This is a genomic window from Xanthomonas fragariae (assembly GCF_900183975.1).
Classification (GTDB): domain Bacteria; phylum Pseudomonadota; class Gammaproteobacteria; order Xanthomonadales; family Xanthomonadaceae; genus Xanthomonas; species Xanthomonas fragariae.
Window position 1 is genome coordinate 4,017,964 of sequence record NZ_LT853882.1, and the last position, 57,671, is coordinate 4,075,634.

A 57,671-nucleotide genomic window follows, 5' to 3' on the forward strand; every position below is an offset into this window, starting at 1 on the left:
GGACGCCTGAAGCCTTGGGCAGCCCTTCTGTTAACCGCTCGGAGTCGCACCACCAACAGCAAGCCCCAGCACGCATTGCAAGAACGACATGTAGCCGTGCCAACTCAAACCATCCACCGCTACATCAACGCATCCGCCAAGCGCGCAATCCCCTCACGACTGCGCCGCCATGCCGGACGACGACGCCACTGTTCCAGATCCAGCTGGCGCGCATTGGCCAGATAGTCCTGCTCGATTTCGCGTAACCGCTTCACCACGCCGGTGTCGTAGCACAACATGCCGATCTCGGCGTTGAGCGCGAACGAGCGGATATCCAAATTGATCGAGCCGACCAGCGCGATGTCTTCGTCCATGCTCAGATGCTTGGCATGCAAGAAATGCGGGCGGTACAGCGCAATCTTCACTCCACAGCGCAGCAGTTCCTCGAAATAGGCTTCCTGCGCCCACGCGGCCAGTCGCTGGTTGTTGCTCGCCGACAAGATCAGCTGCACATCCACGCCCGATACCCCGGCGATGCGCAGCGCACTGAGCAAGGCTTCGTCCGGCATGAAGTACGGTGTCACCAGCACCACCTTACGACGCGCAAGATGGATCACCGCATTGATCGCATCGCGTGCATTCTCGAACGGATACGCAGGCCCGCTGGGCAGCAATTGCGTGACGATATTGGCCACGCATACCGGCGCGTCCGGCCACACGTCCAGGCGCTGCCCGGTTTCGGTGAACCAATCGCTGGCGAAGACCGCTTCCAGATGATTGACCACCGGCCCGCGCACGCGCGCCACCAGCTCGCGATTGGGCGTGCCGGTGATGAAGCCGGCCTCAGCCAGGTTCTGCGAACCGACAAAGCCCACCTGGTTGTCGATCACCGCAATCTTGCGATGGTTGCGCAGATCCATGCGCCCGCTGCGGCGCCAGCGCAGGCCGCCGGGCAACACCGCCAGCACCTCCACGCCGCCAGCCTGCAGCCGTTTGCGATAGCGGCGCAAACCGCGTTTGGCGCCTACTGCATCCAGCAACACGCGGCAGCGCACGCCACGCGCACTGGCACGCTCCAGCGCCGCCGCCGCCGCATCGCCCACCGCATCGTCGAACATCAGGTAATACAGCAGATGCACGCGTTTCTCCGCTGCGTCGATCGCCGCGATCAAGGCCTGCAACGACTGTGTGTAGTCGTCCAGCAGTTCCACCGCATTGCCCAGCGTCGGCATGAAATCGCCTTCCCGCTCGATCAGCCGCACCACCTCGGCACTGCTAGTGTCCGCCTGCGGGGTCCAGCGCAAGGCGTGCAAGGGCAATTGCTGCTCGCGAATCACCTGCGAAGCGGTCGCTTGCCGTTCCACGCGCAGGCGCGACAACCAAGGATGGCCGAACAATAGATACAGCGGCAGGCCGACCACCGGCACGAAGCCGATCAACAACAACCAGCTGCGCGCCGCGCCAGGCGTGGTGCGGGTGGGAATCCACAGCAGCGCGGCCAGGCGGATCACCCAGTCCAGCGCCAGTAGCCAGGTCCCTTGCAACCAGTCGGGCAGCATCAGCAATCCGTTTTCAAGAGGAGTCCGATTCTGACCCGGACGCGCGTAAACGCAACGGTGCAGACGTGGTGATTGACGTGTAACAGCGAAACCGTCCGCCACCACCAGCGCGTAAAGACGACGAGGATTCGGTTCTGGGGTCAGTGGCCTACTCTAAATAGTCGTCCCTGAAAAATCCCCTTCAAGCGCCAAGTGCCGTCGGTGACAGCGGCGCGGTACTCAAGGATGACCATCCCATCGCCCGCATCCAGGCACGCAAAAACGCGATCCAGCGCAGCAGCCAGCGCAGGTTGTAGCCGGCGGCGCAGCCGAGCACGTGCAGCGCATCGCCTTGGGCACCTTTCAGCCTGCAGCGACGCAACCGGCAGTCGTCTTTCAGATGTCCGATCACCGGCTCCACCGCCTGCCGTCGCTTGATCCAGCGCCATTGCCGTCGCGTCAGGGTCTTGGCCTTGCCGCGATGCAGGACCTGCACGCCATCGACCGCGCGCCCGCGATAGCCCAGGTCCACGATCGCCACCGTCGGTTCTACGCTCACATCCTGCAGCAACCCGCGTGTCTGCTCCAGCTGCTCGGCCAAGGTATCGCCGTCGTACGGGTTGCCCGGGAAGCTGCGCGCACCCACGACCAATCCCTTGCAGGCGGTGACCGCAATGCCGACCTTGACGCCGAATTCGTACGCTTGACGCGCCTTGCCCTTGCCGATGCATTCCACTTCCGGGGCATGCAATGCGTAGAGTTTTTGTTTGTCCTTCGGACGCTGCGTGTACAGCCGTTGCGCACGTTCCAGCCAGACAGCGATGCGCTCGCGCACGCCGGGTTCCACCTGGTCCAGCTTGCGCTCGATATCGCGCAACACCCGCCCCAATACCGTGCGTTGACGTCGCAGCACGCGCTGCATGCGCTTGAACTGGCGCGCATGCGCATACCGACCTGCCTTGCGGCTCAGGGCCGGGCCTTGCCGCGCGTAGCTCTGCCGCAATCCGATGCCGTGCCGCCTGGCCACTAAAACCAGCTTCTTGCGTGCCACCTCCAGCAAACGGCTGTCGGTCGGATAGGCGATCGCCTTCTCTTGCACCGTGGTGTCCACGATCACCCGCGACAACTCGCGTGCGTCCACCGCCTGCATCGCATGCGCGGCGTTGATGGTGTGCGCCAGCAGCTCTTCCATCCCGGCCTCACCCAGGCGCTGCCGCCAGCGCGTCAGCGAGCTGGCATCGCACGGCAAACGCGTCTGGAACACGACCTCACCGGTGAAGAACTGCCAGTACGGATTCTCCAGCCAGCGCTCGCACACCGCTTCATCGGACAGGTCGTAGGCGTGTTTGAGGTAGAGCAAACCGGCAATCAGCCGCACCGGCAATGCCGGCCGACCGCCACCGGCCTGGGTGGCCGGCAAGCGCGATGAAAGTGCTTGCTCCAACGCCGTCCACGGCATCCGTTGGCTCAGCCGCGCCAGCGGATGACGCAGATCGATCTGGTTCTCCAGCCGCGATCGAAACAACTCATCGGCAGGCATGTCTTCGGCAGCAGGACGGCGTGTACGCATGGGCGGAAATTGCCAGAAACCAGCCTTCAGCGTAGCGAACACTGGTAGTTTTGGCACGCCGGTGCAGACATCAAGGCCTTGCGGTCGTTGGGTGGTTGGGGTTTTTCAGGGGCGACTAAATACAAGCAAACCCAAATATGCATAACCCAGATGAGTCTTGGGCTGCCTCGCTCTCGGCGCACAGATGCGGCTCGCTACTAACGAGTATGAATGGATGGGCCAGTTCGTCACTCAGGTCAAGCGCATCTGCCTGGCCATCGTCGATGGGCTTGCGCGGGGCCGGCGTGGCGACCATCCAGGAGGCGCACGGGCGCACCGGCCTGCTCATCCCCTCTGCGTCCGATCTACACCGGCTGTGCTGCACCGCAGGCACCGTGTCGGTACCGCCGGGCGACGACCGGATGATGCATGCGACCATCGAGCAATGACGCCACGGCGATGTGCTGGTAGTCGCGCCGACCAGCGAATGCAGGGGCTGTGGTTCCGGCCGGAGAGGCGACGCCGGCTGCCGAGTTGTATCGCAAAGTATTCGAAGGCAATGGATGCCGGGCATGCACATATGCTTGTGACCACACCCACAACGCACCACCCCACAACGGAAAGACCCGCCTTTCGGCGGGTTTTTATTTGAAAACAGATCCAGCGATCAGTTGATCACTTGATCTTGCCTTCCTTGTACATGACGTGCTTGCGCACGACCGGGTCGTATTTCATCATTTCCATCTTCCCCGGGGTGTTCTTCTTGTTCTTGTCCGTGGTGTAGAAGTGGCCAGTAGCGGCCGAGGAAATCATACGAATCTTGTCACGCTTGCCTTTTGCCATGACTGCTTACTCCTCAGACCTTTTCGCCGCGCGCACGCAGCTCTTTCAGAACGGCATCAATCCCGTTCTTGTCGATGGTGCGCAATGCATGCGCGGAGACACGGAGCTTCACCCAACGGTTCTCGCTGGCGACCCAGAAGCGGCGCTCGTGCAAGTTGGGCAGGAAGCGACGACGGGTTCTGTTGTTTGCGTGGGAGACGTTGTTACCCGTCTGCACACGCTTGCCGGACACTTGGCATACGCGGGACATTACGCACCTCGATAAATGAATAGCCACCCATAGCCTGGGGAGCGGCGGCCCCGACAGCGCCAGGCTGCCACGCAACGTTGGGAATCAATAACTTACGCTGGAACAGGCCGGCAACCCCATCGCGTTGGGCACCGCCAACCGGAGCGATCCGGGCACAGCGAGCCGCGCATTATGCACGGCATTTTCTTTGGCTACAAGCACTTAGCGAGCGATCGTTGCCTGACCTGAGCCGTCAGTTCTCTCGCTGTCCCCACTGAACTCGATGCGCTGACCAAAGATGTCGCAAAACAGCTGTGTTTTCACACCCTCGAAAAAGCCGTTAGTCGCTGTGTACCCAGCTCCTTGAACGGCAGGTGATGCAGGATGCGACTGCTTCCACCACCACCGATCAATCAGGTCTAGATGTCGTTGCGTATCGGAAAATCGCTCAGGCAGCGCCAGTGCGGTCAAGGAGAGAATCCTACGGCGGAGCCGTTGCCGCTCATGACGCTTTTCCTCGCTGTCGTGGCGGTAGGCAATATGCACGAGCGAATCGATGGCTTCTATCAGTTCTTTTGATGTTTCCTTCCGCACTTTCTCTCGCTCGACCTGCAAAGAAGCTTCTATCTGCCGGCTCGCCACGCATGCCGCGACACAGCCGCCAATAGCAGCAGCAACCAAAGTCGAAACAATGTTTGGCCAATCAATCACGTCAATCTACCTGAGGGGGTACCTCACGTTATTTTAAAACGCATGCCGCTGGAATCTACTGTCACTCTGGATTCGATCAGCACATAAGATCCACCACGCTGCGGTAGTGCGATATGTCTCTCATTTTCATGCCGCGTGCAGCCAGCGATACAGCACCAGCAAAGTTGAGCAAGGTGGACGAGACCATCTCGCCGATCACCGCCGTGACCAGCGGGCGTTGCACTTCAGCATCGGCGCCGACGTTGAAGGCCATCGGCACAAAGCCCAGTGCGCCCACCAACGCAGTCATCAGCAGCGGGCGTTTCGTGGTCATGCGCTGCTGCGGCCGCAGCCACTCAGCAGTAGCTGCGCGATCAAGCACGTTGTCGCCGGTGGTGTCGCTGGATTCGTCGGCCTGCCTGTTTCGGCCTGGCGCCATGCCTATTTTTTATAGCTCGCGCGGAAGTGGCCGGCGCATCCGTTTTCTCTTGCAGGCGGGAGAGCGGTTGCCATGAGCGCAATCAAACCGCGCGACTCACCATGCTGCGGGTCAGGCCTTGCGCACCACCACCAGATGCCGTTCTCCATCAAGGCCGGGCACCTGCAGCGGATGCACCTCGCGAAGGCTCCAGCCTGCAGGAAGTGCGGCGATCTCGTCGTGCGGGTAAATGCCCTTCATCGCCAGCAGACTGCCGCCGGGGCGCAACAGGTGCCCACCGACGGCGATGATGCCGGCCAACGTGTCCAGCGCCCGTGCGGTGAGGTGGTCGTAGGCGGCCGGTTCGTCCAGCGCCTCGGCACGCGACTCGGCCACGCGTGCATTGCCCAGAGCCAAGTGCCGCAGCGCCTCGCGCATGAAGCGCGCCTTCTTGCCGTTGCTTTCCACCAGGGTTACCTGCAACTGCGGGCGGGCGATCGCCAGCGGAATGCCCGGCAGGCCGGGGCCGGTGCCCAGATCGGCGAGCGTGCCGCTGGCGATGTACGGCTGCATGGCCAACGAATCGAGCAGATGGCGGGTGACCATCTCGCGCGGGTCGCGCACGGCGGTGAGGTTGTAGGTCTTGTTCCAACGCACCAGCAGCGTTAGATAGCGCAACAACGGCACGGCAACGTCCGCATCCAGCAATTGGGCCTGCAGGCCGTGCGCAAGTGCGGCGGCTACATTGGGGGGAAGCATGACATCGTTCATGCCGCGATTATCGCAGCTGGCGGCAGCGGTCGGCAGCGCGGCGCATGACCACATCGCCTGGGCGGGCGGTCATGCGCCGCGTTTGGCGTGCCAGCGCTAGGGCGTGACACGCTTCGCCCGGCCGGATCACGCACCTGCCACGGGCACGCTGCGGCAAGAAGGCGGCTGTCCAGCTGCATGCTGCCGCAGTTGCCTGAAGGACATCGCATGATCGCCGCTTCCGATCCGGGCCGCCGCCTCTTGCAAGGTCTGGGTACCGGGCTACTGCTGCCGGCCACTGCCGCCTGGTCCGGTCACACGCTGGCCGCGCCGTCCGGGCGAGCGAGCATCACCGACGGGGTGCACAGCGGCGATGTGCTGAAGGGCCGCGCGCGCTGCTGTGGAGCCGTTGCGATCGCCCGGCGCGCGCGGGTGGAATGTGAGACGCGCCCGAGCCTGCGTCGGGGGCACCGCGTGGATGGGCAGATGGCGGTGCCGGCACATGACTTCACCGCGCATGTGGATCTGGGCGCGTTGCCGCACGATCACGACATCCTGTAGCCGCAACCGGGCGCGGACGCTCTTCGGGCCGACCATGGTGTTTCAGAAGGCCCCACACCTGCGCCGAACACCTCGCCGCTGGCCGATTATCAGTTCTTCGGCGAAGTGGAGATCGATAGCGCGAGTGGCGTGCTGACCGTGACCTTGCGCGATCTGCACGGCGTAGCGCAATGTCGTCGGCCAATCGTGCCGCATGGTGCGGCGTAGTCGAGACGTGCCGACATCCCTGCGTGGTTTGCGCATGGCTGCATTGGACACCGTGCGTCGCCACTTCCCATGCAGTGGCCGCGCCCGCCTGGTGATTGCGTGGCACGCGTGATCGCCGCCACTAGCCGGCCGCCACCCGATAAAACGCCAACGCCGCACGGTAGCCAGGTGCTGCCCACCACTCGTGCAGATGCCAGTGCGTGGCCTGGCCGAGTGCGGGATCGCACCAATGCAATTGCAGCGCGCCGTCGGCCCTCAATGCATACGCAAGCCGATGCAGACCAAACGACAAGCCATGCCCGTAGGCCTTTAGCAAGGCTTCCTTGGCGCACCACAGACGAAAAAACAGCGTTTGTTGCGCGTCGGGCTCCAGCACGGCCAGCAGTGCGATTTCATCGGGATGGAAGAAACGTTGCGCGATCTCCAGCAGACGCAGGCGGGGGCGGATGCATTCCAGGTCCACACCCAACCGCACGCCTTCGCCCAGCCCGACCAGCAAGTAGTCGCCGCTGTGGCTCCAGCCGGTGTCCCGCTCAGGCAGAGCCGGTTGCAGAGATGGACGACCACGTGCGTCGCGCTGCAATGGCACCTGCGCGGGGTCGATGCCTAACGCCTGACCGAGCAATTGCCGCGCCTGCGGCTCGCCGCGTTGGCCGTGCCGATGCGGGCGCAGCCACAGCTGTACCGGGCCGTGCTGCCAGCTCGCCTGAGCTGTCACGTGTCGTACACAAAGCCGAACGATAGGCGAGCTTGTTCACCGCGCTCGACAGCTGCTTCACGCGGGGCTGCGTCCAATGGCGCCCATGCACTACTTCCGGTGCACTCAAACAAGGAGATCGGCAACATGGGCATCATCATCTGGTTGATCGTCGGCGGCATCGTGGGTTGGCTGGCCAGCATCATCATGCGTCGCGATGCACAGCAGGGCATCATCCTCAATGTGGTGGTCGGTATTGTCGGCGCCATGATCGCCGGGTTTTTGTCCGGTAACAGCATCAATCAAGGCGTCACGTTGATGACGTTCGTGTGGTCGTTAATCGGCGCGGTGATCCTGCTGGCGATCGTCAATCTGGTGACGCGCGGCCGCGCGCGTTAATCAAAGCGCACGTTGATTTACCCAACGCCCGGGCTTGCCCGGGCGTTGTCGTTTCAGCCATCGACCGGGATGCGATCAGCCAGGTGATGGACACCATCTTCCACAGGCGCTGTGATGTTCAAAGCATACGGATTGACGCCTTCCAGGCAACCAACGTTGTAGCCGTATTCGTTGGGAGTAGAGCGGCGGCGGTGATGCGTATAGATACCGCATACGCCGCAGAAATAATGCGCAGCCGCATGCGTGTTGAACTGATACAGCCGCAGCACGTCTTCGCCTTGCACCACATGCAGACCGTCCAGCGTGACCGAGGCGACAATGGCGCCGCGACGGCGACACATCGAGCAATCGCAGCGACGTGGATCGAGCAAACCGTGCGGCAAGTCGAGGTCGATCTGCACCGCGCCGCAGTGGCAACTCAGCCGATGCACCGGCCCAAGCGTGACCTCGCCCACCTTATGGGTACTCCGCCGCAGCGTGCGCTCGCTCATGCGCCGGCCTCCGCTGCCGCAAGCTGCACCCATGCCGGTGCGTGATCGCTGGGGCGCTCCCAGGTGCGTGGCTCGCGATCGATGCCTGATTCCACTACGCGTGCGCGCAAGGCGTCCGACACCAGGGTCAGATCGATACGCAGGCCGAGATTGCGGCGGAACCCAGCCTGGCGATAATCCCACCAGCTGAACTGCTCGGCCTCGTCGTGGTGCAGACGAAACGCATCATGCAGGCCCACCGCGAGCAACTTCTGCAGCGCGGCGCGCTCGGCAGTGGACGTGAGGATGTGGTGCTCGTCCCACACCGCCGCATCGTGCACATCGCGCGCATCCGGGGCGATGTTGAAGTCGCCCAGCACGACCAGTTGCGGGTACGTTTGCAGTTCCTGCGCCAGCCAATCGTGCACCGCGGCGAGCCAGCGCAGCTTGTAGGCGTATTTGTCCGTACCCACGTCCTGGCCGTTGACCACGTATAGGTTGACGATGCGCACGCCATCGACAGTGGCAGCGATGACGCGCTGCTGCACGTCATCGAAACCGGGGATGCCCATCTGCACGTCCAGCGCCGGCAAGCGCGACAGGATCGCCACGCCGTTGTAGGTCTTCTGCCCGCAAAACACGCTGCGATAGCCCAACGCCGCGAGCGCCGCATCTGGAAATTTGTGGTCTTCCAGCTTGGTTTCCTGGATGCCGACCACGTCGGGCGCGAACGTGCCCAGCCACTGTTGCAGGTGCGGCAGGCGCACGTTGAGCGAGTTGACGTTCCAGGAGGCAATCTTCATGGCGCGGACCGTGGTTCAAACCACCAATGGTACCCCGCCGTTCGCTTGGCCCTTAGGGCTGCGGTGCGAGGCGCACGCCGAGCTGGTTGGCGACCGGCGTTCGCGTTTAAGGATGCCGGTGTGGGTCGGGCGGTTGAGGGCACGTACGCGGCCAGGGTGCTGGAGCCGCCGCCATCCAGGTGGTGGCGGCCGAATCGATGCGGCCGCCTTTGATCGACAGTCCTTCGGCGGTGACACCCTGGCCTGCGGCCGGCACGGTGGCGAGGCGGCCTGGAATCTGGTGTTGTCCAAAACGCACAACAAGATGAGTAGGTGCGTCAGTGACCCGACGGTCCGGTGGCCCCTAAGCCGGTTTCGGCACGGATCTGCTGCGCCTTGAATGCGGCACGTTCGGTGGCCGCCTGCGGGCTGCGATCCAGGATCGAGAACAGCCAGATGCCGACAAAGCCAATGGTCACCGAGAACAGCGCCGGCGAGGTGTATGGGAACGGCGCCGAGCCGGCTGCATTCCCCAGCGTGTCCACCCACACCGACGGCGACAGCACGGTGAGCAGCAGGGAGGAGACCAGGCCCAGGAAGCCGCCAATCACCGCGCCACGGGTCGTGCAGTTCTTCCACAACAAGGAGAGGATCAGCACCGGGAAGTTGGCCGAGGCGGCGATGGCGAATGCCAGCGACACCATGAAGGCCACGTTCTGCTTCTCGAACACGATGCCCAGCAGCACCGCAATCGCCCCCAGGATCAGGGTTGTGATGCGCGAGACCTTGAGCTCCGAGCCCGGGGCCGGATTGCCCTTCTTGATCACCGTGGCATACAGATCATGCGACACCGCCGAGGCACCGGACAGGGTCAGGCCTGCGACCACTGCCAAGATGGTGGCGAAGGCCACCGCGGAGATGAAGCCCATGAACACGTTACCGCCAACCGCGTTGCCGACCAGCACTGCCGCCATGTTGGCCGCACCTTTGCCGCCGTGGATGGTGCCGGTGGCGACATCGGCGTACTGCGGGTTGGTCAGCACCAGCGCGATCGCACCGAAGCCGATGATGAAGATCAGGATGTAGAAGTAGCCGATCCAGGTAGTGGCCCACAGCACCGACTTACGCGCCTGCTTGGCATCTGGAACGGTGAAGAAGCGCATCAGGATGTGCGGCAGACCGGCGGTACCGAACATCAGTGCCATACCGAACGAGATCGCCGAGATCGGATCCTTCACGAAGCCGCCCGGCCCCATGATCGACAAACCGGCTGCCGCTGCATCCTGCGGCGATGCACCGCCGTTGGCCGCAATGGCCGTCTTCACCCGCACACCTTCTGCAAACAGCGCTTCGAAGCTGAAGTTGAAGTGCCACATGATCGCCACCGCCATGAAGGTCACGCCGGTCAGCAGCAGCACTGCCTTGATGATCTGCACCCAGGTGGTTGCGGTCATGCCGCCGAACAGCACGTAGACCATCATCAACAGGCCGACCAGCGTCACTGCGATCCAGTAATCCAGACCGAACAGCAGCTTGATCAACGCACCGGCGCCGACCAGTTGTGCGATCAAATAGAACAGCACCACCACTAGCGTGCCGGACGCGGCAAAGCTGCGGATCCCCGTCGGTGCGAAACGATAACCGGCCACGTCGGCGAAGGTGTACTTGCCGAGGTTGCGCAACCGTTCGGCCATCAGGAAGGTCAGGATCGGCCAACCCACCAGAAAGCCGATCGCATAGATCAGGCCGTCGTAGCCGTTGGTCATCACCGCCGCGGTAATGCCCAGGAACGAGGCCGCCGACATGTAGTCGCCGGCGATCGCCAGGCCGTTCTGGAAACCGGTGATGCCGCCGCCGGCAGTGTAGAAGTCCGAAACCGAGCGGGTTTTCTTGGCCGCCCACTTGGTGATCCACAAGGTGCCCAGCACGAAGAAGCCGAACATACCGATCGCCACCCAATTGGTGGGCTGCTTGTCGACCTGGCCGATGTCACCGCCGGCCGCAAGCGCGATGCCCGCCGGCATCAGACCGGCCAGAATCAGAAGAAGGCGCGAATACTTGCTCATTTGCGGGCTTCCTCCAGGATCTGCGCGGTCAGCTGGTCATAGGTGTTGTTGGCGCGACGCACGTAAATGGCGGTGATGATGATGGTGAACACCATCACCCCGATGGCGATCGGGATGCCGATCGATGTCACCCCATCGCCGATTGGTGTGGCAAGAAACGTCTTGTCGAAGGCGATCAGGCCGATGTAGCCGAAATAGGCCAGCAACATCAGCACGGTGAGTGTCCAGCCCAGCGCATTACGCTGACGCTTGAGTGCGTGGTACTTCGGATTGGCATCGATCTTGGCGATCAACACGTCATTCGAGACGGTCATTGTCTGTCTCCTGATAGAGCGCTGATAAAACGAAGGTGGCGATGCCCGCCCAACCGGAATGGAACGGTCCGCCAATGGCAGAAAACTAGAAGCTGTACTTGGTAGTGAATTGCAGGCGCGAGATATCGCCGCTGTCGCCGTTTTCGGCTTCGCGACGGCCATACATCAGCTCTGCACCCACATCCACCTTGGGCAGCGGCGAATAGAAGATGTTGGTGCGCAGGCTCTGTTGCGACGCGCTCGCCAACGCGCCGGTGTTGGCCAACGCGTGGTCGTAATCCACCCGCGAATACATGATCGTGCTGCGCAGCCTGGCGCTGTAATCGTGCCGCCACGCCACCCAGCCGGCCACGGTGGTGACGGTGTGGATGTTGCCGTCCACATCGAGTTCCACATCCGAGCCGTTGCCCAGGCCAAGATAGCGGCCAAGACCTTCGCCGTAGCTGAGCTGATAACGCAGATCGTTGCTGGAATTGATGATCCAGCGACCGCCGCCGGCAATGGCGCCGCCGAAGTCGGTGTCGTTGGTCAACGCGCTACGCGTGCGGTACTGACGCGCGATCGCCGACAGCCCGAACGTGCCCCAGGTGCCCTTCCAGTTGTAGCGCGCGGTCAGGTCCGGCATCACGCCATGGTCCGAGGCCAGGAGGGTGTTGCCGCCCTGGTAGGGCGTGGTCAGGATTTCTGGATTTTCCGCCGACACGCTGAAGGCTCCACGGGTGTAACGAATCTGGGTCTGACGGCTGAACAGCGCCCCGTCGGTCGGCCCGACGATGTCGGCTGCCTCGGGCAGAATCGTGGCATCGATGAAGTTGGACCAGGTCTGGCCGGCCAGCCAGTTGTTCCAGCTCATGTAGGCATGGCGCAAAGTGCCGCCGTACAGATTATTGACCTGGCTGGCCAAGGCGTTACCGAAGAAATCCAGTTCGATGAAGCCGGTGAGCTTGTCGCCGTTTTCGGTGACCGTGTCCACGCCCAGGTTGAAGCGCGAAAACTTGGCATGAAAATCGGTGTCGGTGCTGGAGGCCTGTCCACCGACCGGCGTCTGCGTCGGGATGTACAGGTACCGCCCCACCGCGCCCTCAGGCAATGCACCGTCGGAGGTGCGGGTGGTCATGAAGTCGGCCTTGATAAAACCGCCAAAACGAAACGTTGTCCCCGGCAACGCGTTCGGCGTGATGCTGCTCAGCTGGATCGGCTTTTTGCCGGCCGGCACCACAGGCGCGGCCGGTGCCTGCGCTTGCAAGCTGCGCACCTCGCTGACCTGGGTCTGCGTCTGGGCAATCTGGCTCTGCTGTTGCTGCTGCGCGGACACCAGCAAGTAGACCTGACGCTCAAGCTCGGCAATGCGCGCTTCCAGCGCCCTTTCCCTGGGCGTTTGCGCCAACGCCACGCCCGGCAGGATGGTGGCCACACATAAGGCAGCCGCCAACGGATGGCGCACCATCGGTGCAGTACGGTGTTTCATGAAACCCTCTCCCCAATGAAGGCCTCGCGCTTGATGGCGATGCAGTACGGAGCCTGAGGCAGTTCGCGCTTCGGAGCCTATTCGCCTTTGGTCGTATGTGCGCAGCCCCGCTGGATTGGTTACGACCATGGTCTAAGAGGCCGTTGACTGCCGGGACAGAATGGATGCGGCACACTGATCGTCTACCGAGGGCAGCAACAACGCCCTCTCCCGACAAGTTCATCGCAAGTGAGGGTGCCATGGCTGATGTTTATCCCGTCGATCCCGCGTTCGCCGCCGATGCGCGCGTCACGCGCGAGCAGTACGCAACGCTGTACCGCGAGTCGATCGAACACCCCGAGCAGTTCTGGGGCAAGGCCGCGCAGCGGCTGGAATGGTTCAAGCAGCCCACCCACGTGAAGGATGTCAGCTTCGCGCTGGACGACTTCCATATCCGCTGGTTCGACGATGGCGAACTCAATGCCAGTGTCAATTGCCTGGATCGCCAGCTGGCCACCCGCGGCGACAAGACCGCGTTGTTGTTCGAACCCGACAGCCCGGATGCCGCGTCGTACCCGGTCACCTATCGTCAGTTGTACGAGCGCGTCTGCAAGCTCGGCAATGCGCTGCGCAACCTTGGCGTCAAGAAAGGCGACCGGGTCACTATCTATCTGCCGATGATCGTCGATGCGGCCGTGGCCATGCTCGCCTGCGCACGCATCGGTGCAGTGCACTCGGTGGTATTCGGTGGCTTTGCCGCCAATTCGATCGCCGATCGCGTGATCGATTGCCAGAGCAAGCTGATCATCACCGCCGACGAAGGTTTGCGTGGCGGCAAGAAGATTCCGCTCAAGGCCAACGTTGATGCAGCACTGAAAAATCTCGCCACCAACACGGTGGAAACAGTGCTGGTGGTGCGTCACACCGGTGGTGCGGTGGACATGCAGGCGCCGCGCGATCGCTGGTTCCATAATGTGGTCAACGGCCAGCCGATCGAGTGCGAACCCGAGCGCATGAACGCCGAAGACCCGTTGTTCATCCTCTACACCTCCGGTTCCACTGGTAAGCCCAAGGGCGTGCTGCACACCACTGCCGGCTATCTGTTGTTTGCCAGCTACACGCATGAAGTGGTGTTCGACTTGCGCGAGGACGACATCTATTGGTGCACCGCCGATGTGGGCTGGGTCACCGGCCACAGCTACATCGTCTACGGCCCGCTCGCCAACGGCGCCACCGCGGTGATGTTCGAAGGCGTGCCGAACCACCCGAATGTGTCGCGCTTCTGGGACGTGATCGACAAGCATCAGGTCAGCTTGTTCTACACCGCGCCCACCGCGATCCGCGCGCTGATGCGCGATGGCGAAGCGCCGGTCAAGAAAACCTCGCGCAAGAGTCTGCGCCTGCTTGGCAGCGTCGGCGAGCCGATCAATCCGGAAGCCTGGCGCTGGTATTACGAAGTGGTCGGCGACAGCCGTTGCCCGATCGTGGACACTTGGTGGCAGACCGAAACCGGCGGCATCCTGATCTCGCCGCTGGCTGGTGCAGTCGATCTCAAACCCGGCTCGGCAACGCTACCGTTTTTCGGCGTGCAACCGGCCCTGGTCGATGCCGAGGGCAAGATTCTGGAAGGCGCCACCGAAGGCAATCTGGTGCTGCTGGATTCGTGGCCGGGCCAGATGCGTAGCGTCTACGGCGACCATCAGCGTTTCATCGACACCTACTTCCACACCTATCCGGGCAGCTACTTCACCGGCGACGGCTGCCGCCGCGATGCCGATGGCTATTACTGGATCACCGGCCGCGTGGACGATGTGATCAACGTGTCCGGCCACCGCATCGGTACCGCCGAAGTGGAAAGCGCGCTGGTCTCACACCCGAAGGTCGCCGAAGCGGCAGTTGTCGGCTTCCCGCATGACGTCAAGGGCCAGGGCATCTACGCCTACGTGACCCTGATCGCTGGCCAGACCCCAAGCGAGGAACTGCACAAGGAATTGGTGAGCTGGGTGCGCAAGGAGATCGGCCCGATCGCCTCGCCCGATCGCCTGCAGTGGGCTCCGGGCCTACCCAAGACCCGCTCGGGCAAGATCATGCGCCGCATCCTGCGCAAGATCGCCGAGAACGCCCCGGATCAACTGGGCGACACCTCGACCCTGGCCGATCCCTCGGTGGTGGACTCGCTGGTGAGAGAACGACTAACGCGCTGAAGAGCCGGGCTTGGGAAGTTGGGATTGGGGATTGGCAAAAGCAGGTTTCCAATCGGTTGATCACGCCGCGCTTTCATCTGCATTGTTGGCTGGCAACTTTGAGGCCGATAACATTTTTGTCCCTGCTTTGGCGAATCTCAACGCGTGAATCTCCAAGTCCCGTGCCTTTGCAAATGCCGGCTCCCAAATCCCATGCTTGTGCAAATTCCCAATCCCAAATCCCGGCCCCCCCCCAAATGCCCACCCTGCTGATCGCCGACGACCATCCCTTGTTCCGTGAAGCTCTGCGCGGGGCGGTGCAGCGCGTGATGCCGGGGGTGCAGCTGTTCGAAGCCGACACGGTGGATGCGTTGTACACCTTGGCCGATGCGCAACCGGATGCCGATCTATTGTTAATGGATCTCAATATGCCGGGCGCGCAGGGATTCAGTGCGTTGGTGCACATGCGTTCGTTGCATCCGCAGTTGCCGGTGGTGGTGGTGTCGGCGCGCGAAGAGCCTACGGTGATGCGGCGTGCAATCGACCATGGCGCGTTCGGGTTCATTCCCAAATCCGCCGATTCGGACACCATTGGTCGCGCCTTGGCCACGGTGCTCGATGGCGAGCGCTGGATCCCGGCCGAGGCGCAGAACCTGCCGCCCACCGACAGCGAAGAACGCGAAGTGGGCCAGCGCCTGCGCGATCTCACACCGCAACAATTCCGCGTGTTGCAGATGCTCGGCGCCGGGCGTCTCAACAAGCAGATCGCCTACGATCTGGGCGTGTCCGAAGCCACCATCAAGGCGCATGTCACTGCGATCCTGCGCAAGCTCGGCGTCACCAACCGCACCCAGGCGGTGCTGATGGCCGGCAAGCTCGCCATCGATGCCGACGGCATCGTACTGCCGCCGCCCGAAGAAGACTGAAAGCGACAAACGCACGACTGCGCTCACCACCAGGCGGGAGGGAGTGGCGATCGGCCGCTTATGTCGCCGCCCAGGTACCCGCCCATGCTGCACTGCAGCGTGATCTGTTCACTTATGATTGCCATATTCATATGCGAACATACGGGTACCTGCCGGTTGGTGGACGTCGCGATGCCCTGCTCCTGCTTTCCAGATTCCGCACACCTACGCCACGCGACCGTGACCCCGTCGGAGCGCTGCGCGTGAACATTACGCGGCAGCGTCTGGGCACCACCAACGTGCAACTCCCGGCCTTGGGCTTTGGTGCGGCGCCGATCGGCAATCTGTATACGGAGGTCGACGAGGGCCAGGCGCTAGACGCCGTGGCTGGCGCGTTCCAGGCCGGCATCGGCCATTTCGATACCGCGCCTTACTATGGCTACGGGCTCAGCGAGACGCGCCTGGGCCGTGGTCTGGCCGGTGTGCCGCGCAGGGCCTATACGTTGTCGACCAAGGTCGGCCGCTGCCTCTACGACGATGCGCAGGCAACCCCGGGGCACGACGGCTTTGCGGTGGCGGGCCGCCGCGCCGCGTTCGACTACAGCGCCGACGGTGTGCGGCGCGCGTTCGCCGCCAGCCTGAAGCGCCTCGGCACCGACTACATCGATGTGCTGCTGTTGCACGACATCGGTGCGCTCACCCACGGCGACAACCACGCCCAAGTGCTGCGCCAGGCCTTGGAGGAGGCTTTGCCGGCAATGGCGGAGCTGAAGGCGGCCGGTACCTGCGGGGCGATCGGGCTGGGCGTCAACGAGCAGGAGGTGGCGCTGGAGGTGCTGACGCGGTTTCCGCTCGACTGCGTAATGCTGGCCGGCCGCTACACGCTGCTGGAACAGCACGGCGCGGGAGCGCTGCTCGACCAGGCGCAGCAACGTAACGTGGCGATCCTGTCGGCAGGCCCGTACAGTTCGGGCCTGCTCAGCGATGCACGCGGCCCTGGCGCGACCTACAACTACGCGCCCGTCGACGGCGCCACCTTGCAGCACGCGCAGCGTCTGTACGCAGCCTGCGCGGCGTTCGATGTGGACATCGGCGCGGCGGCGTTGCAGTTCCCGCTCGCGCATCCGGCGGTAACCACGGTGGTGGCCGGCATGCGTACCGTGGCCGAGGTGCAATCGGCCACCACGCGCCTGCACGCACCGATTCCACCCGAACTGTGGCAGCGCCTGCGCGATGGCGGCCTGCTCGGTGCGGACCTGCCCACGCCATGAGCCGCGTCGACGCGCACCTGCATTTCTGGCAGCTGGCCCGTGGCGATTATGGCTGGCTGACGCCCGAGCTGGCGCCGCTGTATCGCGACTTCGGCCCCGATGACGTCGGCGATGCATTGGACGCGGCCGATGTCGATAGCGTCGTAGTGGTGCAAGCCGCCGCGACCGAGGCCGAGACCTGTTACCTGTTCGAGCTGGCACGCGCCGATGCGCGCATTGCCGGGGTGGTTGGTTGGGTGGATTTCGCCGCGCCCGATGCCCCCGAGCGCATCGATGCGCTGGTGCAGGCCGGTGGTGGTTTGCTCAAAGGTCTGCGCCCGATGGTGCAGGACATCGTCGATGTGCAATGGCTGGCCCAGCCCGAATTGGACGCCGCATTCGACGCACTGCTCGCGCACGATCTGGCCTTCGACGCCTTGATCCGCAGCGTGCATGTGCCTGCGTTGCAGATGCGTTTGAAGCGTCATCCGGGCTTGCGCGTGGTCGTCGATCACGGCGGCAAACCGCACATCGCCGCCGGCGAATTCGTCGCCTGGGCGGCCGGCATGGCCGCGTTGGCGCAGCATCCCAACGTCCATTGCAAGCTGTCCGGCCTGCTCACCGAAGCGGCGCGTGGCGCCGGCGCGCAGGCGCTGGAGCCGTATGTCGCGCATCTGTTAGCGCGCTTGGGCCCGCAGCGTGTGCTATGGGGCAGCGACTGGCCGGTGCTGACCCAGCGCGCCGATTACGCGCAGTGGTTCGAGATCGCGCAACACTTGGTCACCCAACACGCCGACGGCCACGCCGCGGCGATCTTCGGCGACAACGCACGCACGTTCTATCGTCTGCCACGGCCGGCGGCCCCCACCCATGGAACCTCTTCGGTATGACTGTCTCGATCTCTACCACTCCCAACGATCGCTTGCGCGGCAAGCGCTGCCTGATCACCGCTGCCGGCGCCGGTATCGGCCGCGAAAGCGCGCTGGCCTGCGCACGCGCCGGGGCGCAGGTGATCGCCACCGATATCGACGCCGCTGCATTGCAGGCGTTGGCCGCCGAATCGGATGCGATCGCCACGCAGCCGCTCGACGTCACCGACGCCTCCGCGATTGCCGCGCTCATCTCTGCGCACGGCCCGTTCGATGTGTTGTTCAACTGCGCCGGCTTCGTGCACCAGGGCAGCATTCTCGACTGCGACGAACCGGCGTGGCGCCGCTCGTTCTCGATCAACATCGATGCGATGTACTACACCTGCAAGGCGGTGCTGCCGGGCATGCTCGAACGCGGCCACGGCAGCATTATCAACATGTCCTCGGTCGCCTCCAGCATCAAGGGCGTGCCGAACCGCTTCGTCTATGGCGTCACCAAGGCCGCGGTGATCGGCTTGAGCAAGGCGATCGCCACCGATTACGTGGCCCAGGGCGTGCGCTGCAACGCGATCTGTCCGGGCACCATCAAGACACCGTCGCTGGGTCAGCGGGTCCAGGCGCTGGGTGGCAACGAACAAGCGGTGTGGAAGAACTTCACCGACCGCCAGCCGATGGGACGCCTGGGCGAGGCGCGCGAAATCGCGCAGCTGGTGGTGTACCTGGCTTCGGACGAGTCATCGTTCACCACTGGCCAGACCCACATCATCGATGGCGGCTGGTCCAACTGAGAGCGACAGAGAAACGATGACGCTCACCGCAAGATGGGCGTGGCCGGTGCGGTGCGGCATGGACCGCTCTTACGCTTCGATTCTACGTGCGCCGTCCACACCCACCTGATGCACGCGCGCTTCGTTTGCCGGCCGCTCCAATTCCTCATCTGCAAAGGAAAATCCCATGAAACTCGTACGCGTTGGCGCCCACGGCCAGGAACGTCCCGGCTTGATCGATAGCGAAGGCCGCATCCGCGATTTGAGCGGCATGATCGACGATGTGGCCGGCCAGCACCTCACCAAAGCCGGCTTGGACAAACTGCGCGCACTGGATGTCTCCACGCTGCCGCTGATCGAAGGCGATGTGCGTTATGGCGCTGCGGTCGGGCAGATCGGCAAGTTCATCTGCGTCGGTTTGAATTACGCCGACCACGCCGCCGAATCGGGCATGGAAGTGCCCAAAATGCCGATCCTTTTCATGAAGGCCACCACTGCGGTGACCGGACCCAACGACATCGTGATCATCCCGCGCGGCTCGGTCAAGAGCGATTGGGAAGTGGAACTGGGTGTGGTGATCGGCGATATCGCGCGCGATGTCTCGGTGGACGACGCGTTGGCGCATGTGGCCGGCTACGCAGTGATCAACGATTTGTCCGAGCGCGAATTCCAGCTCGAACATGGCGGCCAGTGGGTCAAGGGCAAGAGCGCCGATACCTTCGGCCCGATCGGCCCGTGGCTGGTCACCCGCGATGAGGTGCCGGATCCGCAGCACCTGTCGATGTGGCTGGAGGTCAACGGCCACCGCTATCAGAACGGCAGCACCCGCACGATGGTGTTCGGCGTGGCCGAACTGGTCAGCCACATCAGCCGCTACATGACGCTGATGCCGGGCGACGTAATCAGCACCGGCACCCCGCCGGGCGTCGGCCTGGGCCAGAAGCCGCCGGTCTACCTCAAGCCGGGCGACGTGATGGAACTGGAGATCGAAGGCCTGGGTCGTCAGCGCCAGCCAGTGGTGGCGCATCCGCGCGATGCAACCTGAAGCGCGCTCCCCGCACGGGAGGGGCTTTCAATCCCTGCCTTATTGTTTCTATCGCCCAGGACTTTCATGAGCACCATCATCGCCCTCGATACCCACGACGTCCGCTTCCCCACCTCGCGCGAGCTCGATGGGTCCGATGCGATGAATCCGGACCCGGATTACTCCGCCGCCTATGTCGTGCTGCGCACCGATGCGCCGGATGACCTGGCCGGCTACGGCCTGGTGTTCACCATCGGCCGCGGCAACGATGTGCAGACCGCCGCAGTAGCGGCACTGGCCGAACACGTGGTCGGCCTGCGCGTGGAAGACGTCATCGCCGATCTGGGTGCCTTCGCGCGCCGGCTCACCAACGATTCGCAACTACGCTGGCTCGGCCCGGAAAAGGGCGTGATGCACATGGCCATCGGCGCGGTGATCAACGCCGCCTGGGATCTGGCCGCACGCGCTGCGAAAAAACCGCTGTGGCGCTACATCGCCGAACTCAGCCCGGAACAGCTGGTCGACACCATCGACTTCCGCTACCTCACCGACGCGCTCACCCGCGACGAAGCGCTGACCATCCTGCGCGATGCACAACCGCAGCGTGCGCAACGCATCGCCACGCTGATCGAACAGGGCTACCCCGCCTACACCACTTCGCCCGGCTGGCTCGGCTATTCCGACCAGAAACTGGTGCGCCTGGCCAAGGAAGCGGTGGCCGACGGCTTCCGCACCATCAAGCTCAAGGTCGGCGCCAACGTGCAGGACGATATCCGCCGCTGCCGCCTGGCGCGCGCAGCGATCGGCCCGGACATTGCGATGGCGGTGGATGCCAATCAGCGCTGGGACGTGGGCCCGGCGATCGACTGGATGCGTCAGCTGGCCGAATTCGACATCGCATGGATCGAAGAACCCACCAGCCCGGACGATGTCCTCGGCCACGCCGCCATCCGCCAGGGCATCGCCCCGGTGCCGGTGTCCACCGGCGAGCACACCCAGAACCGCGTGGTGTTCAAGCAGCTGCTGCAAGCAGGTGCGGTGGACCTGATCCAGATCGACGCCGCACGCGTCGGCGGCGTCAACGAAAACCTCGCCATCCTGCTGCTCGCCGCCAAGTTCAATGTCCGCGTGTTCCCCCACGCTGGCGGCGTCGGCCTGTGCGAACTGGTACAGCACTTGGCCATGGCCGACTTCGTCGCCATCACTGGCAGGATGGAAGACCGCGCCATCGAATTCGTCGACCACCTGCACCAACACTTCCTCGACCCGGTGCGCATCCAGCACGGCCGCTACCTGGCACCGGAAGTCTCAGGTTTCTCGGCAGAAATGCACCCCGCTTCCATCGCAGAATTCCGCTACCCCGACGGCCGTTTCTGGGTGGAAGACCTGGCAGCGGCGAAGGTGTAATCGAACGCATCGCACAGCCTTGAAGCACAGAATTTGGAGAGGCGGCTTCAGCGTCGATGAGCTTTGTTGCCGCATTGCCACTGAAGCGGCCTCCGCACGTAGCGCCCACGATCCAGATCACGCTGGCCGATGACGCACCGTACAAACAGCCGTGCAGCCACCATGCGGCGTTATCCAGCTTGGGTTGCGATCAGATAATGACCCCGTCTGCGTCTACCAACCAAACGACGTCTCAACAGCCAATCCGGTGATACGCATAGCCACCCGGCCTGCCGACCCATCTAGGCAGCAGAGTCCTCCCGCACCGCCACCGCCTCACTCAACGCAAAAATCCGCTCAGCCTCCCGCCACTTCTCCCCCGGCGAACTCCCACGCAACGGCTTCTGAAACCGCCACATCAATTCTTCCCACGCCTGAATCCGCGGATCGGCCGCGTCCCGCGCTGCCTTGGCGGCAGGATCGTAATCGGCGCCAACCTCCATCAACATCACCAACCGATCGCCGCTGCGAAAGATCTCCAGTTCCAAGATCCCCGCCTGGCGCAACGATGCCACCACCTCCGGCCACACCTCGGTGGGTTGGTGCCAACGCTCGTACTCGGCGATCAACTGCGGATCGTCGTGCAGATCCAGCACATAACACAGACGCCGCATGCTCACGCTCCTGCAACCACAGGCGCCGCGCGAGGCGCGCGCAACGCGAACGACAAGATCACCGCAAAGCACGCGCCGGGCACCGCAATCGCCCAATGTATGCCGGCCATGTCCGATACCGCGCCCATCACCGCGGTCAGCAACGCACCACCGATGATCGACATTACCAGCAAGGAAGAGCCGAGCTTGCGTGCGTCGTCATGCATGCCGTCCAGGCCCAGCGCAAAGATGGTCGGGAACATCACCGACATGAACACGCTTGCGGCAACCAACGCATAGAGCCCGGTCCAACCCGGCAGCGCGATCGCCACCGCGCACAAGACCAGATTGATCGAGGCAAAACTCGCCAGCAACCTGGCCGGCGCCAGATAGCGCAACAGCGCGGTGCCGATGAAACGCCCGGCCATGAACAGCACAAGCGAAATGGTCAGGTAGGTGGCTGCGGTTTTTTCCGGCGTGCCGGGCACTGCATCCTGCAGATAGCGGATCAGGTAGCTCCAGATGCCCACCTGCGCACCCACATAGAAGAACTGCGCCACTACCGAAAACACGAACAGGCGGTTACGCAGCAGCTCACCGAAACGTGCGCGCTTGGGCGCAGCATCGCCCACACCCGCGCCGCCGGTGGGAAAGCGCACCAGCGCGATCAGGATCGCCCACAGCACCACTACTCCACCAATCACCAGGTAGGGCGTCTGCACCGCAGCCGATTCGGTGGCGAAGAACGCAGCGCGCGCCGCCGGTTCCATGGTCGCCAGCTCGGCCGGGGGGTGCTCCACACCGGAGAAGATGAAGTGCTGGCCGACCAGCACGCCGGTGATCGACCCCAACGGGTTAAACGCCTGCGCCAGGTTCAAACGCCGTGCCGCGCCGTCGGCCGGGCCGAGCACGGTCACCAACGGATTGGCGGTGGTTTCCAGGAACGCCAGGCCACTGGCGATCACGAACAAGCCCAGCAGAAACAGCCAGTAGGTGTGCACCTGCACGGCCGGATAGAACAAGAATGCGCCGCACGCGTACAGCAGCAGCCCCAGCACCACCGCCGCCTTGTAGCTGTAGCGACGCATGAACATCGCCGCCGGCATCGCGAACACGAAATAACCCAGGTAGAACGCGCTCTGGACCAATCCTGCCTGCAGGTCGGTCAGCTCGAAGGCCTTCTTGAACTGCTTGATCAGAATGTCGTTGAGGTTGTTGGCCATGCCCCACAAGAAGAACAGGCTGACGATCAACAACAGGGGAACCATGGCGGTACGCGCCAGGTTGCCGCGCGGTGACGTGGCAATCTCACTGTGATGCATGCGACCGATCCCCTCCCAAGGCTGTGGCGCTTGCGTTGCTGTGCGGCGAGCGTACTGCGCGCGCTGGTGCCATGCAAATATAAAATCTTTGTTCATATTTGCACGAAACGACAACACCGCACCCCTGCCCGGGATGCCTGTACCCTGGCGCGCCGCACCTTGCGTGGAGCCGCAAACAGATGAGCACCGAACCCGCCAAGTACCGCGCTCCGGCCCTGGACAAGGGGCTGGACATCCTTGAACTGCTAGCACGCGACGCGCGGCCGATGAACATGGGCGCGATCTCGCATGGCATGGGCCGCTCGCGCGGAGAGATCTTCCGCATGCTGCAGGTGCTGGAAGAACGCGGCTACCTGATGCGCGACGCCGATGGCGACTACGTGCTGACCAACCGTCTGTTCATGCTCGGCATGCAACAGCCGCAGGTGCAGAACGTCACCCAGGCCGCGTTGCCGGTGATGCGGCGGTTGTCCGATGCGATCTGCCAGCCTTGCCACCTGGTGGCGCCGTCGGGCGACCAGATCGTGGTGATCGCGCAGATGGACGTACCCAGCGATCTGGGTCTGGTGGTGCGCCCTGGGCATCGTCGCCCACTGGCCCATTCCACCTCGGGGCTGGTGCTGTTCGCGTTTCAGCACCCGGACGTGCAGGCGCGTTGGCTGGAGACGCTCGATGCCAGCGAGGCGGCCTACGACCGCGCGCAGTTCGTGAAAGATGCGCAGCAAACCCGCGACGATGGCTATGCGATGCATGCCAGCGAGGCGGTGGTGGGTGTGGTCGACCTGACCGCGCCGATCCTGCAGCACGGTAGTGCCACCTACACGTTGACGGTGCCCTTCATCGAACGTCGCCCGGAACTGGTCAACCCGCATGCGGCATTGCAGGCGCTATGCGCAGCGACAGCCGAAATTTCCGACGGGTTGATGTATCACCCGCCGCGCGCGTTGGGTGGTTGACTCGCGTGTCGGTTGCTGTTTGCTGAGCGGTCTTCTACGTGCAGCGCTGCGTGATCCAGCGTGGAGTGCCGCACTGATTACAAGGGCGCGTCTGCCGAGTATTGACGCCTTATGCAGGGGAAAACAGCGTAAAACGGGCGCCGCAATAGCCGATGCTATAAAGATCAGACCGACCTTCGCGTGCGGTGCAAACGCACCGATGACGGATTGACGTTGGTACACTGCGCGCCCCTTGGGGAGTAGCCTGCTTTCGTCCATCGAAAGCGCCTGCATCAACATGCTCGGCCATTGCGCCGTGGTGCAGGCAACCAATTTCGGTTTGGCGAGACCAGCGGCATGCGTGCACGACGACGGTTGGCGCGGGCGCATGTCGTTGTGTCAGTGCCCAACCCGAGAGTGTCGATGTCTCCTTTTTCCATTGTGTTGATCGGTTTTGCGATGTCCACCGACGCGTTTGCCGCGGCGATCGGCAAGGGCGCAGCGATGCGCAAACCGCAGTGGCACGATGCGCTGCGTGCCGGTTTGATCTTCGGCAGCATCGAGGCGATCACGCCAGTCATCGGTTGGTTGCTGGGGCGCGCCGCATCCAGCTATTTGGTTGCCTACGACCACTGGATCGCTTTCGTGCTGCTCGGCGCGCTGGGCACGCACATGATTGTGGCCGGGCTGCGCGACGAACCGGACGATGGTCAGGACACAGCATCGGACACGCCCAAACGGCACGGGTTGCTGGCCATGGCCACGACCGGCGTTGCTACCAGCATCGATGCGATGGCCGTTGGCGTGAGTCTGGCCTTTCTCGATGTGCACATCGGTGTGGTGGCGGTGGTGGTCGGCCTGTGCACCTTCAGCATGGTCACCGCAGGCGTGATGCTGGGCCGCGCGCTCGGCAACCTGATCGGCAAACGCGCCGAGATTCTCGGCGGTTTGATTCTGGTCATCGTAGGCAGCGTCATCCTTTACGAACACCTCAGCGGCGCGGCGTAGGCGTCATCTACCGTAGGAGTGCGTCGGCGCGCCACGAAGCACTGTAGAGGTAGCGCGCTTGATGGCGCGCCAGCGCTCCTGCGATGCATTCGGCGGTGAGCACTTGTCAGCGCTTTTTTGCATCGTGATGCGCACTCAAAAACGCACGCAACGAGGCAGGTTTGATCGGCTTGGTCAGCAAACGATAGCCACGCGCACGCGCCAGTTGCTTGAGTTCGTCGCGGCCATCGGCAGTGAGCAAGGCACCAGCGATCGGCGCCGTTGCGGCGGCCTGCACGGCGTCCAGCGTGTCCAGGCCATCGAGGCGGTCGTGCAGGTGATAGTCCACCAGCATCAGGTCCGGTTGTTGGCGCGCACGCTCCAATGCCTGGTCCACGGTGCTGGCGGTGATCACCTCCACTTGCCAGCGGCCGAGCAACGCGCGCATGCCGTCGAGAATCTCGCGGTCGTTGTCCACACACAGCACGCGCAGGCCAGCCAACGAATCGCCGCTGGGCAGCACGCGCGTGGCAGGCACCGGCGCTACCTGCACCGCAGCCACACGCGGCAACAGGATCGAGAACATGCTGCCGCGGCCGACCTGGCTGCGCGCACTCAAATCGTGATCGAGCAGGCGCGAAATGCGTTGGCAGATCGACAAGCCGAGCCCCAAACCCTGCTCGCCCCAATCGAATGGCTGTTGGTAGCGGCGGAACTCCTCGAAGATTTGCCGCATATGGTGCTCGGGAATGCCGGGGCCGGTGTCCCGCACCTGCAGCTCCACCTGCTCACCGCGCCCGCGCATGCCCAGCACGATGCGGCCCTGACGCGTGTAGCGCAGCGCATTGGCAAGAAAGTTCTGCATGACCCGGCGCAGCAATCGCCGGTCGCTGCGCACCCACCATGGGCGGCTATGCACCCGCAGACCCAGCCCGCGGCTGGCCGCCACCGGCGCGTACTGCGCGGCCAACTCGTGCATCAGCGCGCTGGCATCGAAGTCTTCGACCGTGGGCCGCATCCCGCCGGCATCCAGGCGCGAGACGTCGAGCAGACCGTCGAGCAATTCTTCGGCCGCACGCAGCGACGCATCCACGCGTTCGGCAAGATGGCGCTGTTCTTCGTTGTTCTGATGGCTCTCGCGCAACGCCGAAGCGAACAGCCGCGCGGCGTTGAGCGGCTGCAACACGTCGTGGCTGATCGCCGCCAGAAAGCGCGTCTTGGATTGCTGCGCCAACTCCGCTTCGCGCGAACGATCGGCTACGCGTTGTTCCAGATTTTCGTTGGCGTCCAACAGCGCGCGTTCGGCACGTTTGTAGTCGGTAATGTCGTTGTAGCTGGTGACGTAACCGCCGCCGGGCAATGCCTGGCCACGCATCTCGATCACCCTGCCATCGCTGCGAGTACGCTCAAACACATGCGGCGAGCCGGCACGCATGTGGCGGATGCGGCGATCGATCTGATCTTCGATATCGCCTTCGCCCAATTCGCCGCGCTCGGCGTTGTAGCGGATCAGGTCGGCCACCGGGCGGCCGACATACAACATGCCATCGGGATACCTGAACAACTGCTGGTAACGGCGATTCCATGCGGTCAGGCGCATCTCTGGATCGACCACGCTGACCGCCGCGCTGATATTTTCCAGCGTGGTGGACAGGATCTGGCGATTGAAGCGCAGCTCCTGGCCGGCCTCGTCCAATACCTCCACCACTTCGCCCGACTGCATACCCGAACTGCGCAACAGGCTGGTCAGCACCAGACGCGCGGAGGCGGCGCCGATCGACGCGGCGAGCAGGCGTTCGGTGAACTGCACCCAGGCGCGATCGGCTACCACGGTGGGTTGCAGTTCGCGTTCCAGCAGCAATGCCTGTTCGACAAAGGCGCGATGCGCATGTCGCTGCCCCACCACACGCTCGGCCAGCGCCTGCAGATCGGCCACGCGCACATGCCCCGGCCAGTCGCCGGCCACGGCCGGACGCTGCGCGTATGGGTCCAGAAACGGTGCCGCGCGCAAGTGCTCGTCCACACCAGGGCGCCAGCGCGCCGAGACCAGCAGCATCGTGCCGACGTTGATCAACAGCGACCAGAACGTGCCATGCGCCAGCGGGTCCCAGCCGCGCGTGCCGAACAGGTGCTGCGGGTGCAGCCAGGCAATGCCGAATGGCCCGTCCACCAACCACTCCGGCCGCATCCAACCCGCACGCGTGGCGGCCGGCAGCAACAGCGTGTAAATCCAGGTCGCAAAGCCGAGCACCATGCCTGTCTCCACGCCCTTGCGGCTGGCCCCGCGCCAGTACAACCCGCCGATCAAGCACGGCGCGAAGTGCGCCACTGCCGCAAACGCCATCAGCCCATCCGCCGCCAACGTGGTGTCGTTGGCCGCACTGCGGTGGTAGGCGTAGGCGATCAGCGCCAGCAACACGATGGCGACTCGGCGAATCCACAACACCCGCGAGGCCGCCGCTGCGCGCGCCTGGGCGCTGCCACGGCGGCGCAGCAGTACCGGCATCACCAGGTCGTTGCTGACCATGGTGGCCAGCGCGATGCTCGCCACGATCACCATGCCGGTGGCGGCCGAAAACCCGCCTACATAGGCCACCAATGCCAGCACGGTATGGCCCTGGCTCAGCGGCAACGCCAGTACCACCGCATCGTCGAGCACCGCGCTGCCCTTGCCGAACACGGCCACGCCGGCCGAGGCGATGGGCACCACCATCGCCGAGATGATCACCAGGTAGGCACCGAACAACCAGCGTGCGCGACGGATGTCGCCGGCATCGCTGCATTCGACCACCGCCACTTGGAACTGGCGCGGCAGACAGATCACTGCCAGAAAGCTCAGCAGCGTCTGCGAAATAAAACCGACCGACGGCGTGCGCGCGAACAAGGTGCGCGCCGAATCGACCATATGCAGCGGGCGATCGCCCAACCGCATCCAGGCGAATAGACCCACTGCCACGATCGCGACCAGCTTGATCGCCGACTCCAGCGCAATCGCCAGCATCATGCCGTGATGGTGCTCGGTGGCATCCACCTGGCGGGTGCCGAACAGGATTGCAAACAAGGCCATCAACAGCGCTACATACAACGCCGGGTCGGCAAAGATGCCGCGCCCGGCACTGCTATGGCCGGTCAACACCTCCAGGCTCATCGCCACGGCGTTGTACTGCAGGGCGAGATAGGGAACGATGCCGACCAGCGCGATCACCGCCACCAGGGCAGCAAGGCGCCGCGAACGTCCATAGCGCGAAGAAATGAAATCGGCGATGGAGACGGTGTTTTCGGCGCGTGCGATCAACGCCAGCCGCTCGATGATGTGCCAGCCGAATAGCAACAGCAGCAGCGGGCCCAGGTAGATCGGCAGGTAACCGATGCCGTTGCGTACCGCCGAACCGACCGCGCCGTAGAAGGTCCACGACGAGCAGTACACCGCCAGCGCCAGGCTGTAGACCGCCGGCCGCAACCACGGCCGCTCCGGATACACAGGCCGGTGATCGCCCCACCACGCCACGCCGAACAGCAGCGCGGCGTAGCCGACGGAGACCAGCAGCAGGATCCAGCTCGACACCAATGGACATTCCTGGGCCAATGCGAACTGGGAGTTTACGCAGTGGGGAAGCGGGAAGCGGGAAGCGGGAAGCAAACCACGCTAACTATCAGCTCGCCGCCCCCGTCCGCCTTTCGGGCACCTTCCTCCGCGCACGGAAGAAGGAGGCGATGTAGCCGATACGTCGGCCATTTGCCCGTTGCTGGCTGCTGTTCATCAACTGCTGGCTGCCAGGGACCGGCTGGCAATCACGACTGCCTGCATCCCTCCTCTCCCCCGGGGGGTCCGAAGGGGCGCGCGAGGGGTCCCGGCTCCATCAACCAGATAAACCCTCAGCCCGGCAAACGCACCTGCACCCGCACCCGATATGTACGCCCTGCGACAATGGCGTCTATACGCTGCTCCGGGCAGGACGCGCCGTCCACCAGCACCTCCACCGCGGTACCGACTCAATGATGCCGCGCGCATACCAGTTGCCATCCCACAGCTCGCGATTGGCATCGGTATCGGCCGTCTCAACTGCCTGCCCAAACGTCTCGGCCTGCGCGCTGCGTCCATGCACTTCGCAGATCCCGGACCACAGCCGCAACGCGTATGCCGTGGCCACGGTGAGCCAACCGGACACACCCTTGCCGCGCCAACCGACCATGTTCGTCGGATCACACCAATCGCCCTGCGCGATGAAGCTCAGGTCGCGCGCGTCCAGCAACCACTGCATCGCCGCATCCAGACGCTCGGCCACGCTGCCTGTCTGCCCATCGTGGGTGCGCACCAGCGCATTGAGCACGCCCACATCGCCCGTTTCGGCCAGATACGCGCTCAGAAAGATCGGCAACCACACGCAGTGATCGGTGTGCGGCACGTGGTTTATGTATTTCAACTCGGCGCCTTTCACCAACAAGATGCCGTCCGGCATCGCGCCGCCGGGCTCCTGCTGCGATCGCGCATGCAGCAGCGCCACACGCGCGGTGGCTGGCTGCAAATAGGCCATACCCATATGGTCCTGCAGATAATTGCGCGCCTGCGGATCGGTGGTCAGGCGATTGACATCGCCGTGATAGAACACTCGACGCGGCAACCAGTGGTTGACCAGATTGTCCAACGCCGCATCGGGCGTGGCGATTTGCACGCAGCCACGACCGGCCTGCAGATACTGCGCATAGTCGCGTGCGGCTTGAGCGAAGCCTTCTTCCGACAGATAACGCGCGCGCAGTGCGGCGATTTGTGCATCTTCCTTTGCCGGCCCGAGCGCGAAGCGATACACACCGGCCGCATCGGTTTCCAAGCTAAAGCGATATTGCAAAGCAGCGGCGGACGTCCCGTAATGCGCGTTGTGGTTGCCCAATTGTTCGGCCTGCACAGCAGAGCGCGCATGCAAACCGCCCTCGCCTTCGAATGTCATCTGCTGCGCATCCCACGCCACCGGCGGCTGCTCATGCAGCAGGAAGGTGCAGTCCTCGACATCGCGCTGACGAACCTAGAGCGTGTTATGAACTTTGAAAGAGGGTGGCTGCATTTCCAAGCATCAGGATCGTGAAGACGACGAAGTGCAAACCGGCCAAGGTTTCCGGCAATCGCTCGTAGTCGCGTGCCAGCCGTCTGAAACGATTGGCCCATCCGAAGCTGCGCTCGACAACCCAACGGCGCGGCAGCAAGACAAAGCCTTTTTTCGCTTCTTGCAGCTTGATCACGTGCAACTCAATGCCTTCTTCCGTGGCCGCCTGCGCCGGTTCTTGACCGGTGTAGCCCTGATCAACAAAGGCGATCTTGACCGTTTCACCGGTCACGTGTTGTACCTCTTGTGCCAACGATCGGACTTGCGCGCGCTCCTGCTCATTAGCCGGCGTCACCTGGACAGCGAGCAGATGTCCAAGCGTATCGACGGCCATGTGTACCTTGCTGCCTTTCTTGCGTTTATAGCCATCGTATCCAGCACGCGGCCCGCTTTCGCAGGTGGACTGCAGCGTGCGAGCATCGAAAATGACCGCGCTCGGCTGGCCTTTTTTCCCTTGCGCCACACGCAAGAGTGAGCGCAGATCACTGACCATGGCCTCAAAGCAGCCCGCTTGCAGCCAGCGCTGTGTTTGCTGATACACCGCTTCCCAGGGCGGAAAATCGTTGGGAAGCAATCGCCATGGTGCGCCGGCGCGCGCGATCCACCGCAGTGCGTTGAACATCGCGCGTAGCTCATACTTGCGCTGCGGTGCCTGCACGTCCATCAGCGTCAAATAGGGAGCCGCAAAGGCCCATTCTTCGTCGGAAATATCGGTGGAATAAGGCTTACGAGGCTTCATCCGTATACGTTAGCGTGACAAGGGCAAAGTTCATAACACGCTCTAATCGTCCACCTTTTGATACGGTGCCAGGCTGCGGCACACGATGCCGCCCAACGCTGCCTCATAGCCGCCGGACTGATGCATCCACGACATAAAAAGCCGGCATTGGGCATTGTGGTCGGGCAATAGAGCGCGTAGCGCGCGCCGTCGGCGCTGGGCGCCATCAATGTGGGCAGATCGTCGAACGCCGTCGTGGGCATTGCGGACACGGTCAGGGATGCTCCGGTTCGTCGCACTTGCGCGCGGCCAGTTCCTGTTGGATGCGGCGCAACAAGCTATCATCCAGCGAATAAAAACGCATGGTGCAGGCCGCCAGCAGCGCGACCGCCCCAGGGATCACCGTCAGCAGCAGCGCGATGCCGGTCAACGACCCATCGGACTGCGCGCTATTGGCCACATAGCCCATACCGGCCAGCACCCAAGCGATGCCGGCCGACGCCAGCGCGCCGCCGAGCTTTTGCGAAAACGTCGCCGCCGCAAACGTCATAGCGGTCGCGCGCCGGCCGGTACGCCATTCGGTGTAATCGGCGCTGTCTGCATACATCGAAAATGCCAGCGGCGACTTCGGGCCCAGCGCCAGACCGATCACCATGTTCAACGCGAAGATCGCCCACACCGCATCGGCAGGAACGAAGAACATCAGGCAGCTCAACACGCCCACCACCGCCATCAGAAGGGTCATCAAACGGCGCTTTTCCCAATGCCGCGTCAGCAATGGCGTGACCGCCGCACCCACCGCCAGCGACATCGAATACCCGCCCAGAAACAAGCCGGTCAGCTCAGGCCGCTGCACGTAGTATTTGAGGTAGTACACGCCCGCGCCACCGCGCATCACAATGGTGATAATGATGATCAGCGACAGCACGAACAGCACGCACCAGGGCTTGTTCTGCAGCAGGTCGGCGATGTCCTGGCGGATCGGCGTGCGTTGTTGCGGCGGCGGTTGCACGCGCTCGCGCGTGGTCAAGGCAACAGTGACCAAGAGCGCAACGGCCACCGCGCCGTACAGCAGCATCGTGCGCTGCCAACCCACCGCGTCGTTGCCGGCACCGAACCAGGCCACTAGATCCAGCGTGCAGTAATTAACCAACGTGGTGCCGGCGAACGCAGCGATGAAGCGCAGGCTGATCAGGCTGGTCCGTTGGCTGCTGTCGGCGACGATCACACCCGACAATGCCGAGTACGGAATGCTCACCACGGTATAGGCCAGCATCATCGCCAAAAAGCTGATCGTGGCCCACCACATGCGCCCGGTCTGATCCAACGCAGGCGTGGTGTAGGCAAGCACGCCGGTCACCGCCATGGGCACTGCGCCCCAAAACAGATACGGACGGAACTTGCCCCAGCGGCTGCGCGTGCGATCAGCCCATGCGCCCATCGCCGGATCGGCAATCGCATCGGCGATCTTGGTCAGCAACATCATGGTGCCCACGGCCGCCGCCGGCAGATGCATGGTGTCGGTGTAGAAGATCAGCACAAACGCCGAGATGTTCGCCCAGTAAAGATTCAGGCCCAGATCGCCGGCGCCGTAGCCCAGTTTTTCGCGCCAGCGCAGGCGCGCCAATGCGGCAGACGTTGCAGGCGATGACGTCATCAGCAGACCTTAGGATGCGTTGTACCTGGCCGAGCACACCGTTACGCTGGGTGCCCGCTCACTTGGCACGGAGCGCCGACGCTACACCACGCCTCGGCTGCCGCCAACGTGAAATCGGCCAACGTGCCGAATCGATCCAGAGATATGACCTGACGTGATGGAGACTGCCGCACCCGCCACGCCCGCGTCCGCTTCGCCTTTAGCCATCGTGGTGATGGGTGTATCGGGCAGCGGCAAGACCACCATTGCGCAGGCCTTGGCAGCGCATTACGGCTTCCGTTTTTTGGACGCCGACGATTATCACAGCGTGGCAGCGCGCGCGCAGATGGCCGCCGGTCAACCGCTCACCGACGCGATGCGACTGCCGTGGGTGGAGTTGTTGTCTGCCACCTTGCGCGACTGCGTGCACGCTGGCCAATCGGTAGTGCTGGCGTTCTCCGGATTACGCCGCGCCCATCGTCAACTGCTGCGCGGCAGCGGCGTGCCGATGCGCTTCGTGTTCCTGCACGCGGCACCGCACGTCATCGCCGCACGCTTGAGCGCACGCGCCGGCCACTTCATGCCACCTATGCTGTTCGACAGCCAGCTACAGACCCTGGAGTTGCCGCTGGACGAAGCGGATGTGGTGGCGGTGAATGTGGACGCCACCGCGACCGACGTGGTGCAGGATGCAACAACAAAACTGGCGCTGGTAGATACCGCTGCAGCGCAGCATGCTGCGCGTGCGCCGAAACGGGCGTGACGTGTTGTGTGTTGCGTAACGACTCTGCCGCTTGTGCACCGAGATTGCGGACTCGCTGAGAGTGACGCCACAGTAAGCACCACCACGGCATGAAAGCACATAACGCAGAATTGATGTGCACGCTTTCACGGTGCCGTTCCCCACATTGCATGCGTATCTGCTTCGATGACTGAAACGACCTTTGCAAAGAGCGTCTTCCTTTCTCCCTGCGGGGCGGACGAGGGTACGCGCGCGCCCTCGTCTCAGACATCTCTAAGGTGGCGCAAAATTTCCTGGTTACTTTTTGCAAACATCCGATTTCCACGCAAATGCGTCGCCGCCTGCACGAATCATTTTTTCTATCGCATCAATCCAAATCAAAGATGAATCATCATCATTTGTGCGAATAACGAACACATTGAACGCAAATTTTCTGAGTTGGTTTCACCGGATGCCAACGGAACCTACCGTTCAGTGAACACGGCGGCTCGTCTGTGTTGCATGGCCGCCGCAATCAGCCATCTTCCCTCGGCAGATCCGAGGGGATCCTGTACTTCCTTCCATCTATGGACATGCCGTGATGACCAATTCCAATCGCCGTTTGCGGTTTCGCAATTTGACGCTCATGCCCTGCCTGCTCGCCAGCGCAGCGGTTTTCGCCCAGTCCGGCACCACAACCGACCAACAGTCGGTGTCGTCCCTGGATACCCAGGCATTCGCGCGCTCCGGCCAGGTCTGGCGAAGCTTCGGCAACGCCCTCCCGTTCGCAAGCCCCACCAGCTGGACCACCGCCGGCGGCGGCTACTTGAATCAGCGCTTCGCGCCGGGCGAGTGGAAGATCAATCGCACCACTGCCAAGACGCTCAAACCGGCATGGACCCTGACCACCACCGGCGACATCTCGGCCACGCCAAGCGTGGAAGGCGAAACGCTCTACGTACCCGACTGGGGCGGCACGCTGTATAGCGTCGACACCCAGACCGGCAAGCCGAACTGGCAGGCCAAGCTGTCCGATTACACCGGCAATGCGAGCTCGGTGACGCGCAACACCCCGGCCATCAGCGCCAAGAGCATCATTGTCGGCGACCAGGCCGCCGGTACCTTGCTGGCGTTGGACAAGAAGACCGGCAAGCTGTTGTGGAAGACCTCGGTAGAAGCTAATCCGCAAGCGCGCATCACCTCCTCGCCGGTCATTTACGGCGACCGCATCTATGTCGGCATTTCCTCCGGCGACTGGGGCAACTTGGCGGCCAACCATACCTTCAGTTTCCGCGGCAGTGTCGTGGCGGTGGACCTCAACACCGGCCAGAAAGTGTGGCAGTTCTACAACGTGCCGAAGGGCTATACCGGCGCATCGGTGTGGGGCCAGGTGGCCATCGACCCGATCAGCCGGCGCCTGTATTTCGGTACCGGCAACAATTACAACATTCCTGCCGGCGTCGGTAACTGCGTGTCGAATGCGCGCGCCTATCGCGGTAGCGAACTCACCGTACAAGACGAACTCAACTGCATGGCGCCGGACAATTACGTCGATTCGGTGGTCTCGCTGAATCTGGATACCGGCAAGCTGGTCTGGGCTGATCGCGCGCAGGGTTACGACGCCTGGAACCTCTCCTGCATCGTCGCGCCCACCAATGGCCTGTGCCCGAACACCCAGGCAACCAACCTGACCGGGCCCGATTACGACTTCGGCGGCGCTGGTGTCAATCTGTTTACCGTGTGGCGCGACGGCAAGCCGCAGCAGCTGGTCGGTGCCGGGCAGAAGAGGGGCATCTACTATGCCTTCGACGCCAAGACCGGCGCCAAGGTGTGGTCCACCCAGGTCGGCCCGGGCGGCACTACTGGTGGCATCGAGTGGGGCACCGCGTTCGACCCGTACAAGTCGCGCGTCTACGTCGCCATCAACAATAGTGGCAACGCCACCTACACGTTGGGCCCGGACAATAGCCGCAGCCACAACGGCGGCTCGTGGGCCGCGCTGGATGCAGCAACCGGCAAGATCGTATGGCAGGTCAAGGTGCCTGGCATAAACCGCGTAAAACCAACTGTACCGGCTGGCGGTCAGGGCTCGCTGACCGTGTCGCCGAACCTGCTCTACGCCGGCTCGATGGCGGGCAACATGGTCGTACTGGATACCGACACCGGCGCCACCCTGTGGAACTACAATGCCACCGGATCGGTGATCAGCTCGCCAGCGATTGCGAACGGTGCGCTGTACTGGGGCGCCGGCTACAGCCGCTTCAACTTCGGCACTGCAGCGACCAGCAAACAGCTAACCAAGTTCGTGCCGGAGGCCGGCGGTAAGTAAGCGTTGTGCAACGCATCGTTTGCGTTGATACGCGTCGTCTAAATACAACAACGCCGCCCCAGGGCGGCGTTACTTGTCAAGCTACACCCACTTCAGCACGAGATGCCACGCGCACTTACGATGGATATGGATCGAGCAAACGCTCTACAACCGCCCGCGTAAGATACTCGGATTCAAAACGCCCCTTGACGCTTTCTCCGGGGAGTTCATCAGCAGCATTGCGAACCAGAGTTGAATCCGTCCTCAGGTGTTGATCTAAAGCGCATGGAAGAGTTGTTCAGAGCTTGCCTGGCGCAGCCATCGACGCCATCAAACTGGCGGAAACTGCACAACGGTGCGCTGACTGTCGACGTTGGAAAGTTTTTGCCAGCGCAGCAGACTCCGCCATCCCTTCATGGTGGAATCCCGTCCCCGCTCACGAACGATCAACATTAGCGGTCGCCATGTTTCTTGCATCAGTAAAATGTCGTCGATGGCGTGCTGGGCATCTTCAGCGCTTTTAGTATCCCCGCGCTGCAACGCCAGTGCCTTGATACCCCGATAACCATCGATCTCCGCTCCAGCCCGACGCTTCATCGAGTAATTGACGTTGTATTGGCAGTAGTGACTCTCTTTTTCCAGGCTGGCCACCCTTGCCTCAAAGGCATCGAGCAGCTTCGCTGCGCGCAGGCGGTTGTCTGTCGTATTGCGGCTGCCCGTCGCATCCGGTTCCAGCGTCTCGATGCAGCGCAATAACCAGGCATCACGGTTGCTCGCGATTTCAGCCAGCATATCGGCAGACTTGGAATAGTGCCGGTCGAGATCGGCATCCTGCCTGTCGCCGATCAGGAAGGGCGAAATTTCATTCTTCTCCAGCGCCCAGGCCAGATCGCGCGACATCCCAAACTGCACGCCCAGGCTCTGGCTCTGCACCCCGTATCTGCCGTCCTGCGACGGAAGCGGGGTATTAGAAATCGGTACGGCGTTCAGGTTTGAGGTCAAGCCGGCGTTCTGTTTCCCTGCATCGGACCGATTGCCGACGATACTGATGAACCCACCTGTTTCGGTACGCCTTTCGCGGATGCGCCCGGCTTCGGCGTAGGCGGAGGGCTCCAGGCCCAGGATCTGCGATGCGGCGTCGGAGCCAGCGTTGAGGCGCAGCATCGGGGTATCCACCTCAAGGCGTGCGGTCAGGGTGCGGGTGCATGTCGTACTGTCGCTTTGACTGATGGATACCTCTGGATTGCGCGCAAAAATGGACTCCAGCGGCCCTGCATACTGCCGCCCTTGTTTTGGATCCAGTACATCCCAGCGCACCATGCTATCGAGTGCGTTCAACATGTTGCTGCGCATTTCATCGTCCTTGTTACGAACCCGGAAGAAACGCATGGTGGTCGAGCTGGTGGTTGTTCCCTGGGCGGCAATACGGCCGGTCACGGCGGCGTTGAGCCCGACCCCAGGTACGACCTGTGCACCGATCCTCGCACCGATGCCGGCCTCGCCGGCATCGGTCCCGGCACTGCCGAAGGACATTTCCATGCCGAGGATCGGCATGGAAATCTGAGCGAACGCCTCATTGCTATGCGATGTTTCTAAAAACAGAATCGGCGAGGCGACCGGTGATAACGGGCCATATGGCAGCGTGGGAAGGCCCATGCCGAGCGTGCCTCCACCGCCCAGGCGCAAACGATCCCGCAACTGGCTGTTGAGGATGAAGGGTTTGAAAAACGCCACGATGTCTTCTTTGCTGCGCATGTGCTTGTGTTTCAACAACTTCACTGCAGTACTCAGATCGTCGGTGAGAAGATCATCCGTAGGAGGTGGAAGCGCAAGCGTCGTAGGCGCGATGTCGTGCACGTGCTGCTCGGCAAGCTGGAGTAATTCATAAACCGACAGCATGCCGCTGGCCATTTGTGCATGAAGTGGCAGCAGCTCGACCGACCGGGAATGTTGCAGCATATTGAATCCACGCCGGCCGCTGGCATCGATCGATTTTTCCCATTTCTGCTCCATCTGCCGCTGCTGGACAGTTGACTTCAACAGGCGGCGTATCGCCTTGCTGTCGCGTTTGTGCACAATCACCTGCGACAGGTGAGCGCCCTTTTCTTCCATCGACCTCAAGTGCTTGAGCATGGCCTGCACCGCCATGATCTGATATTGCATCTCCGGCACCGTCTGGCAGACCTTCAACGTGTCTTCCAGCCGACACATCCTGCGCGCTATCGCCTGATCGACCTGCAGCCTTGGCGAATGCAAGCCCATGCTTTCGCTTACCGCATAAGAACGATTCAGCGTGGACTTTCCGAAAGGCGTCTTCTCCAGCGTGGGAATCATTCTGCGCGGCAATGGAGCTTTCTTTATGGCGGTCTCCGCCTTGTCTTTGGATGCGCTGGACGCGGCGGCACGCATCACCCAGTGGGTGGTCGCTTTTCTCAGGCGCCGGTCGTGCTGGTCGTAGGGCGAGCCCGGAGCGTTGCTGAAATATCCGTTACGAACTGCGTTGAAGGCGGCATGATGGACATCGTCGAAAGTCTGCTGGCGTCCAACCACCGTCGCAAGGGCAACTTGTTTGGCGGTCTGCAACCATGCTTTGACGTTTAAGTCCGATTCGCTCAGTTGGGCGTCGTCGGCATTCCAAAATACCCGCAGCGCCTGTGCATTATCTGCTGGCGCAGGCGTGTCGCCTTGGTTGGACAGCAGTTGCATGATCTCCACGCCACGCGGAATCTTGGCTAGCTTCCGGCAAAGCGCCACGATGTCGCGATGGGTGTTATTGGAACCTGTCGGGCGCGTTCTCGCCGATTTGGACAGGTTCTCTGCGATACGCGGCCAATGTCCGGCACTGTGCTGATACAGTGCATCCAGAACGCTTTTCGCACGCGCCGCATCGTTGCCGGTGAGCTCTGTCAAGGCTGAGGTAACGATGTCGATGACGGCAAATGACGGTAATGGCGTTGGCGTGTCTGGCCCGGACAGGCGGGTGGCGATGCGCTGCAGTGGAGCCTGCATTTCAGCCGCATCCCGTAGCGCGACGTCCTGCGTCGCTGCGATCTGATTGGCCAGATGGTGCTCGCACAGCTGCTTGACCGCCACCTGGTCGCACCGCTCTTCGGCAGCCGACTGCTCGGCGATGAGTTGCTGTCGCGTGCGATGCAACTGTCTTTCAGCTGCGTTGATGCCAACGCGCTCACCTGCGTCCGCAGCACGTTGCCGATGCAGTGTGCCGATCTCGTCATTGAGACCAGCACACTCGGCTTCCACATGCACCAGGAGCTGCGCCAGCTGCAGATGCGTCTGCAGATTGCGTGCGTGCATATCCTGCGTCTGCGCAATAGCCGCTTCCAGATCAGCTATTTGCGCTGGATCGTTGCAAACTTGCAGTTGATTGCGCAAGGTCTGCAGACGTGTCTCGGCCTGCACCACGGCGCGCTCGGCGATGCTCCTGTCGCGTTCTTGGGACATTAACGTACGGGTCTGTTCGACCTTGGCTTCCAGGTTCTGCGTGGTGGCCGCTTGCCGGTCCATGATGCGTGCGTCCACTGCGCACAGGCCAGCTTGAAGATCGCCCAGCAATTGCCGGGAAAGGTCGGCCTGCTGCTTGGTCTGATCCTGTCGCTCGCTCAACGCACACACCCGCATGACCTCTTTGCCCTGCACCGAATCACGTAATCGTTGCAGACTCAGGCTTGCATGCGTTTCAGCCGACTGCAGGCGAACCTGTGCCTGTTCCAGGCGCTGACGGTTGTTTCGTAATTGCGCTGGATTAGCCAGAGCGGCGGCAAGCGAGGTTGGCCGGGTCGCATGCCGAATCGCCTCAAACTCTGCACGTGCCTGGGCAAGCGCAGTGAGTGCGGCATCCACGCCTTGGCGCTCATGATCCAGCCGCTCGATCAACGTAGCGGCCATGGCAGCAACGCTGGCGGGGTTGTGCTGCTGGCTCGCAGCCTCGGGTTTGGCCGGTTTTTTGCCCACGATGGTGCGCAGCGATGCAGGCTTGAGCCAAGAGCGTAGCTGGCTCCCAACACTTCGCTTGGCTGGAGGCGCCGGGCGATCCCATACTGCTGTCGGCGCTGCTTTCAGACTGGCCAGTGTCGACTCGGCAAGCTTTTTTAATTGACGGGCTTCTAGCACCAATGGATCCAGATCCGCACTGTGTGTCTCTGCAGATGGCTGGCCATTTACTGGAACACCGCTGCGCAGCGGTCGATCGATCGTCCGTCCGGTGCCTGGAATGCCGAAGTTGAAGACCGTCTGTCGTTCGGACATCTTGCCGGCGATACGCTCTTTTAACGAACGCGGCCGATTGGCATCCGGCCTGGGTCGCAGCTCCGGCGGTGGGGCCGACACGGTAAATTCAGCCCGAATATCTTGGGCAGGTCGGGCAATCGGTTCCGATGTCGATCCAACTTCGAAAGAAGCCGAAGGTGCAGTGGACGCAGGCCCGACTTTCGATTTCATGAAAGCTCCTTCGAACGCGCGTTGTTCCATTCATTGCATTCAGGTCAGAAAGTGCGCAACGCACCTCAGACCGACATTATGTTGACTTGCAAAACTTGCAACCGGGCGCTCGTGTCGGATCGTCTTGCAGACCAATGCGATGCGCGAATCTGTTCAGCCGGGCTGATCCCGGTCGGAATAACCCGGGTTGAAAGCGCGCCACCAACCTTGCTGCCGGGCAGTGGCGCGGACCAGTGCAATGCTGGGAATTCTCAGATGTCAGCGTGCGTTGCGTTTCCCCGCGCGACGCGCGCCTGCCTGATCACGACGTGCGCGGTTCTGTCAGCAACAGTCGGGCAGCTGGAATGTTTTGAAACCGCAGACCTCAGGGTGCAATTCTGGAGCCTTCGCGTATGGCCGTTGAAATACCGCGTTAAAAGTGCATTTAACCAACGGACCGGACCGCAAGTTGACAAGGACTGTCACGTTTGACTCCGCTCTAAGCTCTCGATGATGTGTGCAGCCACTGCGTTATCAATCAATCTGCACGCACAGACGCAATTTAACGATTGAAGTAACCCCGGCGGATCGATAAGCGAAGGAAATTTGCGCCAATGCGAAGTTCACTTCATGAGCAAAAGGTTTCACCTTATGCCAGAAGGTTTGGTATCGGCCATTGACTGGACGCCAACACTGAGAGTGGCTAACAAACCGTAGCGAGCAGTCGCCAGGTACGTGCGGACGGCGCGGAGGAACCGCAATATACGAGTGGTACATGCCGATTCCGAGCACCCGCCGGGCCCGCCTGGCGGTGAGCGCAGTCGTTTTGTTAGCCACTCTTAAACGCAGCCCTACACGTCAGGTCTGAGGCAACCACCTGCGCCGAGTGATGTCATCGGCCGGAGCGCCCAACGGCGTCGCTTGCCTGGACGCAAGCGCGCGCCAGCCAGCAGCCGCGCTGGCTGTGAGCAGCATGCCAGCGCAGTGTTCAATGCAGACGCCTACGTCAAGCCATGTCACGCCATGGCGACGCTGGGCGTCGTGGCAGTGCCACACACAGCACGCTGCGCTGGGTGACGAAGATAAGCGCTACGGCCAATACGACCCGGGCTATTTCTCGCGCCGCCAGTTCACCGAGCCCTTGGTTTCCACCGAGCTCGATTCGGCTTCCACGTCGAAGCCTCGGCTGAGCAGGTATTTGAGTGTCAGCACCGAGCCGCTGCCAACCATCGAGACGCCGTAGCCGACATAAAGTTTCGGCGAGAGATATTTACCGAAGCCCACGACAGATCCACCGAGCGTGCTGGATTCGCTGACGCCGGCTTCGTCCAGGCCGAGCTTGGCACCGATTTGCGAGGCGATCAGGCTGCTGCCTGCCGAGAGTGCGGCCGAGGCGGCGCTGACCTGCTGGGTTTCGTCGCTGCTGGCGGTGGACAGGCCGCGGCCGAGCACCAGGTAAGACAGCGCTTCGGACTGCGACATGGCCGGCTCCGACCATACGTCCGCACGTGGCGATTCGGCGCGTCCGCTGACATCGATACCGGCGGTGACATCGCCGATCTTGCGCTCTGCGCGCAGACTCACGCGCGGGTCGGAGACGATGTTGGAGTTCCAGGTCAGCTGGCCGCGGCTGATGGTCAGATCCTGGCCGTACGCCTTGTAGCGACCACGTACATCCAGTCCGCCGTTTGCGTTCATTTCGCGGCCCGGGCGCGCGCGGATCTGTATCTGCCCGCTCAGCCCGCCCTTCAAGCCGAAGCCGCTCATGTTGACTTTGTCGCCGAGCACGATGGCCAAGTCCATATCCAATGGCGAGGACGGCGTTGCTTCCGGATCCACCGGGTCAAGCACCACCACGTCTTCGGAGACGGAGGTGCCGCGATCCAGGCGTTCCAGGTCGATATCGGCTTCCGGCACGGTGACCTTGCCGCGCAGCTGCATGGTGTTGCCGGTGATGCCGAACTGCATGTCGGGGTTGGCGATGATGCGCAACTCGCTGGTGTTGTAGGCCAGCACGTTTTCGCCGCGGATATTGAGCAGTAGCGGTGTGGTGGTGCCGAACCACGACAGCCCGCCATCGATCGTGAGCGTGCCCTCGCCCGACTTGGCCGCGGCGGTGATCTTGGCCGAGCCATCCGGCAACGCGTCGAAGCGGCCCTTGCCCTGGCTCAGGGTCAGGCCCATCGACGGGTATTCGGCAGTGAAGTCGCTCAAGGTCGCATCGCCGCCGAGCAGCGGTTTGTCGCGGGTGCCATGCAGGCTCACATGGCCTTCGACCAGGCCCTTGGGCTGCACCACATCGGCTACCACCAGCTCCAGCCAGTACAGCCGCGACATATTGAGATACAGCTCGCCGTTGAGCGGTGCGTACGCGTCCCAACCGGTGTTGAATTTGGCATCGACAAAGCCCGCACCCTGGAAGCCGACACCGAGCTTGGCCTGGATCTGCTGCGGGGTGAAATCGGCTTGCACACTGAATTGGTCATAGCGCAGCAATTCGCCACGATTGGGATTGCCGGCGACCGCGGCGTAGCGCGTTTGGCCGAGACGAATACCACCTTCGGGCGAGGCAATACGGAACGCGCCTTCCCACGCATTACCGCGTGGCTTGAAGCTGCCATCCAGCGAGAGCTCGCCGCGCAAATAAATCTGTCGTCCTTCCTGCTTGGGCAGCCACGGTTGCACCAACGACAGCGGCAGCGCATCGGCGTGCACCACCATTCCCTCGCGCGGCCAATTGGCGTTGGCGCACAGTGCGCCGCCAGTGGCGGCGCTCACACAGGTATCGGACAAGGTAAATGCCGCGCCGTCGGTGCTGAACTGCGCCGGCCGACGCAGTGCCCAGGCATCGCCCTTGGCCGGTGCGATACGCAGCGTGGCGATTTGGCCCTGCCAGCGCTCGCCGTTGCGGCGCACATCGCCCTGCAAGGCGACGCTGGCCATGCTGTTGACGATATCGGCATCCAGGCGCAGCGCCTCCACCGCACCGCGTGCCTGCACGTGGACGCTGTCCAGTACCAGGCCGGCTTCGATGGCGGTGCCTTGCAATGCCAGTTGTCCATCGCTGCCGCGCCACGGCAGCCGGCCACGTAGGCTGATGCTCTGCGCGCTGTAATCGTTCCAGCGCAGCCCGTTACCGGCGATGTCGGCGGTAATGTCGGGTGCGTCGCGACGGCCGCTGACCTGCAGTTGCCCACGCACGATACCGGTGGCGCCAGGCAGCAAGTCGTCCAGTTGCAGCGGCTGCAACTGCGCGGCGATATCGAGCTGGTCGCCGAGCTTGCCCTTCGCATTGATGCGGCTATTGCCTAACGCCAGCTGCAATTCACCCTCGCCTTGCTCGCCGCGCAACGCGAATTTGCCATTTGCAGACAGCGCGCGCTGCCGCAGTTGGCCGGTCAAGCTCGGAATATCCGCAGTGGCCTCCAAGCCCGGCGACACGCCGCCGGCCGGCGCCGGCAGCTGGCGACCCTTGGAGGCGATCTTGCCGGACAGATTGCCGTTCCAGCCCGGTGCGAAATAGCCCGGATCGAACTTGGACAGCTGCGCGCTGACATCCCATCGCAGCTCCGGCGTCCAGCCCACCTCGCCGGTGAGATCCAGCAAGCCGCCTGGTGTTTTGGCTTGCACGTGTTTGAGCTGCGCGCGCTGATCGTTGCCACGGCTGTCGAACACCAACTCGGCCTGTTGCCCATCGCGTTCCAGCGTGGCGCGGCCGATCGCCGCCCACGCCTTCAAGGTGCCGGCCACGCCCAGACGCGCGTCGGTCAGCTTTACCGGCACCAGCGGCGCATCCGGAGTGGCTGGATCTGCAGTCGGAGTGAAACGCAAGCCACTGGCATTGACCGCGAAACGGAAGCTCGGATTCTGCGTGTCGCGGAAATCGGCGGTGCCGCGCAATTGGGTGCGGCCTTCCAAGGTATCGATCAGCAACGGTTCGACGGTCAGCACCTGATCCCGCAGGCTGATATGCGAGGGCTGCAGCGTGGCGCTTAATTCGCCCTGTTCGACACTGCCGTGCAGGTCGGCGTTGCCGCCCTTGCCGGAAGCCTGCAGGTTCAGCGCGATCGGTATGGCCGGCGCAGTGGCCTGCCCGTCTGCGGCCGGGAGCAACAGGGAGGTATCCAGCGCCGCTGTCACCGCCTTGAACGCCCAGGTGGGGTCGTCGCGCCCGGTGAACACCAGGCTGGCGTGCAGCGGTGCTGGTGCGCGGCCGGCGATGGCCACCTCCATCTTGTCCAGGTCGCCGCGTGCGACCAGCCCCAGGCTGGCCGGCGTGCGCCCGCGCGCGGCCGGCAACACGGCGGTAGCGGTGAGATCGGCGCGGTAATCGTCGTTGGGAAGATAATCGCCATGCAGGCGAAAATCGCCCATGTCGGTGTCGACTACCAAATCGCGCGTGCGCAGCTCGCCGGTGGCGGCGTCCAGCCCGCCCTGCACCTTGTGCAGGACGATCATCGGCTGCTGCAGTTGGGTGATGCGCAGATTCTCCACGTCGATCTTGTCGGCCTGGATCGCCAGCGGCACATTGATCTGCGGCAGCGACTCGGGCCAGCTGGGCAGCGTGAACGGCTCATCGCTCTTGCCCAGATTCAACGTGGCATTGCTGACCTGCACTGCATCCAGTTGCAGCTTGCGACCGAGCAGCGGGCGCAGCTCCGGCTCCAGATACACGCGCTCAGCGGTGAAGTGGATGTCCTGGTACCGGAAATCGACGTCGCGCAAGGTCAGCGGGCCGGCAACCGGGCCTTCGACCTTGCCGTAGGTAAATGTGGCGCCCACCGGCAAACGCGCCACCACCTGCGCTAGCAACACATCGCGCCCGGCGACGGTTTGCAGCAACCAATACACCGCGATCAAGGCAACCAACGCCAGGCCCAGCACGGTCAGGCCGGAGCCCGCCCAGAACCGGCGTCGGCGATAGAAACGCTCGCGGCGCGGTGCGGGGAGCGGCGTGGGTGCGCTCACAGGTTGGCCCCGATATCGATGTAAAGCTGGAACTGCGAATCCGGGTCGTTCAGGCCATGCGCGATATCCACGCGCACCGGTCCCACTGGCGAGCGCCAGCGCAGACCGAAGCCGATGCCGGTATGCCAGCTGCGGGTGTCGTCGAAGGCACTGCCGCTATCGACGAACACCGCGCCGCCCCACGGGCCATCCTTGAGGTAATGCTCGTATTCAGCGCTGGCGGTGACCACGTTCTTGGCACCAAGCGCGAATTCGTCCGGCTTGGGCGTGCGCGGGCCGACTTCTCGGAACGCATAGCCACGGATGCTGCTGGCGCCGCCGGCGAAGAAGCGCAGGCTCGGCGGTATCGCGACCAGATCACTGGTCCAGGTGGTGCCAGCTTCGCCGCGCAGGATCACCCGGCCGTTGTCGCCGGCGCCCAGGAACCAACGCAGCTGGCCATAGACCTGGCCGAAGTTGGTGTCCGAACCGGCCCCTTTGGCGCCGCCACGGATGAACATCTGCCCCGACACGCCGCTGCGTGGAAACAGGCGGTCGTCGACATTGACGTAATTGGCCTGCAGCTGCGGATAGATCAGCGTGGAGGTCTGATACACGGCATCGGTGAAATCGCTGCCGCTGCTGAAGCGCCAGCGCTCGCGCAAGGCGTTGATGGAGGCGATCGCACTCCAGCGCTCGTTGATCTGGCCACTGCGGCTGCCGGTGAGTTTGACGTTGCGCAGGTCGATGTAGTCGGTCTGTTCGTCGTACAACCGCGCCGAGGCGGTGTACCAACCGTCCAGCCAACGGAACGCCGGCACGCGGTAGCTGGTGGTCAGGCTCTTGCGGTTCTGCGCGTAGTCCAGCTGGGTGTCCATCTTGTGGCCGCGCGAGTTCATGTAGCGCCGCTCCACGCCGCCGCGCACACCGGCCCCGCTCTCGCTGCCGTAGCTCAGACCGGAGGTGTAGACGGTGCGCTTGGCGCGGGTGAGCTTCACATACACCGGCACACGGCCCTGGTCATCGGCTTGTTCCGGCCTGGGCTGGATATCGATGGTGCTGAAATAATCCAGCTTGGTCAGCGACTCGCGCAAACGATCCAGCTTGCCCTCGTGGTAGTAGCTGCCCTCATCCCAGTACACCAACGGGTCGAACAGGCCCTGGCGAAAGTAGTCATAGTCAAAGCGCACCTTGCCCATGTTGTAGCGGCGGCCGCTGTCCCAATTCAGATCGATATCGGCGGCATGCTCGGCACGCGTAACAGCGACGCGGCGCTGGGTGAAGTCGGCATCGAAGTAACCACGCTCGGCCAGACGACGCGTGATGCGCACCTTGCTGGCTTCGTACTGTGGATGACTGAAGACCTGCCCTTCGCGCGGTTCGAACTGCTTAAGGTCCTGGCCCAGGTAGCGATCTTGCTCGGCCCAGCCGGTGATCGACATATGCGACTGCCGCACGCGCACCGGCTCGCCGCGGTCCACCGTGATCACCACGATCACCTTGTCGCCAGTGCGTGGCGCTGCCAGTTCGATGGTCGGCGAGTAATAGCCGAACGGTTCCAGCGCTTCGCGCGTCTGCCGCTCGGCCTGCGCCAGCAAATACTCCATTCGCGACTCGCCCTGCTCCTTGCCGACGGCCTCGTATAGAGACAGGGAGACCTCGATGTTTTCGATCATCTCGGCGTCGTCGCCGTTGTCCAAGCCCTTGATCTCGATCTTGTCGATGGTTGCCCTGGCAACCGCTTGCAGCGGAACGAACAGGGTGCATAGCAGGGAAAGAGCAAACGCGACTTTAAGCATCGGCGAAGGATACCTAGCCTAGGCGTGAAGGGACAAAAAATCTAAGCAATCTCGACTATACGGACGCGCAGGCGCTGGTTAGAGTTGGGGTGTTGTTAACGTTTCGGTGACAGCGATTCCACGCGGCCCTCCCCCCCCCCCGATGGCCGCACTCCCTGTTTCACATCTGTTGGAGAGAGAGATCTTCATGAAGCGCCATTTATTGGTCAATGCCGTGTGCGCCACCTTGGCAATACCGTCGCTTGCAATGGCACAGAGCCAGGACAACGTGACGCAATTGAACAAGGTCACCGTGACAGGCTCGCTGATTCCCAGGGCCAAGGTCGAAACCGCCACCCCGGTGTTCTCCATCACCGCCCAGGATATCCAGCGGCGCGGCTTCAAGGATGTCTACGACGTGCTGCGCTCGCAGCCGATGGCCACCGGCGCGGTGCAGGACGGGCAGTTCAGCAACGGCTTCACCGCTGGCGCCAAATCGCTGAGACTGCTCGGTCTAGATCCGGGCTTCACCCTGGTGCTGATCGACGGCCGGCCGATGGCCGATTACCCGCTGCTCTACAACGGCCAGAGCAACTTCGTCGATCTGGCCAGCGTGCCGGTGGGGATGGTCGAACGCATCGATGTGGCGCCCGGCAACCAGTCCTCGATCTACGGATCCAGCGCGATTGCCGGTGTGGTCAACATCATCTTGAAAAAGCACATCGACGGTGTGCAGATGAATTACCGCATGAGCACCTACGACGGGGGTGGCGGCAACAACCAGCGCGTCCAGCTCACCGGCGGCAGCACCATCGGCAAGGCCGATATCGTCTGGGGCCTGCAGCTCAACAATCAGGACCCGATCTACGGCTACCAGCGGCGCCATTTCGATTCCACCTCCGACAACCCGGACCCGACCTTGCGTTATGGCTCGCGCATCGTGCTGCACAACACGCTGACCACCTACATCGACCCAGGTTCCGCAAACTGCGATGCGCTGGGCCGGCTATTCAACAGCTCGGTGCAATACGACAATAACCCCAACCGCGGCAACTTCTGCAGCAGCCGCACCGAGCCCGGCTACGCCAGCATCCTCAACAAGGAACGCAGCGCAAGCGGCTATGCAAATCTGTCCTACGCCTTCAACGACAACACCGAAGGCTACGCGACGCTGCTGCTCAATCGCACCAAGGTGGAGGTCAACAGCGGTCCGCGCTTCTGGCAGGCCTCGTCCGACACCGGTGGCTTGTTTTACAACCAGAACAGCCAGCAGCTGGAAGGTTACCAGCACGCCTTCGCGCCTGAAGAGACCGGCAACCTGGACTTCAACAACGATCGCCAAACGGCCGATTCGTACAACATCGCCGCCGGCGTCAAGGGTGGGCTGGGCAGCAGCAACTGGACCTACGATGCGTACTACGCACGCGCCGAATACCGTATCGACAGTCGCCAGCAATGGCCACTGGCCGACCGCATCGAAGACTTCTTCCGCGAACAGTTCCTTGGCGCCCAACAAGGCGAGTACGCCGGCTACCCGATCTATTCGCCCAACGATGCCAACTTCTATCGCGCGCTGACGCCAGCGCAGTACCGCAGCTTCAACGATGAGAGCCGCACCAAGTCCAGGACCTGGACCCAGAACCTCAACTTGCAGCTCACCAACACCGAGCTATTCAACTTGCCGGCCGGTGCGGTCGGTGTGGCCGGCGTGCTGCAGGCCGGCAACCAGTATTGGGGAAACCCCACCGACCAGCGGGTGATCGCTGGCGACTTCTATCAGCTGACCGGCACCCAGGGCAGCGGCAAGCGCGACAACTGGGCAGCGGCGTTCGAGACGGGCGTGCCGATCCTCAGCACGCTGAACGCCAATTTGTCCGGTCGCTTCGACGACTACAAGAACCAGGGCAGCGGTGGCGATTCCAAATTCACCTACAAGGCTGCGCTGGAATTCCGTCCGATCGATTCGCTGTTGTTCCGCGGCAACTACGCCACCGCGTTCAAGGCCCCGGACATGGCGTTCTCCTTCGCTGGCGATGGCGGCTTCTTTCAGTACGTCAACGACTATTACCGCTGCGCGGTGGAAGAGCCCGGCGTGCGGATTAACGACTGCACTTACAGCGGCACCAGCATTCAGGGCCGCAGGTCCGGTAACCCGGACCTACAGTCGATCACCGCCAAATCCTGGGGCTATGGCGTGGTGTGGTCGCCCAGCGCGCGCTTCAGCGTCAATGCCGACTACTACAACATCAAGCTCCAGCAGAAAGTCAGCGACCTGAGCAGCGACAATCTGCTACAGACCGAGTCGGCCTGCCGCCTGGGCAGCCTGGATATCAGCTCGCCCACCTGCGTGGACACGCTGTCGCGTATCGAGCGCACCGCAGCCGATACACCGGTGCCGAACCGTTTGAGCCGCATCCGCATCAACCCGGTCAACATCTCCAACGAGGAGATTTCCGGCCTGCTGGCCAAGGGCACCTACAACTGGGCCACCGAATCGTGGGGCTTGTTCGTGTTCGATGCGCAATACAATCTCACGCTCAAGCACGAAAGCCAGCAGTTCCCGCAAGACCCGGTGCGCGATCTGCTCAATGAGCCTTTCTTCTCCTCGGATTTCCGCAGCATCGCCAATGCCTCGGTGACGTGGCAAAAGGATGCCTGGACCACCACGCTGTTCGGTCAACGCAATGGCCGCACGCCCAACGCCGCAGCCCAGCAAAGCATCGATGGGTATGCAGTGGAAGACGCAGGCAAGCTAGGCGCATGGACCACCGTCAATGCAACGGTGGACTATGCGGTCAATGACGATATATCGCTGACCATGACGGTCAACAATGTGGCCAACACCCGGCCACCACGCGACCGCACCAACACCAGCTACCCCTACTACAACATCTTCAACTACACCGGCTATGGCCGCTCCTACATGCTGGAATTGAACTGGCGCTTCGGCGCGCATTGAGCCACCCGGCATCAGTATCCACCGGCAGCTGCCATGGCTGCCGGTGGTGCTTTTGATGCGGGATGTTTGGATCAGGCGAGCGTGGTCAGGCTGAGAGCGGCTATTAAAACGACTGCGCTTACCGCCAGGCGGGCGCGGCCGGTGCTCGGAACGGCATGTACCACGAGTACATTGCGGTTCCTCAGTGCCGTCCGCGCCCGGCCGGGACAGCTCGCTACGTTTTGTTAGCCACTCTAAACCGGCGTTCAATGCTGATAGAAATCAACTCTCCTCGTTCTAACAGAGAGTCTTCTTTCTTCAACGATGCATATCCATATAATGCCGGGATTGAACAAAGGCCAAGATGCTAACGCGACGGCAACGGCGCTGGATCAAACGATGCCAGACAGCGGAACTGGTGATCGAACATCTCTGCGTCGTTGCAGGCGCAAAGGCGGCCAGGGCAATGCGCTGCAAGTGCTCGGCTGCGCCGCAGGTTACAACCTGCGTTGGCTGATGCGCTGGATCGCTTTTTTGCGCGCCTGGATCCGGGGGATGGGATGGCCATCCTTGAGCACCGTGCATCGATCACCGCTGCCGATTGGTGCTTGAAGGAGGTTTTCAGAGAGGGCCAGTTATTGTGCCTTCGGTGCCTGACGTGACGCTGCGCGTTGTCGGTGGCTCGAAAAAAATCACGTGACCCAGCGCGCTGCCAGCACACGCATAGAAGTGCGCTGTCAAGTCTGCGGCTGCACTCAAGGCGTGGCAGATGGATTTGCGCAGCGGCTCTCGTCCAGCACCCGCCGCATCTGCTCGTAGCGCCGCTTGCGCTCGGCCGATTGTGTTTCGTCGGAGAAGTGCCAGGTTGCTTCGGCTTGCTCGGCACGTTTGCGCCAAGCCTCACACAGGCTTTGGTCCGGCACTGGCGCGCAGCGGTCGGTGACCACTTCGCACGCACTGCCGCCACCGATCGCCGGCCCACCGGCCAGGTTGGTGGTCTGCATGGGCAGGCAGCGCGTGGCCGGCTCGCGGTCTTCGGTAAGGTAGCGACCGTTGTCGTGCGCAGTGCATTCGAATAACGGCGGCGGAGGCAGCGGGATGTGGAGCTCATGGCCGGTGGCGTCGCTGCTGCTGGCGCTTGAGTCGCCAGCGAAGCCGCCACAGGCATCGCAGCTTGCGGAGCAGGGCGCGGCTGCGCAGCTGTTGCCACACGCGCAGGCGGTGGCGCACTCGATCCACCCGGCGCGAATGGCACCGACGCTGGCGCGGTCATCAGCTTCTTTTGCTGCTGCATGCCTTTGGGGCACGGCATGTTCTGCACCGTAAGCGCGCCGGTGGGATCGGTGCAGCGGTAGATGGCCACTTCCTGTGCTCCGGCCATCGAGGCACACGCTATCCATGACACCAGCAGCCAGCGACTCATGCGCCGCCACAATCGCGTTGCTGGCGCGCCTCGATGCCACGTTGCTCGCGGCTGAGATCCTCGCGCTCGCTCTGCAAGGCGCTGTTGTAGCGGCGGATCAGCTCCCAGCGACGGTCGGACAGGCGCGCGCAGACTTCCTGTGCGGGCAGGGCATGGCATTCGTCGCGGATCTGCACATTGCCGTAAGGCAGGATCACCGTGCCGCCGTAGCCACCGCCGTTGTAACCATTGCCGGGATAGCCACCACCGTCGTAGTTGCCTCGGCCACCACCGATGCCGCCTTGTATCCCCTCGGCCGGACGTGGTCCCGGCGGGCGCGTTCCGTGCTGCAGGCCGCCGGAAACGTAGGCCGGGACCCAGGTGGGCACCCAGCGCGGATTGCCCTCGGGGCTGTCGCTGGTGTAGCGACGGCCTTCTTCGGTCACGCATTCGTACATCGGCTGCGGCAGCTGCACGGTGATGATGCGCACCTCGCGCGGTGGCGGCTGCGGCGGCGCTACAACAGCCGGGGCGGCGGAGCGCTGCGGTCGGGGTGGCGGATCCTGCGGGCGCTGCAGGTCCAGTATCTGCTGGCGGCCACTGCTGCACGGCGCATCCTGCAGCGCGACGGTGCCGGTGCTGCTCACGCAGCGATAGAGCCGCACATTCGGATCTGCTTTGCTTGCGGCGCTGGCCGTCGACGCCGGCAGCACCGTGGCGAGCAACAGAAGGGTCAGGACGGAACGCATGGCCGCAGTTTGCGCGTCTGCCAAGCTGCGGGCAAACGGACAACCGGCTTTCGGGGTGAAGCGGACCGACAATCGGCGCGTGCCGACCGCTCAGTCGCGCAGGATCTGCCCGGTCCGTGCATCGCGGATCTGGGTTGGCTGCGCCAATGCGCCTACCTCGCCCTCCACCACGCCATCGATGCCGGCTAGCAGGGCGGGGGCCAGCGCCTGCCGGCTGCGCGCGGGCGGCTCACCGGCGAGGTTGGCGCTGGTGGATACCAGCGGAGCGCCCCAGGCGGCGCAGAGCGCCGCGACCACCGGGTGGGCGCTGATACGCACCGCCAGCCCATCATGTTCTCCAGTGACCCAGCGTGGCACCTGGGCGATGACGGGGAGTATCCAGGTATGCGGGCCAGGCCAGCTGGCCAGAACCTCTCGCTTACGTGCAGGCTCCAGCGCGTCGAAGTCCACCCAGTCGCGCAACGCCTCCACGCTGGAAGCCACTACGATCACGCCTTTGTCGACCGGGCGGCACTTGATCTCCAGCAGCCGCAACACAGCGGCTTGCTGGCGCGGGTCGCAACCCAATCCCCACACCGCTTCGGTGGGATAGGCGATCACGCCGCCCTGGGTCAGGGCAGCGATGGCACTATCCAAGCTGAGCGTGTGCTCCATGCTGCGCCTCAGCCCGCGGCCTTGCTGAGGGTCTTCTTGACCACGCGCTTGGTAGCTTTCTTGGCAGTAGTTTTCCTGGCCGTCAGCTTTTTATCAGCGGTCTTGGTCGTCGCAGTCTTGGTCGCGGTCTTCTTGACCGCAGGTTTCTTCGGCGAGGAATCCCTGACCGCGTTCTTCTTGAGCGTGGCCTTCTTCGCGCCAAAGCCCTTGCGCACCGGCTTGCCGGTGTCGGCCAGCAACTGCTGCACTTCTTCGAACGTCAACGAAGACGGCTCGCGATCCTTGGGGATCTTGCCATTGAGCTTGCCATCGCTAATGTATGGGCCGAAGCGGCCGTTGAGCACCTGAATGTCGCTGCCTTCGAAGTCCTTGATCACGCGGTTGCGTGCGATCTCTTCCTTCTCTTCGATCAGGAAAACCGCACGCTCCAGATCGATGGTGTATGGGTCGTCCTCTTTCTTCAGCGACGCATACACGCTGCCGCGGCGCACAAACGGGCCGAAGCGGCCGATGCCGACGCTGACGTCCTGCTCTTTGTCCTGACCCAGGGCGCGCGGCATCTTGAACAGTTCCAGCGCGTCTTCGATAGAAATCGAATAGATGCTCTGGCCGGGTCGCAGCGAGGCGAAGGTGGGTTTTTCTTCGTCTTCGACGGTGCCGATCTGCACCATCGGACCGAAGCGGCCGATACGTGCGCTGACTTCCTTGCCGCTGACCGGATCGGCGCCGAGCACGCGCACGCTGCCGGCATCGGTCTTGTCCAGCGAATCCTTTTTGTCCTCGACCAGTTGCTTGAACGGGCCCCAGAACTTCTCCATCAACGGGATCCATTCCGCTTCGCCACGCGAGACTGCATCCAGATCGTCTTCGAGCTTGGCGGTGAAGTCGTAATCCACGTAGCGGGTGAAATGCCCGGAAAGGAACTTGGACACCGCGCGGCCCACGTCGGTGGGGCGGAAGCTGCGGCCCTCCATTTCCACATACTTGCGGAACTGCAGGGTCTGGATGATCGAGGCGTAGGTGGACGGGCGGCCGATGCCGTATTCCTCCAGCGCCTTGACCAGCGCCGCTTCGGTGAAGCGCGGCGGCGGCTGGGTGAAATGCTGATCGGTGACGATGCGGTCCAACGGGATATTGTCGCCAGCCTTCATCAGCGGCAGCTTGCGGCCTTCGTCCTCGTCCTCGCTGCTCTTGGTGTCCTTGCCTTCTTCGTAGACTGCAAGAAAACCTGCGACCACCACGGTGGTGCCGCTGGCGCGGAACACGTGTTGACTGCCGGCGGACAGATCGACGCTGACGGTATTGAGCGTGGCCGGGATCATCTGGCAGGCGACCGCGCGGCGCCAGATCAGTTCATACAAGCGGCGCTCGTCGTCGGACAAAAAGCCCGCCACCTGTGCCGGCGTGCGCAGTGCCGAGGTCGGACGCACCGCTTCATGCGCTTCCTGCGCGTTCTTGGATTTGGTGGTGTAGGCGTTGGGCTGATCCGGCAACGAGGCGGTGCCGAAGTCGCGCGCGATGACGTCGCGGATTTCGGCCAGCGCGTCCTGCGACAGGTTCACCGAGTCGGTACGCATATAGCTGATCAGACCGACCGAGCCTTCATCGCCGAGCGCGACACCTTCGTACAATTTCTGCGCCACCTGCATGGTCTTGCGGGTGGTGAAGCCGAGCTTGCGCGAGGCTTCCTGTTGCAGCGTGGAGGTGGTGAACGGCGGGGCAGGGCGGCGCTTGCGCTCCTTGCTGGCCACATCGGTGACATGCAGCACGCCTTGTGCAGCCTGCTGGATGCGCAGCCGCGCCGCTTCGGCGGTGTCGCCGTCAGTGACTGTGAACTGTTCGAATTTCTGCCCGTCCAGCTTGATCAGACGCGCTTGGAACGGCTGCGACGGATGTCGGCAATGCGCATCGATGGACCAGTATTCGCGCGCAATGAAGGCTTCGATCTCTTCTTCGCGCTCGACGATCATGCGCAGCGCCGGCGACTGCACGCGGCCGGCGGACAGGCCGCGCTGTACCTTGCGCCACAGCACCGGCGACAAGTTGAAGCCCACCAGATAGTCGAGCGCGCGGCGCGCCTGCTGCGCATCCACCAGATCGGCAGCGATCGCGCGCGGCTTGAGCATCGCTTCCTTGATTGCGCGCGGGGTGATCTCGGTGAAAACCACCCGCTGCATCGGCTTGCCCTCGAGCAGGCCTCGCTCTTTCAGGATCTCGGCGATGTGCCAGCTGATCGCCTCACCCTCGCGGTCCGGGTCGGTCGCCAGAAAGATGTCGTCGGCGCTCTTGGCGGCACGCGCAATGGCTTCGACATGTTTCTCGTTCTTTTCGATCAGGTCGTAACGCATCGCAAAGCCGTTGTCCGGATCGACCGCGCCCTCCTTGGGGACCAAGTCGCGCACGTGCCCATACGAGGCCAGGACGGTGAAGTCCTTGCCGAGGTATTTATTGATCGTCTTGGCCTTGGCGGGCGATTCGACGATGAGCAGGTGCTTGGGCATGGTGGCAAATTCTTTGGGCAGAGCCCGGGGGGCAGGTAGCGTGGCCTAATTGGCCGGTCGAGGGAAGCGGATCGGCCGTTTCCCACACGTTAACGCCCGGGAAGGTGGCCCGGGCGTTCAGTTCTATTGTTTAGAAAGATCACGGCGGACGCCGCCGTGTCAAGCGTGGGCGCCGCGAACCGCTGGGTCTGACTCATTCAGATGACCACCAGCATGAAGGCTGCCATCACGATCGAGAGCACTAGCAGCACTGCATCAAAGGTCAGAACCACGATCGTGACCGTATCCAGTCCCTGGATTTGGGGTTCGGGATGACCGGTGAATGCCTAGCCGTCCACTACCAGCGTCTGGCGCAGCTTGTCATGCAAGGCCTGTTTGCGCGTGCTCATGCCGGCCATGAAGGCCGACACGATGATGCCGATGCCCGACGGTCAGCAGGCTGATCAGCATGTAGGCCGGGTAGCGCAACAGGGATGTTGGCGGCCACGCGTCGCCACAGACCGGCGTAGACGACGGGCGCGTCCTGCAGTGCGACGGGCGCTGCGGCGATCGCGGTGTCTCAGGCGCTCGGTAGTAGCGCACTGGCGGGTACCGGCGACGCACAGGCCGGCGTCGAAGGAGAATCTGAGGTCTTAGAGCCTGTTCACGATCTTTTGAGTAGAAGCGCCAAGAAGGCCAGATGGATGAACTGCAAGCTGGTGTTGAGTTTGCGCTCGCAGTTCTTCCACAGCCTTCGGTTTTTCTCCAGCCAGGCAAAACTGCGCTCGACGATCCAGCGCTTGGGCATGACCTTGAAGGTGTGCAGTTCGCTGCGCTTGGCAATCTGCACCGTGAGCTGCTCGCCTAGAATCTCTCGCACGCCTTCGGCAAACGGTACTCCGGTGTAACCACTGTCGCACAGCAGGCTTTGTACATGCGTCAAGTTTGACTGACAGCGCTCCAGCGCCCGCAGCGCACCTTTGCGGTCGGTCACCTCCGCCGTCGTCACCGCGATGGCATGGAGCAACCCCTGGGTATCAACAGTGATATGCCGCTTGATGCCCGACACCTTTTTGCCCGCGTCATATCCCTTTTGCCCGGCTGTGTCCGTGTTCTTGACGCTCTGCGCGTCCACGATCAAGAACCTGCTGAAGATGTTGCGCTCCTGTTTCTCGCGGGCCACGCCAACCTGATTTTTTGAGCGCCCGCTCCAGCAGGCTCACTCCTTCATCGTCGCACTCGCTCCACTTGGCAAAGTACGAGTGCACGGTCCGCCACTTCGGAAAGTCGCTGGGTAGCGCTCGCCATTGGCAACCGGTTCGCAGCACGTACAACACTGCGCACCACACCTCATACATATCCACTCGGCGTGGTTTGGTGCGCTTGCGCGCTTGTTCTAGGATCGGGAGGATGTGTTCGAAACGCTCCCGGCTCATGTCGCTCGGATAGGTTTTTTGGCGCATCCGCAGAGTCTGCACCAATCAGGAAAGATCGTGAACAGCTTCTTAGTCAGGAGCGGGCTTGATGCTGCCGGCGTGGTGGTGGTGGACCACGACGCTGGATCTGTTAGTAGGGCATGCTGGCTTGGCAGAATCTGCTGGTAGTCGAGTGCTGAATGGCGATCGGCAACGGCAGGCTCCGCCCTATCAAACTAAGCATGTGCAGCGGGGTTAGCAAGCGGCGCAGCTGCGGCCGGCGGGTAACTCACCAGGGGAGCTTTGAACAACTTTTTCGATCAACAACTGAAGCAATCGCCGCTATGCGTAAATGCTTGATTTTCAGTATGGACGATCGTCGTGTTCGAGCAAATTCTAAGCTCACTCGCCACGTCGTGGATTATTCGGAGGTTCTCTCCCAGCACGTTGGCGGGGTAACCCGTCGCCTGCGGCCCGCTGATCGGCACGTCCACAGGCGCATATCCGGTCGGCTCAGGCGTCGCTGGCATTGGTGTGTGGAGCCCCAGCTCGGCAGCGACTTCGCTGAGTGCCACCCATTGCGGCAGACCTTCGCGCCAGAAGGTATCCGAGGCGATCAAGTGATGCGATACAGGCCCAGCAAGCCCTCTTCCGCTACCGGATCGTGCTGATGGGGTTGCCATCGGCTAATACCAACTGCTCATCACCGCCCCCTCGCGCGCGCTTCCGTGGCGTCTTCGAAACGTTAGTTTATGGGTTCAGGCTCGTCCAGGAACATCTGCGTTTCCATCCAGGCATAGGCCGCTTCTGCACCCGGCTGGTTAAACAACACCATCAACACCACCCACTTGAGGTCGTCCAGGTCCAGCTCGTCCTGGTCCAATGCCATGGCGCGGTCCAGCACCAACTCGCGCTGGTCGGCGTCGAGAATGCGGTATTGCTCGAGAAACAGCAGAAATCCGCGGCAGTCGACATCGAGCTTGTCCAGCTCCGGGCCGTGATAGATGCGGACAGGTCCATCAACATGCGGGCGCGCGACGCTGGGCCGCTGCTCGGAGAGCGCGTCCAGCCAATCGAAGGCTTTGCTGATTTCCGCGGGACTGAAGCCGGCTTGGATCAGGCCGTTCTGAAGCGAGTCACGGTCACGGACCAAGTCCGCGTCCTCGCTG

The 57,671-nt window shown here is 62.9% G+C and carries 39 protein-coding genes, 2 other RNA genes, 8 pseudogenes and 1 riboswitch (1 of these 50 running past the window's edge); of the genes and pseudogenes, 18 read left to right on the forward strand and 31 right to left on the reverse strand.

Annotated features, from left to right (window positions below):
- Positions 1 to 119: 119 nt before the first annotated feature.
- Both cls and PD885_RS18695 read right to left on the reverse strand, forming a co-directional pair.
- A complete protein-coding gene (gene cls, locus PD885_RS18690) occupies positions 120 to 1,538 on the reverse strand; it encodes a cardiolipin synthase (RefSeq protein WP_002809464.1) in 1,419 nt (472 codons plus the stop codon).
- Between the two features lie 181 nt (positions 1,539 to 1,719).
- Positions 1,720 to 3,087: an IS5 family transposase gene (locus PD885_RS18695; protein ID WP_088057118.1), complete on the reverse strand. Its 1,368-nt coding sequence runs from the start codon at positions 3,085 to 3,087 to the stop codon at positions 1,720 to 1,722.
- Between the two features lie 214 nt (positions 3,088 to 3,301).
- Here PD885_RS18695 and PD885_RS22855 point away from each other — a divergent pair.
- Positions 3,302 to 3,512: pseudogene (locus tag PD885_RS22855) on the forward strand (4-carboxy-4-hydroxy-2-oxoadipate aldolase/oxaloacetate decarboxylase); the annotation flags it as partial.
- 229 nt (positions 3,513 to 3,741) lie between these two features.
- Here the strand turns inward: PD885_RS22855 and rpmG are convergent.
- The 5 genes and pseudogenes from rpmG to rsmG form a co-directional block, all read right to left on the reverse strand.
- A complete protein-coding gene (rpmG, locus tag PD885_RS18700; protein ID WP_002809462.1) occupies positions 3,742 to 3,909 on the reverse strand; it encodes a 50S ribosomal protein L33 in 168 nt (55 codons plus the stop codon).
- Between the two features lie 13 nt (positions 3,910 to 3,922).
- Entirely contained in the window at positions 3,923 to 4,159 is a 237-nt protein-coding gene (gene rpmB / locus PD885_RS18705; protein WP_002809459.1) for a 50S ribosomal protein L28, read from the reverse strand.
- 201 nt (positions 4,160 to 4,360) lie between these two features.
- A complete protein-coding gene (locus PD885_RS18710) occupies positions 4,361 to 4,849 on the reverse strand; it encodes a hypothetical protein (RefSeq protein WP_088057057.1) in 489 nt (162 codons plus the stop codon).
- A gap of 126 nt (positions 4,850 to 4,975) precedes the next feature.
- Positions 4,976 to 5,150: pseudogene (locus PD885_RS22455) on the reverse strand (efflux RND transporter permease subunit); the annotation flags it as partial.
- A 228-nt stretch (positions 5,151 to 5,378) separates the two neighbouring features.
- Entirely contained in the window at positions 5,379 to 6,017 is a 639-nt protein-coding gene (rsmG, locus tag PD885_RS18720; protein ID WP_088057137.1) for a 16S rRNA (guanine(527)-N(7))-methyltransferase RsmG, read from the reverse strand.
- Between the two features lie 210 nt (positions 6,018 to 6,227).
- On the opposite strand from rsmG, the pseudogene PD885_RS18725 reads away from it, so the two are divergent.
- A pseudogene (locus PD885_RS18725) lies at positions 6,228 to 6,551 on the forward strand (PhoD-like phosphatase N-terminal domain-containing protein); the annotation flags it as partial.
- Positions 6,552 to 6,885: 334 nt separating this feature from the next.
- Here PD885_RS18725 and PD885_RS18730 read toward each other — a convergent pair.
- Entirely contained in the window at positions 6,886 to 7,482 is a 597-nt protein-coding gene (locus tag PD885_RS18730; protein WP_002809433.1) for a 4'-phosphopantetheinyl transferase family protein, read from the reverse strand.
- Between the two features lie 126 nt (positions 7,483 to 7,608).
- Here PD885_RS18730 and PD885_RS18735 point away from each other — a divergent pair, with 126 nt between their 5' ends.
- Positions 7,609 to 7,860 (forward strand): GlsB/YeaQ/YmgE family stress response membrane protein, encoded by a 252-nt coding sequence (locus tag PD885_RS18735; RefSeq protein ID WP_002809431.1) that lies wholly within the window; start codon positions 7,609 to 7,611, stop codon positions 7,858 to 7,860.
- Positions 7,861 to 7,913: 53 nt separating this feature from the next.
- Here the strand turns inward: PD885_RS18735 and PD885_RS18740 are convergent, their stop codons facing one another.
- From PD885_RS18740 to PD885_RS18760, 5 genes are all read right to left on the reverse strand, one after another.
- Positions 7,914 to 8,351 carry a GFA family protein gene (locus PD885_RS18740; RefSeq protein ID WP_002809430.1) on the reverse strand — a complete coding sequence of 146 codons (438 nt, stop codon included), beginning with the start codon at positions 8,349 to 8,351 and terminating at the stop codon, positions 7,914 to 7,916.
- Positions 8,348 to 9,133 (reverse strand): exodeoxyribonuclease III, encoded by a 786-nt coding sequence (gene xth, locus PD885_RS18745; protein ID WP_002809428.1) that lies wholly within the window; start codon positions 9,131 to 9,133, stop codon positions 8,348 to 8,350. Before xth ends, PD885_RS18740 begins: the two co-directional genes overlap by 4 nt.
- 317 nt (positions 9,134 to 9,450) lie before the next feature.
- Positions 9,451 to 11,178: a cation acetate symporter gene (locus tag PD885_RS18750; protein ID WP_002809426.1), complete on the reverse strand. Its 1,728-nt coding sequence runs from the start codon at positions 11,176 to 11,178 to the stop codon at positions 9,451 to 9,453.
- The gene (locus tag PD885_RS18755; protein ID WP_002809424.1) at positions 11,175 to 11,492 is read right to left on the reverse strand and encodes a DUF485 domain-containing protein; all 318 of its coding nucleotides are present in this window, start codon (positions 11,490 to 11,492) and stop codon (positions 11,175 to 11,177) included. Before PD885_RS18755 ends, PD885_RS18750 begins: the two co-directional genes overlap by 4 nt.
- Before the next feature lie 85 nt (positions 11,493 to 11,577).
- Positions 11,578 to 12,960 (reverse strand): DcaP family trimeric outer membrane transporter, encoded by a 1,383-nt coding sequence (locus PD885_RS18760; protein ID WP_040762721.1) that lies wholly within the window; start codon positions 12,958 to 12,960, stop codon positions 11,578 to 11,580.
- A 239-nt stretch (positions 12,961 to 13,199) separates the two neighbouring features.
- On the opposite strand from PD885_RS18760, the gene acs reads away from it, so the two are divergent.
- The 7 genes from acs (at position 13,200) to PD885_RS18795 (ending at position 21,344) form a co-directional block, all read left to right on the forward strand.
- Positions 13,200 to 15,143: an acetate--CoA ligase gene (acs, locus tag PD885_RS18765; RefSeq protein WP_002809420.1), complete on the forward strand. Its 1,944-nt coding sequence runs from the start codon at positions 13,200 to 13,202 to the stop codon at positions 15,141 to 15,143.
- Positions 15,144 to 15,379: 236 nt separating this feature from the next.
- On the forward strand, positions 15,380 to 16,048 hold the full coding sequence (locus PD885_RS18770) for a response regulator transcription factor (RefSeq protein WP_002809417.1): 669 nt from the start codon (positions 15,380 to 15,382) through the stop codon (positions 16,046 to 16,048).
- Between the two features lie 248 nt (positions 16,049 to 16,296).
- The gene (locus PD885_RS18775; protein WP_052032149.1) at positions 16,297 to 17,298 is read left to right on the forward strand and encodes an aldo/keto reductase; all 1,002 of its coding nucleotides are present in this window, start codon (positions 16,297 to 16,299) and stop codon (positions 17,296 to 17,298) included.
- Positions 17,295 to 18,167 (forward strand): amidohydrolase family protein, encoded by an 873-nt coding sequence (locus PD885_RS18780; RefSeq protein ID WP_002809413.1) that lies wholly within the window; start codon positions 17,295 to 17,297, stop codon positions 18,165 to 18,167. The genes PD885_RS18775 and PD885_RS18780 overlap by 4 nt, the downstream gene beginning before the upstream one ends.
- A complete protein-coding gene (locus tag PD885_RS18785) occupies positions 18,164 to 18,934 on the forward strand; it encodes an SDR family oxidoreductase (RefSeq protein WP_002809410.1) in 771 nt (256 codons plus the stop codon). The genes PD885_RS18780 and PD885_RS18785 overlap by 4 nt, the downstream gene beginning before the upstream one ends.
- 166 nt (positions 18,935 to 19,100) lie before the next feature.
- The gene (locus PD885_RS18790; protein ID WP_002809408.1) at positions 19,101 to 19,958 is read left to right on the forward strand and encodes a fumarylacetoacetate hydrolase family protein; all 858 of its coding nucleotides are present in this window, start codon (positions 19,101 to 19,103) and stop codon (positions 19,956 to 19,958) included.
- Between the two features lie 66 nt (positions 19,959 to 20,024).
- Positions 20,025 to 21,344: an L-fuconate dehydratase gene (locus PD885_RS18795; RefSeq protein WP_002809406.1), complete on the forward strand. Its 1,320-nt coding sequence runs from the start codon at positions 20,025 to 20,027 to the stop codon at positions 21,342 to 21,344.
- Positions 21,345 to 21,625: 281 nt separating this feature from the next.
- On the opposite strand, the gene PD885_RS18800 is transcribed toward PD885_RS18795, so the two are convergent.
- Both PD885_RS18800 and fucP read right to left on the reverse strand, forming a co-directional pair.
- The gene (locus PD885_RS18800) at positions 21,626 to 21,997 is read right to left on the reverse strand and encodes an L-fucose mutarotase (protein ID WP_002809403.1); all 372 of its coding nucleotides are present in this window, start codon (positions 21,995 to 21,997) and stop codon (positions 21,626 to 21,628) included.
- Positions 21,998 to 21,999: 2 nt separating this feature from the next.
- Positions 22,000 to 23,298 carry an L-fucose:H+ symporter permease gene (gene fucP / locus PD885_RS18805; protein WP_002809400.1) on the reverse strand — a complete coding sequence of 433 codons (1,299 nt, stop codon included), beginning with the start codon at positions 23,296 to 23,298 and terminating at the stop codon, positions 22,000 to 22,002.
- Between the two features lie 179 nt (positions 23,299 to 23,477).
- Here fucP and PD885_RS18810 point away from each other — a divergent pair, with 179 nt between their 5' ends.
- Positions 23,478 to 24,254: an IclR family transcriptional regulator gene (locus PD885_RS18810; RefSeq protein WP_002809398.1), complete on the forward strand. Its 777-nt coding sequence runs from the start codon at positions 23,478 to 23,480 to the stop codon at positions 24,252 to 24,254.
- Positions 24,255 to 24,482: 228 nt separating this feature from the next.
- A riboswitch (yybP-ykoY riboswitch) is annotated at positions 24,483 to 24,644 on the forward strand.
- Positions 24,645 to 24,656: 12 nt separating this feature from the next.
- On the forward strand, positions 24,657 to 25,241 hold the full coding sequence (locus PD885_RS18815) for a manganese efflux pump MntP (protein ID WP_002809396.1): 585 nt from the start codon (positions 24,657 to 24,659) through the stop codon (positions 25,239 to 25,241).
- A 106-nt stretch (positions 25,242 to 25,347) separates the two neighbouring features.
- On the opposite strand, the gene PD885_RS18820 is transcribed toward PD885_RS18815, so the two are convergent.
- The 4 genes and pseudogenes from PD885_RS18820 to PD885_RS18835 all read right to left on the reverse strand — a co-directional run bounded on the left by PD885_RS18820 (position 25,348) and on the right by PD885_RS18835 (position 32,694).
- On the reverse strand, positions 25,348 to 28,788 hold the full coding sequence (locus PD885_RS18820; protein ID WP_002809394.1) for a hybrid sensor histidine kinase/response regulator: 3,441 nt from the start codon (positions 28,786 to 28,788) through the stop codon (positions 25,348 to 25,350).
- 409 nt (positions 28,789 to 29,197) lie between these two features.
- Positions 29,198 to 30,238: pseudogene (locus PD885_RS18825) on the reverse strand (GH36-type glycosyl hydrolase domain-containing protein); the annotation flags it as partial.
- Positions 30,239 to 30,251: 13 nt separating this feature from the next.
- Positions 30,252 to 31,058, reverse strand: coding sequence for an IS5 family transposase (locus PD885_RS18830; protein WP_002801519.1), 807 nt, complete (start codon positions 31,056 to 31,058; stop codon positions 30,252 to 30,254).
- Positions 31,059 to 31,311: 253 nt separating this feature from the next.
- On the reverse strand, positions 31,312 to 32,694 hold the full coding sequence (locus PD885_RS18835) for an MFS transporter (RefSeq protein WP_040762720.1): 1,383 nt from the start codon (positions 32,692 to 32,694) through the stop codon (positions 31,312 to 31,314).
- 157 nt (positions 32,695 to 32,851) lie between these two features.
- Here PD885_RS18835 and PD885_RS18840 point away from each other — a divergent pair, with 157 nt between their 5' ends.
- From PD885_RS18840 to PD885_RS22280, 3 genes and pseudogenes are all read left to right on the forward strand, one after another.
- Complete coding sequence (locus PD885_RS18840) at positions 32,852 to 33,436, forward strand: gluconokinase (RefSeq protein WP_002809390.1); 585 nt, start codon at positions 32,852 to 32,854, stop codon at positions 33,434 to 33,436.
- Positions 33,437 to 33,995: 559 nt separating this feature from the next.
- Positions 33,996 to 35,723 (forward strand): outer membrane protein assembly factor BamB family protein, encoded by a 1,728-nt coding sequence (locus PD885_RS18845; protein ID WP_002809388.1) that lies wholly within the window; start codon positions 33,996 to 33,998, stop codon positions 35,721 to 35,723.
- 64 nt (positions 35,724 to 35,787) lie between these two features.
- Positions 35,788 to 35,958, forward strand: a pseudogene (locus PD885_RS22280) (IS30 family transposase); the annotation flags it as partial.
- A gap of 74 nt (positions 35,959 to 36,032) precedes the next feature.
- On the opposite strand, the gene PD885_RS18850 reads toward PD885_RS22280, so the two are convergent.
- The 4 genes from PD885_RS18850 to PD885_RS18865 all read right to left on the reverse strand — a co-directional run bounded on the left by PD885_RS18850 (position 36,033) and on the right by PD885_RS18865 (position 46,885).
- Complete coding sequence (locus PD885_RS18850; protein ID WP_197685828.1) at positions 36,033 to 40,160, reverse strand: coiled-coil domain-containing protein; 4,128 nt, start codon at positions 40,158 to 40,160, stop codon at positions 36,033 to 36,035.
- Between the two features lie 680 nt (positions 40,161 to 40,840).
- A non-coding RNA gene (locus PD885_RS18855) (sX9 sRNA) lies at positions 40,841 to 40,916 on the reverse strand.
- A 333-nt stretch (positions 40,917 to 41,249) separates the two neighbouring features.
- Positions 41,250 to 45,107: a translocation/assembly module TamB domain-containing protein gene (locus PD885_RS18860; RefSeq protein WP_002809384.1), complete on the reverse strand. Its 3,858-nt coding sequence runs from the start codon at positions 45,105 to 45,107 to the stop codon at positions 41,250 to 41,252.
- Positions 45,104 to 46,885 carry an autotransporter assembly complex protein TamA gene (locus PD885_RS18865; RefSeq protein WP_002809383.1) on the reverse strand — a complete coding sequence of 594 codons (1,782 nt, stop codon included), beginning with the start codon at positions 46,883 to 46,885 and terminating at the stop codon, positions 45,104 to 45,106. The genes PD885_RS18860 and PD885_RS18865 overlap by 4 nt, the downstream gene beginning before the upstream one ends.
- 247 nt (positions 46,886 to 47,132) lie before the next feature.
- On the opposite strand from PD885_RS18865, the gene PD885_RS18870 reads away from it, so the two are divergent.
- The 3 genes and pseudogenes from PD885_RS18870 to PD885_RS18880 form a co-directional block, all read left to right on the forward strand.
- Positions 47,133 to 49,823 carry a TonB-dependent receptor plug domain-containing protein gene (locus PD885_RS18870; protein ID WP_172404493.1) on the forward strand — a complete coding sequence of 897 codons (2,691 nt, stop codon included), beginning with the start codon at positions 47,133 to 47,135 and terminating at the stop codon, positions 49,821 to 49,823.
- Positions 49,824 to 49,978: 155 nt separating this feature from the next.
- A non-coding RNA gene (locus tag PD885_RS18875) (sX9 sRNA) lies at positions 49,979 to 50,053 on the forward strand.
- A 104-nt stretch (positions 50,054 to 50,157) separates the two neighbouring features.
- Positions 50,158 to 50,414: pseudogene (locus PD885_RS18880) on the forward strand (hypothetical protein); the annotation flags it as partial.
- Positions 50,415 to 50,557: 143 nt separating this feature from the next.
- Here the strand turns inward: PD885_RS18880 and PD885_RS18885 are convergent.
- From PD885_RS18885 to PD885_RS18915, 8 genes and pseudogenes are all read right to left on the reverse strand, one after another.
- A pseudogene (locus PD885_RS18885) lies at positions 50,558 to 51,225 on the reverse strand (DUF4124 domain-containing protein).
- Positions 51,222 to 51,953, reverse strand: coding sequence for a hypothetical protein (locus tag PD885_RS18890; RefSeq protein ID WP_040762748.1), 732 nt, complete (start codon positions 51,951 to 51,953; stop codon positions 51,222 to 51,224). Before PD885_RS18890 ends, PD885_RS18885 begins: the two are co-directional and overlap by 4 nt.
- A gap of 90 nt (positions 51,954 to 52,043) precedes the next feature.
- The gene (gene tsaC, locus PD885_RS18895) at positions 52,044 to 52,607 is read right to left on the reverse strand and encodes an L-threonylcarbamoyladenylate synthase type 1 TsaC (RefSeq protein WP_002809372.1); all 564 of its coding nucleotides are present in this window, start codon (positions 52,605 to 52,607) and stop codon (positions 52,044 to 52,046) included.
- Between the two features lie 8 nt (positions 52,608 to 52,615).
- Entirely contained in the window at positions 52,616 to 55,108 is a 2,493-nt protein-coding gene (locus PD885_RS18900) for a DNA topoisomerase I (protein WP_002809370.1), read from the reverse strand.
- A gap of 197 nt (positions 55,109 to 55,305) precedes the next feature.
- A pseudogene (locus PD885_RS22860) lies at positions 55,306 to 55,582 on the reverse strand (RDD family protein); the annotation flags it as partial.
- A gap of 169 nt (positions 55,583 to 55,751) precedes the next feature.
- Positions 55,752 to 56,550 (reverse strand): IS5 family transposase gene (locus PD885_RS18910; RefSeq protein ID WP_088057059.1). Its coding sequence is split into 2 segments (ribosomal slippage): positions 55,752 to 56,280 and positions 56,279 to 56,550, totalling 801 coding nucleotides; the frame shifts between segments, so codons are not numbered across the junction.
- Positions 56,551 to 56,822: 272 nt separating this feature from the next.
- On the reverse strand, positions 56,823 to 57,122 hold the full coding sequence (locus PD885_RS21125; RefSeq protein ID WP_082244272.1) for a hypothetical protein: 300 nt from the start codon (positions 57,120 to 57,122) through the stop codon (positions 56,823 to 56,825).
- 125 nt (positions 57,123 to 57,247) lie between these two features.
- Positions 57,248 to 57,671, reverse strand: partial view of a DUF494 family protein gene (locus PD885_RS18915; RefSeq protein WP_002809362.1) — the 3' portion only. It continues 50 nt past the right edge of the window; 424 of the gene's 474 nt are visible here — the last part of the coding sequence; its start codon lies beyond the right edge, outside the window — the gene reads right to left on this strand; it ends in the stop codon at positions 57,248 to 57,250.

What these genes read in the sequence shown, in the direction of transcription:
- tsaC (WP_002809372.1), bottom strand. Translation starts at nt 52,607, where the DNA reads ATGGAGCACACGCTCAGCTTGGATAGTGCCATCGCTGCCCTGACCCAG.
- PD885_RS18800 (WP_002809403.1), bottom strand. Translation starts at nt 21,997, where the DNA reads ATGCGGCGTCTGTGTTATGTGCTGGATCTGCACGACGATCCGCAGTTG.
- rpmG (WP_002809462.1), bottom strand. Translation starts at nt 3,909, where the DNA reads ATGGCAAAAGGCAAGCGTGACAAGATTCGTATGATTTCCTCGGCCGCT.
- PD885_RS18750 (WP_002809426.1), bottom strand. Translation starts at nt 11,178, where the DNA reads ATGAGCAAGTATTCGCGCCTTCTTCTGATTCTGGCCGGTCTGATGCCG.
- PD885_RS18835 (WP_040762720.1), bottom strand. Translation starts at nt 32,694, where the DNA reads ATGACGTCATCGCCTGCAACGTCTGCCGCATTGGCGCGCCTGCGCTGG.
- PD885_RS18830 (WP_002801519.1), bottom strand. Translation starts at nt 31,058, where the DNA reads ATGAAGCCTCGTAAGCCTTATTCCACCGATATTTCCGACGAAGAATGG.
- PD885_RS18795 (WP_002809406.1), top strand. Translation starts at nt 20,025, where the DNA reads ATGAGCACCATCATCGCCCTCGATACCCACGACGTCCGCTTCCCCACC.
- PD885_RS18810 (WP_002809398.1), top strand. Translation starts at nt 23,478, where the DNA reads ATGAGCACCGAACCCGCCAAGTACCGCGCTCCGGCCCTGGACAAGGGG.
- rsmG (WP_088057137.1), bottom strand. Translation starts at nt 6,017, where the DNA reads ATGAACGATGTCATGCTTCCCCCCAATGTAGCCGCCGCACTTGCGCAC.
- PD885_RS18850 (WP_197685828.1), bottom strand. Translation starts at nt 40,160, where the DNA reads ATGAAATCGAAAGTCGGGCCTGCGTCCACTGCACCTTCGGCTTCTTTC.
- PD885_RS18840 (WP_002809390.1), top strand. Translation starts at nt 32,852, where the DNA reads ATGGAGACTGCCGCACCCGCCACGCCCGCGTCCGCTTCGCCTTTAGCC.
- PD885_RS18815 (WP_002809396.1), top strand. Translation starts at nt 24,657, where the DNA reads ATGTCTCCTTTTTCCATTGTGTTGATCGGTTTTGCGATGTCCACCGAC.
- PD885_RS18760 (WP_040762721.1), bottom strand. Translation starts at nt 12,960, where the DNA reads ATGAAACACCGTACTGCACCGATGGTGCGCCATCCGTTGGCGGCTGCC.
- PD885_RS18735 (WP_002809431.1), top strand. Translation starts at nt 7,609, where the DNA reads ATGGGCATCATCATCTGGTTGATCGTCGGCGGCATCGTGGGTTGGCTG.
- PD885_RS18780 (WP_002809413.1), top strand. Translation starts at nt 17,295, where the DNA reads ATGAGCCGCGTCGACGCGCACCTGCATTTCTGGCAGCTGGCCCGTGGC.
- acs (WP_002809420.1), top strand. Translation starts at nt 13,200, where the DNA reads ATGGCTGATGTTTATCCCGTCGATCCCGCGTTCGCCGCCGATGCGCGC.
- rpmB (WP_002809459.1), bottom strand. Translation starts at nt 4,159, where the DNA reads ATGTCCCGCGTATGCCAAGTGTCCGGCAAGCGTGTGCAGACGGGTAAC.
- PD885_RS18785 (WP_002809410.1), top strand. Translation starts at nt 18,164, where the DNA reads ATGACTGTCTCGATCTCTACCACTCCCAACGATCGCTTGCGCGGCAAG.
- PD885_RS18890 (WP_040762748.1), bottom strand. Translation starts at nt 51,953, where the DNA reads ATGCGTTCCGTCCTGACCCTTCTGTTGCTCGCCACGGTGCTGCCGGCG.
- PD885_RS18870 (WP_172404493.1), top strand. Translation starts at nt 47,133, where the DNA reads ATGGCACAGAGCCAGGACAACGTGACGCAATTGAACAAGGTCACCGTG.
- PD885_RS18865 (WP_002809383.1), bottom strand. Translation starts at nt 46,885, where the DNA reads ATGCTTAAAGTCGCGTTTGCTCTTTCCCTGCTATGCACCCTGTTCGTT.
- PD885_RS18845 (WP_002809388.1), top strand. Translation starts at nt 33,996, where the DNA reads ATGACCAATTCCAATCGCCGTTTGCGGTTTCGCAATTTGACGCTCATG.
- PD885_RS18770 (WP_002809417.1), top strand. Translation starts at nt 15,380, where the DNA reads ATGCCCACCCTGCTGATCGCCGACGACCATCCCTTGTTCCGTGAAGCT.
- PD885_RS18695 (WP_088057118.1), bottom strand. Translation starts at nt 3,087, where the DNA reads ATGCGTACACGCCGTCCTGCTGCCGAAGACATGCCTGCCGATGAGTTG.
- PD885_RS18900 (WP_002809370.1), bottom strand. Translation starts at nt 55,108, where the DNA reads ATGCCCAAGCACCTGCTCATCGTCGAATCGCCCGCCAAGGCCAAGACG.
- fucP (WP_002809400.1), bottom strand. Translation starts at nt 23,298, where the DNA reads ATGCATCACAGTGAGATTGCCACGTCACCGCGCGGCAACCTGGCGCGT.
- PD885_RS18740 (WP_002809430.1), bottom strand. Translation starts at nt 8,351, where the DNA reads ATGAGCGAGCGCACGCTGCGGCGGAGTACCCATAAGGTGGGCGAGGTC.
- PD885_RS18755 (WP_002809424.1), bottom strand. Translation starts at nt 11,492, where the DNA reads ATGACCGTCTCGAATGACGTGTTGATCGCCAAGATCGATGCCAATCCG.
- xth (WP_002809428.1), bottom strand. Translation starts at nt 9,133, where the DNA reads ATGAAGATTGCCTCCTGGAACGTCAACTCGCTCAACGTGCGCCTGCCG.
- cls (WP_002809464.1), bottom strand. Translation starts at nt 1,538, where the DNA reads ATGCTGCCCGACTGGTTGCAAGGGACCTGGCTACTGGCGCTGGACTGG.
- PD885_RS18790 (WP_002809408.1), top strand. Translation starts at nt 19,101, where the DNA reads ATGAAACTCGTACGCGTTGGCGCCCACGGCCAGGAACGTCCCGGCTTG.